Source organism: Paenibacillus pasadenensis (assembly GCF_023715725.1).
Taxonomy (GTDB): Bacteria; Bacillota; Bacilli; order Paenibacillales; family Paenibacillaceae; genus Paenibacillus_O; species Paenibacillus_O pasadenensis_A.
In genome coordinates this window covers 1-57,671 of sequence record NZ_JAMBOT010000013.1, presented here as the reverse complement: position 1 = coordinate 57,671, position 57,671 = coordinate 1, and the positions used below count along the sequence as shown (strand labels likewise).

General features: G+C 53.8%; 51 protein-coding genes (1 of these 51 running past the window's edge). 32 read left to right on the top strand and 19 right to left on the bottom strand.

The genetic code is table 11. From position 1 onward, the window contains the following. From iolD to iolB, 5 genes are all read left to right on the top strand, one after another. A protein-coding gene (gene iolD / locus M3223_RS20790) for a 3D-(3,5/4)-trihydroxycyclohexane-1,2-dione acylhydrolase (decyclizing) (protein ID WP_251565189.1) crosses the window boundary here: on the top strand, positions 1-925 show its 3' portion. The gene continues 941 nt to the left of window position 1, outside the view; the window shows 925 of its 1,866 coding nt (coding positions 942-1,866); its start codon lies off the left edge, out of view; the stop codon is at positions 923-925. Between the two features lie 244 nt (positions 926-1,169). Then, positions 1,170-2,165 carry a 5-dehydro-2-deoxygluconokinase gene (iolC, locus tag M3223_RS20785; protein ID WP_251565187.1) on the top strand — a complete coding sequence of 332 codons (996 nt, stop codon included), beginning with the start codon at positions 1,170-1,172 and terminating at the stop codon, positions 2,163-2,165. Between the two features lie 21 nt (positions 2,166-2,186). Continuing rightward, complete coding sequence (locus M3223_RS20780) at positions 2,187-3,629, top strand: CoA-acylating methylmalonate-semialdehyde dehydrogenase (protein WP_285891390.1); 1,443 nt, start codon at positions 2,187-2,189, stop codon at positions 3,627-3,629. A 583-nt stretch (positions 3,630-4,212) separates the two neighbouring features. Then, positions 4,213-5,088 carry a class II fructose-1,6-bisphosphate aldolase gene (gene fba / locus M3223_RS20775; protein ID WP_251565185.1) on the top strand — a complete coding sequence of 292 codons (876 nt, stop codon included), beginning with the start codon at positions 4,213-4,215 and terminating at the stop codon, positions 5,086-5,088. Then, the gene (gene iolB / locus M3223_RS20770; protein WP_251565183.1) at positions 5,089-5,901 is read left to right on the top strand and encodes a 5-deoxy-glucuronate isomerase; all 813 of its coding nucleotides are present in this window, start codon (positions 5,089-5,091) and stop codon (positions 5,899-5,901) included. It begins immediately after the preceding gene. 72 nt (positions 5,902-5,973) lie between these two features. On the opposite strand, the gene M3223_RS20765 is transcribed toward iolB, so the two are convergent. Both M3223_RS20765 and M3223_RS20760 read right to left on the bottom strand, forming a co-directional pair. Continuing rightward, complete coding sequence (locus M3223_RS20765; RefSeq protein WP_251565181.1) at positions 5,974-7,131, bottom strand: serine hydrolase domain-containing protein; 1,158 nt, start codon at positions 7,129-7,131, stop codon at positions 5,974-5,976. A gap of 146 nt (positions 7,132-7,277) precedes the next feature. Continuing rightward, positions 7,278-8,999 (bottom strand): sensor histidine kinase, encoded by a 1,722-nt coding sequence (locus tag M3223_RS20760; protein WP_251565179.1) that lies wholly within the window; start codon positions 8,997-8,999, stop codon positions 7,278-7,280. A 258-nt stretch (positions 9,000-9,257) separates the two neighbouring features. Here M3223_RS20760 and M3223_RS20755 point away from each other — a divergent pair, with 258 nt between their 5' ends. The 4 genes from M3223_RS20755 to M3223_RS20740 all read left to right on the top strand — a co-directional run bounded on the left by M3223_RS20755 (position 9,258) and on the right by M3223_RS20740 (position 14,671). Beyond that, positions 9,258-10,913 (top strand): DUF4091 domain-containing protein, encoded by a 1,656-nt coding sequence (locus tag M3223_RS20755; protein WP_251565177.1) that lies wholly within the window; start codon positions 9,258-9,260, stop codon positions 10,911-10,913. 31 nt (positions 10,914-10,944) lie between these two features. After that, the gene (locus M3223_RS20750; protein WP_251565175.1) at positions 10,945-12,945 is read left to right on the top strand and encodes a DUF4091 domain-containing protein; all 2,001 of its coding nucleotides are present in this window, start codon (positions 10,945-10,947) and stop codon (positions 12,943-12,945) included. A 628-nt stretch (positions 12,946-13,573) separates the two neighbouring features. Then, positions 13,574-14,023: a hypothetical protein gene (locus M3223_RS20745; RefSeq protein WP_251565173.1), complete on the top strand. Its 450-nt coding sequence runs from the start codon at positions 13,574-13,576 to the stop codon at positions 14,021-14,023. A 57-nt stretch (positions 14,024-14,080) separates the two neighbouring features. After that, positions 14,081-14,671 carry a C39 family peptidase gene (locus M3223_RS20740; protein WP_251565171.1) on the top strand — a complete coding sequence of 197 codons (591 nt, stop codon included), beginning with the start codon at positions 14,081-14,083 and terminating at the stop codon, positions 14,669-14,671. A gap of 222 nt (positions 14,672-14,893) precedes the next feature. Here the strand turns inward: M3223_RS20740 and M3223_RS20735 are convergent, their stop codons facing one another. After that, the gene (locus M3223_RS20735; RefSeq protein ID WP_251565168.1) at positions 14,894-15,544 is read right to left on the bottom strand and encodes a lysoplasmalogenase; all 651 of its coding nucleotides are present in this window, start codon (positions 15,542-15,544) and stop codon (positions 14,894-14,896) included. Positions 15,545-15,805: 261 nt separating this feature from the next. Between M3223_RS20735 and M3223_RS20730 the strand changes: the two genes are divergently transcribed. The 6 genes from M3223_RS20730 (at position 15,806) to M3223_RS20705 (ending at position 25,064) form a co-directional block, all read left to right on the top strand. Then, on the top strand, positions 15,806-17,353 hold the full coding sequence (locus M3223_RS20730; RefSeq protein ID WP_251565166.1) for a response regulator transcription factor: 1,548 nt from the start codon (positions 15,806-15,808) through the stop codon (positions 17,351-17,353). 3 nt (positions 17,354-17,356) lie between these two features. After that, positions 17,357-19,069, top strand: coding sequence for a sensor histidine kinase (locus M3223_RS20725; protein ID WP_251565164.1), 1,713 nt, complete (start codon positions 17,357-17,359; stop codon positions 19,067-19,069). 79 nt (positions 19,070-19,148) lie between these two features. Next, positions 19,149-20,081, top strand: a complete 933-nt coding sequence (locus tag M3223_RS20720; protein ID WP_251565162.1) for an ABC transporter permease — start codon at positions 19,149-19,151, stop codon at positions 20,079-20,081. Positions 20,082-20,106: 25 nt separating this feature from the next. Beyond that, a complete protein-coding gene (locus tag M3223_RS20715) occupies positions 20,107-20,991 on the top strand; it encodes a carbohydrate ABC transporter permease (RefSeq protein ID WP_251565160.1) in 885 nt (294 codons plus the stop codon). Between the two features lie 43 nt (positions 20,992-21,034). Beyond that, the gene (locus M3223_RS20710; protein ID WP_251565158.1) at positions 21,035-22,642 is read left to right on the top strand and encodes an extracellular solute-binding protein; all 1,608 of its coding nucleotides are present in this window, start codon (positions 21,035-21,037) and stop codon (positions 22,640-22,642) included. A 19-nt stretch (positions 22,643-22,661) separates the two neighbouring features. Continuing rightward, positions 22,662-25,064: a hypothetical protein gene (locus M3223_RS20705; protein ID WP_251565156.1), complete on the top strand. Its 2,403-nt coding sequence runs from the start codon at positions 22,662-22,664 to the stop codon at positions 25,062-25,064. Positions 25,065-25,135: 71 nt separating this feature from the next. Here the strand turns inward: M3223_RS20705 and M3223_RS20700 are convergent, their stop codons facing one another. Continuing rightward, a complete protein-coding gene (locus M3223_RS20700) occupies positions 25,136-25,777 on the bottom strand; it encodes a phosphatase PAP2 family protein (RefSeq protein WP_251565154.1) in 642 nt (213 codons plus the stop codon). A 50-nt stretch (positions 25,778-25,827) separates the two neighbouring features. Here M3223_RS20700 and M3223_RS20695 point away from each other — a divergent pair, with 50 nt between their 5' ends. After that, positions 25,828-26,631: a hypothetical protein gene (locus M3223_RS20695; RefSeq protein ID WP_251565152.1), complete on the top strand. Its 804-nt coding sequence runs from the start codon at positions 25,828-25,830 to the stop codon at positions 26,629-26,631. Between the two features lie 12 nt (positions 26,632-26,643). Here the strand turns inward: M3223_RS20695 and M3223_RS20690 are convergent, their stop codons facing one another. Further along, positions 26,644-27,153 carry an SRPBCC domain-containing protein gene (locus M3223_RS20690; RefSeq protein ID WP_251565151.1) on the bottom strand — a complete coding sequence of 170 codons (510 nt, stop codon included), beginning with the start codon at positions 27,151-27,153 and terminating at the stop codon, positions 26,644-26,646. A 284-nt stretch (positions 27,154-27,437) separates the two neighbouring features. Between M3223_RS20690 and M3223_RS20685 the strand changes: the two genes are divergently transcribed. Beyond that, positions 27,438-27,932 (top strand): hypothetical protein, encoded by a 495-nt coding sequence (locus M3223_RS20685; RefSeq protein WP_251565149.1) that lies wholly within the window; start codon positions 27,438-27,440, stop codon positions 27,930-27,932. A 4-nt stretch (positions 27,933-27,936) separates the two neighbouring features. On the opposite strand, the gene M3223_RS20680 is transcribed toward M3223_RS20685, so the two are convergent. From M3223_RS20680 to M3223_RS20660, 5 genes are all read right to left on the bottom strand, one after another. After that, the gene (locus M3223_RS20680; RefSeq protein WP_251565147.1) at positions 27,937-28,314 is read right to left on the bottom strand and encodes a hypothetical protein; all 378 of its coding nucleotides are present in this window, start codon (positions 28,312-28,314) and stop codon (positions 27,937-27,939) included. Between the two features lie 110 nt (positions 28,315-28,424). After that, positions 28,425-28,784, bottom strand: a complete 360-nt coding sequence (locus M3223_RS20675) for a hypothetical protein (RefSeq protein ID WP_251565146.1) — start codon at positions 28,782-28,784, stop codon at positions 28,425-28,427. 42 nt (positions 28,785-28,826) lie between these two features. Further along, the gene (locus tag M3223_RS20670) at positions 28,827-29,198 is read right to left on the bottom strand and encodes a hypothetical protein (protein WP_251565145.1); all 372 of its coding nucleotides are present in this window, start codon (positions 29,196-29,198) and stop codon (positions 28,827-28,829) included. A gap of 166 nt (positions 29,199-29,364) precedes the next feature. Beyond that, positions 29,365-30,078, bottom strand: coding sequence for an MOSC domain-containing protein (locus M3223_RS20665; RefSeq protein ID WP_251565144.1), 714 nt, complete (start codon positions 30,076-30,078; stop codon positions 29,365-29,367). 35 nt (positions 30,079-30,113) lie between these two features. After that, entirely contained in the window at positions 30,114-31,340 is a 1,227-nt protein-coding gene (locus tag M3223_RS20660) for an MFS transporter (protein ID WP_251565143.1), read from the bottom strand. 220 nt (positions 31,341-31,560) lie between these two features. Here M3223_RS20660 and M3223_RS20655 point away from each other — a divergent pair, with 220 nt between their 5' ends. From M3223_RS20655 to M3223_RS20615, 9 genes are all read left to right on the top strand, one after another. Beyond that, on the top strand, positions 31,561-32,937 hold the full coding sequence (locus tag M3223_RS20655) for an S-layer homology domain-containing protein (protein ID WP_251565141.1): 1,377 nt from the start codon (positions 31,561-31,563) through the stop codon (positions 32,935-32,937). 122 nt (positions 32,938-33,059) lie between these two features. Continuing rightward, entirely contained in the window at positions 33,060-33,914 is an 855-nt protein-coding gene (locus tag M3223_RS20650; RefSeq protein WP_251565139.1) for a manganese catalase family protein, read from the top strand. A gap of 558 nt (positions 33,915-34,472) precedes the next feature. Further along, complete coding sequence (gene trpS, locus M3223_RS20645; RefSeq protein ID WP_251565138.1) at positions 34,473-35,462, top strand: tryptophan--tRNA ligase; 990 nt, start codon at positions 34,473-34,475, stop codon at positions 35,460-35,462. A 221-nt stretch (positions 35,463-35,683) separates the two neighbouring features. After that, positions 35,684-36,631, top strand: a complete 948-nt coding sequence (locus M3223_RS20640) for a ribose-phosphate diphosphokinase (protein ID WP_251565136.1) — start codon at positions 35,684-35,686, stop codon at positions 36,629-36,631. 87 nt (positions 36,632-36,718) lie between these two features. Continuing rightward, complete coding sequence (locus M3223_RS20635; RefSeq protein WP_251565134.1) at positions 36,719-38,188, top strand: sensor histidine kinase; 1,470 nt, start codon at positions 36,719-36,721, stop codon at positions 38,186-38,188. A gap of 37 nt (positions 38,189-38,225) precedes the next feature. Continuing rightward, positions 38,226-38,999, top strand: coding sequence for a response regulator transcription factor (locus M3223_RS20630; protein ID WP_285891389.1), 774 nt, complete (start codon positions 38,226-38,228; stop codon positions 38,997-38,999). 147 nt (positions 39,000-39,146) lie between these two features. Next, complete coding sequence (locus M3223_RS20625) at positions 39,147-39,683, top strand: thiol-disulfide oxidoreductase DCC family protein (RefSeq protein WP_251565131.1); 537 nt, start codon at positions 39,147-39,149, stop codon at positions 39,681-39,683. 7 nt (positions 39,684-39,690) lie between these two features. Next, positions 39,691-40,800, top strand: coding sequence for a DoxX-like family protein (locus M3223_RS20620; protein WP_251565129.1), 1,110 nt, complete (start codon positions 39,691-39,693; stop codon positions 40,798-40,800). Then, positions 40,778-41,548 carry a DUF4166 domain-containing protein gene (locus tag M3223_RS20615; protein ID WP_251565127.1) on the top strand — a complete coding sequence of 257 codons (771 nt, stop codon included), beginning with the start codon at positions 40,778-40,780 and terminating at the stop codon, positions 41,546-41,548. Before M3223_RS20620 ends, M3223_RS20615 begins: the two co-directional genes overlap by 23 nt. 53 nt (positions 41,549-41,601) lie before the next feature. On the opposite strand, the gene M3223_RS20610 is transcribed toward M3223_RS20615, so the two are convergent. The 3 genes from M3223_RS20610 to M3223_RS20600 form a co-directional block, all read right to left on the bottom strand. Then, positions 41,602-42,930 carry a DUF4179 domain-containing protein gene (locus M3223_RS20610; RefSeq protein ID WP_251565125.1) on the bottom strand — a complete coding sequence of 443 codons (1,329 nt, stop codon included), beginning with the start codon at positions 42,928-42,930 and terminating at the stop codon, positions 41,602-41,604. Beyond that, positions 42,923-43,468, bottom strand: coding sequence for a sigma-70 family RNA polymerase sigma factor (locus M3223_RS20605; RefSeq protein ID WP_251565123.1), 546 nt, complete (start codon positions 43,466-43,468; stop codon positions 42,923-42,925). The genes M3223_RS20610 and M3223_RS20605 overlap by 8 nt, the downstream gene beginning before the upstream one ends. A gap of 145 nt (positions 43,469-43,613) precedes the next feature. Next, the gene (locus tag M3223_RS20600) at positions 43,614-44,045 is read right to left on the bottom strand and encodes a DUF6157 family protein (protein ID WP_251565121.1); all 432 of its coding nucleotides are present in this window, start codon (positions 44,043-44,045) and stop codon (positions 43,614-43,616) included. A gap of 183 nt (positions 44,046-44,228) precedes the next feature. Between M3223_RS20600 and M3223_RS20595 the strand changes: the two genes are divergently transcribed. Further along, positions 44,229-45,959 (top strand): ABC transporter ATP-binding protein, encoded by a 1,731-nt coding sequence (locus M3223_RS20595; protein ID WP_251565119.1) that lies wholly within the window; start codon positions 44,229-44,231, stop codon positions 45,957-45,959. After that, positions 45,952-48,078, top strand: coding sequence for an ABC transporter ATP-binding protein (locus M3223_RS20590; RefSeq protein ID WP_251565117.1), 2,127 nt, complete (start codon positions 45,952-45,954; stop codon positions 48,076-48,078). The genes M3223_RS20595 and M3223_RS20590 overlap by 8 nt, the downstream gene beginning before the upstream one ends. Positions 48,079-48,811: 733 nt before the next feature. On the opposite strand, the gene M3223_RS20580 is transcribed toward M3223_RS20590, so the two are convergent. Genes M3223_RS20580 through M3223_RS20565 form a run of 4 tightly spaced genes read right to left on the bottom strand, consistent with a single transcriptional unit; the run spans position 48,812 to position 50,159 of the window. Further along, complete coding sequence (locus M3223_RS20580; RefSeq protein WP_251565115.1) at positions 48,812-48,988, bottom strand: DUF6440 family protein; 177 nt, start codon at positions 48,986-48,988, stop codon at positions 48,812-48,814. A gap of 28 nt (positions 48,989-49,016) precedes the next feature. After that, on the bottom strand, positions 49,017-49,502 hold the full coding sequence (locus M3223_RS20575; protein WP_251565113.1) for a small multi-drug export protein: 486 nt from the start codon (positions 49,500-49,502) through the stop codon (positions 49,017-49,019). A 29-nt stretch (positions 49,503-49,531) separates the two neighbouring features. After that, the gene (locus tag M3223_RS20570) at positions 49,532-49,741 is read right to left on the bottom strand and encodes a helix-turn-helix transcriptional regulator (RefSeq protein ID WP_251565111.1); all 210 of its coding nucleotides are present in this window, start codon (positions 49,739-49,741) and stop codon (positions 49,532-49,534) included. A 19-nt stretch (positions 49,742-49,760) separates the two neighbouring features. Then, entirely contained in the window at positions 49,761-50,159 is a 399-nt protein-coding gene (locus M3223_RS20565) for a DUF6442 family protein (RefSeq protein WP_251565109.1), read from the bottom strand. A 173-nt stretch (positions 50,160-50,332) separates the two neighbouring features. On the opposite strand from M3223_RS20565, the gene M3223_RS20560 reads away from it, so the two are divergent. After that, positions 50,333-50,632: a hypothetical protein gene (locus M3223_RS20560; protein ID WP_251565107.1), complete on the top strand. Its 300-nt coding sequence runs from the start codon at positions 50,333-50,335 to the stop codon at positions 50,630-50,632. A gap of 90 nt (positions 50,633-50,722) precedes the next feature. Here M3223_RS20560 and M3223_RS20555 read toward each other — a convergent pair whose 3' ends face one another. After that, positions 50,723-51,163, bottom strand: a complete 441-nt coding sequence (locus M3223_RS20555; RefSeq protein ID WP_353057722.1) for a VOC family protein — start codon at positions 51,161-51,163, stop codon at positions 50,723-50,725. Between the two features lie 250 nt (positions 51,164-51,413). Here M3223_RS20555 and M3223_RS20550 point away from each other — a divergent pair, with 250 nt between their 5' ends. Together M3223_RS20550 and M3223_RS20545 are read left to right on the top strand one after the other, a co-directional pair. Further along, a complete protein-coding gene (locus tag M3223_RS20550; protein ID WP_251565105.1) occupies positions 51,414-52,109 on the top strand; it encodes a copper homeostasis protein CutC in 696 nt (231 codons plus the stop codon). Between the two features lie 172 nt (positions 52,110-52,281). After that, positions 52,282-55,692 (top strand): OmpL47-type beta-barrel domain-containing protein, encoded by a 3,411-nt coding sequence (locus M3223_RS20545; RefSeq protein WP_251565103.1) that lies wholly within the window; start codon positions 52,282-52,284, stop codon positions 55,690-55,692. A 142-nt stretch (positions 55,693-55,834) separates the two neighbouring features. Here the strand turns inward: M3223_RS20545 and M3223_RS20540 are convergent, their stop codons facing one another. Further along, on the bottom strand, positions 55,835-56,794 hold the full coding sequence (locus M3223_RS20540) for a hypothetical protein (RefSeq protein WP_251565101.1): 960 nt from the start codon (positions 56,792-56,794) through the stop codon (positions 55,835-55,837). 218 nt (positions 56,795-57,012) lie between these two features. Between M3223_RS20540 and M3223_RS20535 the strand changes: the two genes are divergently transcribed. Next, complete coding sequence (locus M3223_RS20535; protein ID WP_251565099.1) at positions 57,013-57,402, top strand: MmcQ/YjbR family DNA-binding protein; 390 nt, start codon at positions 57,013-57,015, stop codon at positions 57,400-57,402. Positions 57,403-57,671 lie beyond the last annotated feature (269 nt).

The window sequence follows — 57,671 nt, the reverse complement described above, 5'->3', positions numbered from 1 at the left end:
ATCAGCCTTCCGCAACCCGGAAGCGGCGTTTCTGAACATTAACGTCAGTGCGTTTGATTCCGTCAAAATGCAGGGCGAATTCCTTACAGCTGACGCGCGCGAAGCGCTAACCGCACTGCGGGAAGCTCTGGAAGCGCACGGTTACCGCTCCGGTTATGCCGAGGGCGAGGTAAAGGCGCTTAAAGCGGAGTGGGACGCCGAGGTAGACCGCTTGTATGCGCTCGAGAGTCCGGATGGATTCACGCAGACGCGGGCGCTTGGCATCGTCAACGAGTTTGTCGGCCCGCGCGGCGTAATCGTAGCGGCGGCGGGAAGCCTGCCGGGCGATCTGCACCGCGTATGGCGGACGACGGAACCAAAGACGTACCACATGGAGTACGGCTTCTCCTGCATGGGCTATGAAGTGAGCGGCGCCTTTGGCGCGGCGCTGGCTGAGCCGGACCGCGAAGTATACGCGATGGTCGGCGACGGCAGCTACCTCATGCTGCATTCCGAGCTTGTCACCGCAGTTCAGGAGGGCGTGAAGCTGACCGTGGTGCTGTTTGACAACCACGGCTTCCAGTGCATTCACAACCTGCAGCGCGGCCATGGCAGTGACGGCTTCGGCAACGAATTCCGGTTCCGCGCCAAGGAGACGGGCCGGTTGAACGGCGGTTATATGCCGATTGATTTTGCCGCTCACGCCCGCAGCTTGGGCGCAGCCGCCTTCACTGCCCGCAATGCGGAAGAGCTGGAGCAGGCGCTCCGCCTAGCCAAAGCCGAGCCGGGACCGGCGCTGGTCGAAATCAAAGTGCTGCCCGGCACCAATACCGGCGGGTACGAGTCCTGGTGGAACGTAGGCGTACCGGAGGTATCGACGGACGGCAAAGTGCTCAAGGCTCATGCCGAGATGAAGCAGAAAATCCAAGAGGCTCGCCCTTATTAAGCGAAATTTCTTAAGCTCGTTAATCTCATATGCGATTAATCATTAATTCCATATACCCGTGAAAGAGCGAAGCCAAGACCGAGCCCGGAGAAGCGCCAGCGTTCGCCTTTGAAGTCGGATTGCCACCTCTCCAGGAGGATAAATTCAAGGAAATCTGAGTTCAGCAGCGATTGAAGAGCCGGTCTTGATGCAGCGGACACTTTTTCACGTTAAGCTCATCATGCGATAGAAAGTAGGGAACAAAATGGAGTCCGTATCATTTGCGGCCGGCAAAACGCTTGATTTTGTCGCGATCGGCCGGCTGTGCATCGATCTGAATGCCAATGAAATCAACCGTCCGATGGAAGAAACGATGACGTTTACCAAATACGTGGGCGGCTCTCCCGCCAACATCGCCATCGGCATGTCCCGGCTAGGCAAAAAGTCCGCCTTTATCGGCAAAGTCGCCGACGATCAAATGGGAAGATTCATCGTCCGTTATCTGGAGGACAACGGCATCGGGACGTCAAGCGTGACGACGGACCGGACCGGAGCGGTGACAGGGCTTGCTTTTACCGAAATTAAAAGCCCTGAGGACTGCAGCATTCTGATGTACCGCGACAACGCAGCGGATCTTAAGCTGGAGCCCGGCGAGGTGGATGAGGCGCTGATCGCTAGCAGCAAGGTGCTGCTCGTTTCCGGCACGGCGCTGGCAAAAAGTCCTTCCCGCGAAGCTGTGCTGCTCGCGCTTCGCTACGCGCGTAAACATGGCACAAAGGTCATTTTTGATATCGATTACCGCCCTTATACATGGACCAATCCGCAGGAAACCGCTATTTATTATCATGCGGCAGCGGAAAAGAGCGACATCATTATCGGCACGCGCGAAGAGTTCGACATGCTGGAGCAGTTCGACGGCAATGCCGACCGCAGTGACGCTTTTACCGCTTCGCAGTGGTTCGGCCACCATGCGGAGATTGTTATTATCAAACACGGCAAGGACGGCTCAATCGCTTACGGCAAGGACGGCAGCTCGCATCGCGGCTCTATTTTCCCGGCCAAGGTCATCAAAACGTTCGGAGCGGGCGATTCCTACGCCGCCGGATTTATTTTCGGCCTGATGGAGGGCTGGACGATCAGCCGCAGCATGGAGTTTGGCAGCGCCTGCGCTTCCATCGTCATTTCCAGCCACAGCTGCTCTGACGCGATGCCTACTTTTCAGCAGGTTGACGATTTCATGCGTGCAGCCAAGCAAGCCTAATTCGAGAGGAGAATTTCCGATATGACTGCTTTGAAAAACTTCATCGGCGGCCAATGGGTCGATTCCGTTTCCGGCCAATACGAGGCTGTATTCAATCCCGCAACCGGCGAAACGATCGCGCAGGTTCCGCTTTCCTCCAAAGAGGATGTAGACGCAGCCGTTCAGAACTCCAAGCAGGCGTTTCAATCGTGGAGCCGCACGGCGGTTCCGCGCCGCGCCCGCGTCATGTTCAAATATCAGCAGCTGCTCGTGGACAACTGGGACGAGCTCGCCCGGATCATCACGCGTGAGAACGGCAAAAACTACACCGAAGCGCATGGCGAAGTGCTGCGCGGCATCGAGTGCGTTGAGTTTGCGGCTGGCGCTCCTTCGCACATGATGGGCAAACAGCTGTCCGAGATCGCCACGAACGTGGAATCCGGCATGTTCCGCTATCCGATCGGCGTTGTCGGCGGCATTACGCCGTTCAACTTCCCGATGATGGTTCCTTGCTGGATGTTCCCGCTGGCAATCGCGCTAGGCAATACGTTTGTGCTGAAGCCTTCGGAGCGCACGCCGCTGCTGGCGAACCGTCTGGCTGAGCTGATGCAGGAAGCCGGTCTGCCGGACGGCGTGCTGAACGTCGTTCATGGCGCGCATGATGTGGTTAACGGGCTGCTTGAGCATAACGACGTCAAAGCGATTTCGTTTGTCGGCTCGCAGCCGGTAGCGGAATATGTCTATAAAACAGGCACCGCGCACGGCAAGCGGGTTCAAGCATTGGCTGGCGCAAAAAATCACAGCATCGTGATGCCGGACGCCGATCTTGACGGCGCTGTGCAGCAAATCGTTAACGCGGCCTTCGGCTCCGCTGGAGAGCGCTGTATGGCATGCGCCGTCGTGGTTGCGGTTGGCGACGTTGCTGAACCGCTGATCGAGAAGCTGGTGGCTGCCGCCAACAATCTGACGATTGGCAACGGCGCAGAGGAAAATGTGTTTCTTGGCCCGGTTATCCGCGGCTCCCATAAAGACCGCACGCTCGGTTACATTGAGGCTGGCGTCAGCGAAGGCGCGGCGCTGCTGCGCGACGGACGCTCCGATGCGGCAGCGAGCGGCGACGGATACTTTGTCGGCCCGACGATTTTTGACCATGTGACGAGCGAGATGAAAATCTGGAAGGACGAGATTTTTGCGCCGGTGCTGTCCATTGCGCGCGTCGCCACGCTCGCGGAAGCGGTAGAGCTGGCTAACGACTCGGAATTCGCTAACGGCGCTTGCCTGTTCACCCAGGACGGCAGCAATGTGCGCCAGTTCCGCGAAACAATTGAAGCGGGCATGCTGGGCGTTAACCTTGGTGTCCCGGCTCCGATGGCATTTTTCCCGTTCTCGGGCTGGAAAAAATCGTTCTACGGCGATCTGCACGCCAACGGCGGCGACGGCATCGAGTTCTACACGCGCAAAAAAATGGTTACAGCCCGCTGGTAGAACGGGGTATTAGCGCCGAACGCCGGGGGCTGGAGGCTCAAAGCCAGCACTGGCGGCTAGAGCTGGAGCTCGGGGGGCTGCAGCCGATGCTGCTAAGCGGCCAGTAGGCCGGAGGCTGGTAGCCGCGGTTGCAGCCGGGAGTGGCGCCACAGCTCGGACCATTGGCTAGCAGAAAGGTTGAGTTCAAGGACGAGGCTTCGGCGGAATTCAACCATGTTGAATATTAACGTTGCACCTGTACAATCCTCCTGAGGCGTGTTTGAGAGCAAAGTAGACCATTTATGGCCTTAAATTGACTCGATTTGCGGAAAGCAGGGGGAATAAGGCCATTTTAGGTCTTATTTCAGGCGAAAAGCCCAGTTTTTACAGAAATAAGCCCGATTATGGTCTTAATTCTTCATTGGCACGGGGAATGGATGAAAATAAGCCCGATTAACGGCCTTATTTCTTCAACAACCGGGAATCGTCCGCAAGCGAAATGCAGGCGCCAACGCCTAAAGCGAAGTTTTGGATAGGCAAAAGATGATGCAGGAAGCTATCCCCGCACAAATAAGGATATAGATAGCAGACAGGAGTGGATATTTTGGCTCTCGTTTCGATGAAAGAAATGCTGGAGGAAGGCGCAGCGAAACAGTACGCGGTTGGGCAGTTTAACCTGAACAACCTGGAGTTTACGCAGGCGATACTGATGGCGGCGCAGGAGGAGAAATCGCCGGTTATTTTGGGCGTGAGCGAAGCCTACATTCCCTACATGGGCGGACTTCATTTTATTGCGGGCATGGTAAAATCGCTGATCGACTATTACGGGGTGAAGGTGCCGGTTGCGCTTCATCTGGATCACGGCAGCTCCTATGAGGTATGCATCCGCGCGCTGCACGCCGGCTTCACCTCGGTCATGATCGATGCGTCCCATCACGATTTGGAGACGAACATCGCCATCACGCAGCGTGTGACGGAAGCGGCCCATGTGCTTGGCGCAAGCGTGGAGGCGGAGCTTGGCCGCATTACCGGGCGCGAGGACGATATCGTCGTCGACGAGGCGGAGGCGATGTACGCCGTTACCGAGGACTGCGTGCGGATGGTGCGGGAAACAGGCATTGACTGCATCGCCCCGGCGCTCGGCTCGGTGCATGGACCCTACCGGGGACAGCCGAAGCTCGGCTTCGACCGGATGGGTGAAATCCGCCAGCTGACTGGTCTGCCGCTTGTGCTGCACGGCGGCAGCGGCTTGCCTGACGAAGAGATTTTACGCGCGATCTCACTCGGCACGGCCAAAATCAACGTCAACACCGACAACCAAATCGCTTGCACACAAGCCATTCGCGTTTATTTGCAGGAGCACCCGGAAGCTTACGATCCCCGCCATTATCTCGTTCCGGCGAAAAAAGCGATTCAGGAGTCGGTTCAGGCCAAAATGCGCCTGTTCGGAAGCTCGGGCAGAGCAGGAGGCACGGCCTAGATGGCGGAGCTGCTCGTAAAACCGCTTGGCGAACCCCGCGAAGACGGCTCTGTGCTGAACATTACGCCGGAATCGGCGGGCTGGACATATGTCGGCTTTGAAGTCGTTCAATTAAAGGCAGGGCAATCCCTGCAGCGGGAAACGGGAACGCAGGAAATCTGCCTCGTTCTCATCAGCGGCAAAGCGGATGTGGCAACGAAGCACAGCCGGTTCATGAATATCGGCGAGCGGATGAGCGTTTTTGAAAAAATCCCGCCTTACAGCGTCTATGTTCCGAATGACGACCAGTATGAGCTGACCGCGCTTACCGATGTGGAGGTTGCGCTCTGCAAGGCACCCGGCCTGGGAACGCATGAAGCGCGCCTAATTGCGCCGGAGCATGTTGGAGCGGAGATTCGCGGACAGGGCAATGTGGAACGCTTGATTCACAACATTTTGCCGGAAAACGAACCAGCCGACTCCTTGCTCGTAGTCGAGGTGTTCACGCCGCAGGGACACTGGTCGAGCTATCCGCCTCATAAACATGACCGGGACGCACTTCCGGAGGAGTCTTTCCTGGAGGAGACGTATTATTTCCGCGTGCAGCCGGAGCAAGGTTTTGCCGTCCAGCGCGTGTATACGGACGACCGTTCCTTGAACGAAACGCTCGCCGTAAACAACGGGGAAGCGGTGCTCGTGCCGCGCGGCTACCATCCGGTGTCAGCGCCTCCCGGCTACGAGGTGTATTATTTAAACGTTATGGCCGGGCCTAAGCGGGTGTGGAAGTTTAACAACGATAAAGATCATGCCTGGCTGGCTGCGCCGGTCAAATAACTCCATTAACAAGAACAGGACGAAGCTGCCGCGAGGGCTCCTTCGTCCTGTTTAATTTGCTATTCAGACGTTCTACACACTGCTGCTGGCAGCGGCGATATCGCGGTAAAGCGCATCAACGAGCGCTTCGCAGCGGTCTCCGACGCCTGCGCCCCCGGCCATGAAGTTGGGGCTGTAACAAAACGAGAGTCTCTCCAGGGGATCGGCAAAGGCAAGCGCACCGCTTAGTCCGGGATGGCCGAAGGTGCTGTTATTCGGTCCTAGTGGCACCAGCGGGCAGCCTTGCAGAAAAAAGCCAAGTCCGTAGCGGTAATGGTTGCCGGTCATAGCATCGATCCCGTTCCACATTTGCTGCCGGGCCAGATGAATCATTTGAGGGGACAGCAGACGTTTTCCAATGTGCTGGCCTGACAACGCCGCGTAAATTTTTGCGACCGCACGCGCGGTGCCGTGACCGTTACTGGAGGGGAGGAAGCCGCGCCGAAATTCAGCGTTGTTCACTCCGCCCTCCAACTGGGGCGTAATTCTCCACGCCCGTCCAAGAGGCGTGTTCGGGTTGGACATTTCGCTGAGCGAAACATTCGCCGGATTCGAAATAATATCGGCGCAGCGGCTGATTTGCTCATCGTTTAGACCGAATGCAAACTCGGCGCCAAGAGGTCCGGTGACTTCATCGGCCAGGAAACGGTTGAACGTTCGGCCGTCTGCCCGATAGACTAGCTCCGCAAGCAGGTAGCCGAGGCTCATGGAATGATAGGCGTGGCCTTTTCCCGGCACCCATGCCGGAACCTGCCGTTCAAACGCCTTAATCATAACATCCCAATCCAAGCCTGCGCCGTCCGGAGCGGCATCGGCGTAGAGAACGCCGGACAAGCCTCCTAGCAGCATACGTACCGTAATGGCAGACTTGCCGCAGCGGGCGAATTCGGGCCAATAACGCGCGACCGGCGCGTCAAGTCCGATTACGCCTCGATCGGCCAGCATCAAAGTGCAGAGAACCGCGAGCGACTTGCCGACGGAAAACATGCACACGAGCGTATTGGCTTGCCAAGCCGCATCGTCAGCGGGACGGGCAACGCCGCCCCAAAGATCGACGGCTTTTTCGCCGCCTTGATAGACGCATAACGCAGCGCCGACCTCTCCCCGTTCCTGAAAATTGGCTATAAAAACGTCCCGAAGCCGTCGAAAGCGTATGCTGCAATGCCCGTAAATGGCCGCTGGAGCCGTCATGATGGAATCCCCCCTCTAGCTTCATTATTCCAAGCCGATCTCAAACTTGCCTGGAAAAAGGGATTAATGACGTGAAATTAGAGTAACGCTTCCATTCAATTTACTGGTACCATGCTAGTGATATCCCAACGAATGGACAGAGGAGATCATCCTGTCTGCGGCATCGTCAACGTTGTTAACGTCCGCTCGCCGGGGGTGCTGTCCATTTGGATGTAATACTTTTCTCCGTAAAACAGCGTCATCCGTTCGTTAATATTGCCAAGCCCGATGCTCTCCCGGCTCTCTTCGTTTTGCAGACGCAGCGGGTCGGGCTGCCGAAGACGCTCGTTCAGCTCCGCCAGTCTGCCGGCGCTAATGCCGGCGCCATCGTCCTCAATGACGATATGAACGGAGCCCGGCTCCGTTTTAAACACCCGGATGCGGATTTCCAGCGGCCGCTCCCGCGACAGGCCGTGCTTGATGCTGTTCTCGACAATGGGCTGCAAAATGAATTTGACCATGCGTTCGCCCGCCAAATCATTGGGGGCATCAATGGACAGACGAATCTGATCGCCGTATTTCAGCCTTTGCAGGCTGATGTAGCTCCGCACATAGTTCAGCTCCTCGCGGATCGTCGCCGACATGGAGCTGCCGGAAGCGTTGTAACGAAGCATTTTGCCAAAATCCGAACACGCCTCCGATACGTCGTACAGTCCGGCCAGCTCCATCCGCGCGCTGAAAATATCAATTGTATTGTAAATAAAGTGCGGGTTGATCTGATATTGCAGCGCCTTCAGCTGTGCGTCCTTATGAAGCGTTTCTTTTTTGATAATATCCTTCATCAGCGTATTGATTCGTTCCAGCAGCGTGTTGAAACGCTCCGAGATGACGCCGAGCTCATCGTTGCGGCCGACGGGAATTGCGGTCTGGAACCCGGTCTGGATCGCCTGATCCATGGAGCGGATGCTGCGGTTGATCGTCGTCAGAACCATTTTCAGCACAAAATAAAACAGAGTGATCAACAGCACAAGCGTTGCAATGGATGCAAAGGAGGTGATGGTCTGCAGATTGCCAGCGGCAAACGAGACCGGAGAAGAGAGGCCGATCGTTAGTCCCAGCTCGTTCAGCGGCTCCTGCAGCAGCAGCCGTCCGCCCGCAGCTTTTGCGGTTGAATCGGATTGGTTCGCCGTTTTGGAGGGCAGCTGGCTGGAAGGAAGCGGAGCATTGCCGATCCGGTGGATCAGCGAGCCGCTGCTGTCCCAGATGAGCAAGCTGTTATCGCCGAGCGGCATGCCGTCCAGCGATTGAAACAAATCCTTTTCCGGCAGCTCGATGCTCGTCATCCCCAAATATTTGCCGTTCAGCGAATATATTTTTTGGAGATAGGAGTATACGGAGCCGTTGCGGTACCAGACCGAGCGTTCATCCGATTCCAGAAACGCCCGGTACCATTCCTTGTCCTTCAGCTGAGAGTCATAATAGAAGGAGCCGTAGCCTTCCGGAATGGAAGTATTGCGAAAATAGACGTTGATGTTCTGTATATTGACTTTATGATAGATTTTAGCGTAGTTTACGAGCGGCACAATCTCTTTCCGGTACATTTCGAAGGAGCCCGTGTCGGGATCAAACGGCTCGCCCAGAAACGTTTGCAGCAGTGAGTTGTACGAAATGTTGTTGCTAACGCTTTCTACAATGTCGAGTTTGTTTTTCAGATTGAATCGGATTTGCTCCAGTACAAGCCGGGAGCTGTTTTGCTGCTGGGAGTGAGCGTACGTCCTCGTCTGAACGTAGCTGTAAGCGCAGAGGATCGAAAAAGGAAGTACGATAAGCGCGACAAAAGCGAGCGTGATTTTTGTTTTCAGGCTGCCGTTTCTGATTTTGTTCAGCATAAGCTCGAGTACCCCTTATCCAATGGTGTGCTTGACCTGTGCCAATGAGTATAACATACCTAAACCTGGTAGATTAACGATCTATAATAATGGTACAAAATCCGAAATGATGCTATTTTTTCCTTGCCGCAGCAGACGTTATAGTGTCCTTGAGGATCGCTTGGACTCCAGCGACGCTGCAAGTCCGATGGGCAGGGGAGGAGGCAATAGCGGATCGGAGCGGATTGCCAACGATACGAACCGAAGGGGAGAAATGACTTGAGTAAATTTCCTTTTGAAACGAGAACGATTCATTCCCTAGTCAAAGTGTTTGCCGATGAGCCGCTGAATGCGGAGCCGTTTGAACAAGCTTCGGCGCTTCTGAACGAGACGTACTCGTTTCAGCTTGCGTACCGGTCGGACCGTCAGATTAAACATGTCCGTGCCGAAGCGAAAAGCGCGCTGCCGGGCTCGGTGACGATCCGCGAAGTAGGTCTCGTGCCTGCGGAGTTTCCCATGTACGCCGATCACGACGGTTTTTTGCTGCGCGACACTCCGGGCTTGTACCCCGACCCTCTGTATCCGCTAAATGAAGGTCTTGTTTGCCTGCCGAACCAATGGCGCTCGCTGTGGGTGACGGTAGAGCCTGACTCCGGGGCCGCGCCGGGCCTATATGAAATTGCTCTGTCGCTGCAATCGGAGGAGGGAGAGACGCTCGGAACGTCCAGCTTCGAGCTGGAGCTGCTGCCTGCAGCACTCCCGCCGCAAAGTCTGATTCATACGGAATGGTTCCACACGGACTGCATTGCCACGCATTACAAAGTTGATGTATGGAGCGAGGAGCATTGGCGGCTTGTGGAGCAGTTTGTGCGCACCGCTGTAAAAAGCGGAATCAACATGCTGCTGACGCCGCTGTTCACTCCCCCTCTGGATACGCAGGTCGGCGGAGAGCGCCCTACCGTGCAGCTTGTAGACGTGGAGAAAAACGGAAACGTTTACAGCTTCGGCTTCGAACGGCTGCAGCGCTGGTTTGATATGGCAAAAGCTTCCGGCGTGCAGTATTTGGAGATGAGCCATCTGTTTACGCAGTGGGGCGCAAAACATGCGCCTAAAATCGTCGGCAGCGTTGGAGGCCGTGAAGAGAAGCTGTTCGGCTGGGAAACAGATGCGGGCGGAGCGGAGTACAGCGCATTTCTGGCGCAATTTCTGCCGGAGCTGGTTCGCTTTATTGAAGTGAACGGCCTGAAGGAAAGCGTTTATTTCCATGTATCAGACGAACCGACGATGAACTCCATCGATTCCTACCGCGCGGCAAGCGAGCTGCTTCGTCCGTATATTAAAGGTTTTAAGGTGTTCGACGCGCTTTCGGAATATGAGTTCTACGAGCAGGGGCTGGTGCCGATTCCAGTTCCAGCGAACAACCACATTGAGCCGTTTCTCGAAAATGGCGTGGAGAACCTGTGGACCTACTACTGCTGCGCCCAGTATCAGGACGTGGCCAACCGTTTCTTTGCGTTCCCGTCTGCCCGCAGCCGTATTCTCGGAATGCAGCTCTACAAGCACAACATTGCCGGGTTCCTGCAATGGGGATATAACTTCTGGTACTCGCAGTATTCCATCAAAACGATTGATCCGTTCCGCGTCACGGACGCAGACGGAGGCTTCCCGGCTGGCGACGCGTTCATCGTTTATCCCGGCCCGGACGGACCGCTGGAATCGCTCCGGCTGCAGGTGGTTCGCGAGGCGCTGCAGGATCTAAGAGCGCTGCAAGGCCTGGAGTTGCGCATCGGCCGTGCTGCTGTTCTGGAGCTGCTGGAAGAGGGACTGGAAAGCCCGCTGACGTTCAGCTCGTATCCGCGGGAAGCGGAATGGCTGCTTCGCAAGCGGGAGCAAATTAACCGCAAGCTGTCGGAAGTATCTGAGTTCGCAACTTAAATCGATCCGAATCGCAGAGGAGAGATAGGATATGAAACGATTTACGATGATCGTCTCGGCAATCCTGATCTTGGCTTTATGCTCCGCAGGCGTCGCGCCAGTTCCAAAAGCGGCCGCCTCCCCGTTAACGGGGGCGTGGACGTCCGACTGGCGGGTTAACGTGTTTCAGGACACGCCAATGCCTTCCGTTCTGCCGACGAGCATGGGAATTGTATCTGCAAAAAATGCGATTGAGCCGTTCCAAATTTTATACCGCTCCAATCAGAGCTCGACGATTAACCAGGTTGTGTTCTCTGCGTTTAAGTCAGGAAACAAAAAGCTGCCCGCTTCCAGCTTTAAGTATCATTTTATCGATTACATTAAGACGGACAGCAATTCGCAAAGCGTTTCAGGTCCAGTTCGTACGGTAGCGCCGGGAACGACGGAGAATTTCCCTGAAATTTTGTCTAACGATCTCTCCCGTGCCGTTGCCGCCAATACGACCCAGCCGATCTGGATCAAGGTGAAGGTGCCGGCGGGAACGGCAACCGGCACCTATACGGGAACGGTTACCGTCAAGTCTACAAAGGGCAATTTTCCGATCAGCGTGAGCGTAGAGGTGGCCGATGTGACGCTGCCGGACGCCAGCTCTCCGAATGCGTACAGCACGGAGCTGTGGGCGCAGCTGGTCGGCAACTTTGATACGACAGCCGACGTCATCAACGACAATTTCGGGACGACGACGGGTTCCGCCGCCTGGTGGGGCATCATGGGCGAATTCGCCAAGCTGATGAAGGAAAACCGGCTCAATGTGCTTAAGGTCAATCAGCTCGATCTGCTGCTGAAAGCCCCGGGCACAAAGGTTGCGGCGGACGGCACGGTGACGTTTGACTGGAGCTTCTTCGATTCGTTTATCCAATTCTTCAAGGATAATGGCGGCATTCAAAAATTCGTTGGCGGACCGCTGTCCAAGTACAAGGCCGACAGCGCCGAGCTGGATTCTTCCGTGCCCGGCTCCAACTCGGATTACTCCAACACCTTTGTCGAAACGCTGGCGCATGACCCGGCCAATCCGACCGGTGCGCCGCTCACGCGGCTGATCCGCTACGATCTGGAGCCTGCGGCCGTGACGAGCTACTTAACACAATATTTGACCGCTCTTCACGGGCATTTGGCAGTGAAAGGCTGGAGCAGCATATTTGAGCATCATGTCATTGATGAGCCCGGCCAGACGTTCCAGCAGTCGCTTTATCCGGTGCTGAGCAATCTGATCGACACGTACGCTCCGGGCATGAAAACGGAGGAGGCGGTCGTGGCATGGAGCCTGCAGAGTCTGCAGGATATGATCGATACGCCTGCAGTCATGCTCAACAACTACCAGCTGAATGCGGCAGAGGTCGAAAGCTACCGGAATCCGGGAGAAGATCTGTGGATGTACACCTCAATGGACCCAGTCAGCGACAACTACTTGAACACGATCATCGACCGGCCTGTCTGGCATGGAGAGCTGCTCGGCTGGCTGTCCTTCAAATGGGGCATGAGCGGATATTTGAACTGGGGGCTTAATCAGTGGAACACATGGGCGAATCACTACGGCTCGTTCCCTAATTATCCAACCGATCAGATGTACGCCAGAGTGCTCGGGGACGGCAACTTTACTTACCCGGATCCGGCTAATATGAAGATTCGCAGCTCGATCCGGCTGGAATCTCTGCGGCAGGCTTCTCAGGAGCATGAGCTGCTTCGCATTTTGAAGGCCGCAGACCCGACGGCAGCCGACGCTCTAGTGAACGAGATTATTCGGTCAGGCAACGATTATGAAACGGACATCGGGCTGATCTCCGATGCGCAAAAAGAGCTGGTGCGCGCCGCTGCCGGCGAAGACGTTTCGTCTTCGATTTGCGTGAAGGATAAGGGCAAGGATAAAGATAAGGATAAGGACAAGGGCGGCAAAGACGGCAAAGGTAAGGGAAAGAAGCATGGCGGTAAGGATGACGATGACCACGATCATGATCATGATAATGATTGCGGCGATGACGGAGACGATGACTAATCGTACTTGATAAAGCAAATCCCCCTCGGCAGAGTTTCTGAGGGGGATTTGCTTTTCTGGGGATTGGAAATGAAATAATTTTAAAATCGTTATGTTTCTCATGATTTCAATTTAACACAACGAAAGTTGGACCATATTGCGAGGAAGCAAGAAAAAATAATGAGTGTAATTAGATTCCAAACATCAAAAATGATGCTGTTAAAATGAACCGATGCAATATGTTTGTGAAATTGTAACGAGTTCAGATTTGTATAGATTGAAAACAAATTAAACGAGATACTGATGATTAAGCTTAATATTGAGAGATATAAAATTTTTTTCAGTTTGTTTGATTTCGTATTTTTTGTGGTTTTTTTTATTAATCTAAATATTGTTATGCATATAAGGATTAATAATGAATAGACAGGGATCCAAAATAACACTATCGGGTTCCCATTGGAACTTATATCACCTGCATCAGGAGACATTTCACCAAATAGACGAAAAACTGCAACTAAAATTAAAATTCCTCCCAGACAAACGAGAAAATGCTTCATTTCTTTCACTTGCTATACCTCCTAGGAAACTAGTTTACAAAAATGGAAGAATATGATTATCTTATCATATAACTATTTTGGAGGGTGAGGCTTTGATTATTAGAAAATTCTCAGGTCTAGTTTTAGTATCCATTTTAGCGTTTAGTCTTTCAAGTACAACGGCTTTTGCAGCAAATGATAAGGATAAAGTGGTAATTAAAGATATTGATAAAGTTGCAGAAAAGGCACTAAAAAAACTGAGGTTTGAAGAGGATATAGATAATATCTTAACCAGCCAGGCGGTGTACGGAGTAGACAATCAAATTGTTGCTTACTATTTTCAATTTCCTGAGCATTTCTTGTTAATATCAGCGAGTAAAAAACTATCTCCAATTCTAGCGGCTGGTGGGGGAGAGATGAAATTCTTAAGTATAGACAGTTCGAGCAGACTCTATTACTTTGGAGGTCTGACAGGGTTTAAAGCTTCTGAATCCGATATTATCCTTGAAGAAATACAAAGAAGGGATAAGTCAATTACTTACACTAAAGAACAGTTTAAATAGAAGGAAAGTAATCAAGCTGATAAGTCGTGGAATAATTATTTATCAGATACCACTGAAGTGACCACTTTAGCTGTCGCAACTGTAATAGAACAAAGATTATCGGTGCCAATTTTTGATCAGTGGGATTCAGTTGTTGACCCGAGTTATCGGAGTTCAGCTTGTGGCCCGACTACAATGGCTGCAATAACTGAGTACTGGAGACTCAACAAAGGGAAATCCAATCTTTGGGGCATGCAAAGCTTTTGGGCCAAAGGTTCAATGATCAATCATTTTTATAGTTCACACGGTGGAGCAGCATATGGTATGTCTGTAAGCTCTTTAAAAGGTGGGTTAAAAGCACATGCTTCAGACGACGGGTATGTCTCAGTAACTGGTGATGCTACATCGTACACTGCTTATAGAGGAGAAATAAATAATGGGCGCCCTCTTGCAGTCAAATTTGACTCCTATACAACATTTTTTGAACCTGACCATAATTATGCTTATGCATATCACTGGGTTGTAGGTGTAGGATACGCATACGATACATTTGATAGTCTTATTATAATCCACGATAATGATGGTTCAACATTCTCATCTCAAGAAAAATACTTTGATTACGCAACAAATTCACCAATATTAAGTGCTGTAACCTTCAATATTAGCTAGTAATTTAGGGGAGAAAGAGTATCCTATGTTTGATTTAGGACACTCTTTCTTTTATTTTAAGTATTTCGTGATAAGAGCAGCTTTTATCATCCGATAATTCGTTCATCGACGACGTTGCCCGAGGCGCGTTTTACCTTGGTGTAGAAGCTTTAAGTCAAGCCATCAACCGCTACAAGCGTACTACGCTTCGTTAAACGTCAAGGAGGCAAACAATTAACGCGGTTAACGCGGCGCGGGCCGACCGGGCACGCTCTCCCGCATGCTGCTGATGATCAGAAACTGCGCAGAGTAATAAGTCAGCATAATGAGCGCGTGGGAATAAGCGATCTCGCCGACAAACATGTTCCATGACAGGATCGAATCCGAGATGACGAACAGCAGCGCGCCAAAAGCCGCCGATTTGCTGCCAGTCATAATGGCGGTCCAAGCCATGACGGAAATGGCGATCATATAGACGAGCACGGGAATGACAAGCGCTGTTTCATCTTTATCATAAAGCGCGTTAATGATTTGCGAGCCTACGAGGAACGCATAAATGCCAATCGGGATAATGGCCGCCACACGAAGCGGAGTAACGCGGAGCCGCTTGCAGAAGGCCGATAAATAAAACAGATGGCCGATCAAAAAGGCCGATAAGCCGATGACGAACCAGCGAATTGTACCGTCGCCGACGGCGCAGAATAGCAGGCCGGCCAGCATGAGCCAATGCCAGGACTGGCGCTGCTGCGGCAGCAGCCTCCACGCATAAACCATTAGCAGCGCCATCGGAATCAATTTAAACGTCAGCTTGACGCCCTCCGGCTCCATAGGTATAACAAATATGTAAATCAGCCCTGTTAGGGCAAACAACAAGGGAAGTCCCCATTTTACCACGTAAAATTCCTCCATTTCTATTTCTGTTGTTAAACTCTGCGGAGCAAATTTATTATACAGGCGACTGCCTGTCCAGGAACAGAATATTAGGAAATGCGTAAAGGTACTCCTCTTCTCCCCCGCGCCAAACCGTATGGGTGATCCTGCCAATTTACTGGGCATTTATGCCTCTTGCCCCTCAAAGCCTGTGCGTGTTCCGGCGATTATGCTACACTCCCTTTGTAAAATCTATTTTGCCGAACGGAGAAGGCGGTGGACGTTATGCTAACAATGCTTGTCGTCGACGACGACAAATTCGAACGAGAAGGCGTCCGGTACTTAGTCGATAAATTCGGTTTTAATCTGGAAATCCACGAGGCGGACAGCGGCGAAAACGCGCTGGAGTTTCTGCAAACCGCTAAGGTTGACATTATTTTGTCGGATGTCCGCATGACGGGAATGGACGGCTTGCAGCTGGTGGAGCATGTGAGAAGCCAAGGGCTGCAGGCTAAAATTATATTCATGAGCGCTTACGGCGAGTTCGAATATGCGCAGCGGGCCATCGACGTCAGAGCGATCCGCTATTTGCTCAAGCCGATTCAGGTGACGGAGTTTATTAAGGTGCTGTCGCTCGCCATTCAGCAGTGCGAGGAAGAAAGGCAGGGGCAGGCGCAGCTGGAGCGGATGGAGCAGGCCTACCTGCGGGAGACGCGTTACGAGAAAAACCGGCTGCTTGCAGACTTTATTCTCGGCAGAACGGAAGCGCATTCCGGTGCTACTCCGCTTATCCCGCTGACCGAGCTTGGCGAGCACCGCTGGCTGCGAATGTTCATGCTGGATGCGCGCAGCCGTTTTTTTGACCGTACGTCGCCGGATTTTGAGCAGGAATTGGCTGCAGCCACAGAGCGGCCAGGCGAGCTGGTCCATCTGAATGAATTCCAGGCGCTGCTGCTCGTTCATTCAACGCCGGATGAGGCGGCGGAGGAGCTGTCGGGGCTTGCCGGCCGCTTGAGCGGCTGGTTCAAAGCCGGATACGGACAGGACATCGCGATCGTGGTCAGCGGCTTGATTGAGAACGCCGGTCAGCTGTATCAGGAGTATCAAGCGATGGAGACGCTGCTGGGAAACAAGTTTTTCTGGGAGGAAGGCGCAGTTGTCCAGGCGAACCGGGCTATGGCTGCGGGTGAAGGCGACGTAACGTCTGCCGTTAACGAGGTGCTGGAGGAGATTAAGCAGCATATCCGGCGGAACAGCTACGACTACGCCCGTTTGCGCTTTGAACAGCTGTTCGATACGCTGCAGAGCAGCAGCCGGCTTTCGCCTGTTTACGTGAAGTATGTCTGCATGGAAGTGGTAAAGGCCAGCTTTGACGCTTCCGCCAAAAAGAACGCCGCGGCGTTTAATAAACAGCTGGAGCAGGTGCATAATACGGAAAGGCTGGCCGATCTTCGCCAAGTAATGCAGGCGATTTTGGAGGAGCAGGCGCAGTCGGGCGCCGTATTCGGCGAAGGGAAGTCCAAAGGCATCGAGGAGACCGTCCGCACGATCGAGCAGGATTACGCAAGCGATCTGTCGCTGGAGGCGCTCGCGGAACGGGTGTATTTGTCGCCCAGTTATCTCAGCTACTTATTTAAGAAGGAAAAAGGCATCAGCATCAACAAATTCATCACGCTTTACCGGATGGACAAGGCGAAGGAGCTGTTATTAACCTCCAACCGTAAGGTCGTCGATATCGGTCCAAGCGTTGGCTACAGCAACATTCCCTATTTCATATCCCTGTTCAAAAGCCATTTTGGCAAAACGCCAGCACAGTTCCGGGAGGAGTCCTGAGCGATGCGGCGGTTAATCGACCGGATGTTCAATCGGATGCGCTTCAAGCAGAAGCTGTTCCTGTCCTATGTCGTTGTTGTCATCGTGCCTATCCTCATTCTTGGTTTCTACGCCTACAATCAGTCCAAAGCGATGCTGGAATATCAGACGCTGGAGGGGATCGACAAAAATGTCGCCACGGTCACCGAAAGCATCGACAACTCGCTGGAAAATTACAATCATACCCTACGTTCCATCGTGTACAATGCGACGTTTCAAAAAATCGTTTCCAATGATTATTTCGATCTGGTTAATTTGTCGCGGGATCTGAACGGTTATTTAAGCCCCTATGTAAATATGATGAAAAATCTCGACAAGGGCATCGTGAGCATTACGATGTATACCCAGGACGACGTGCCGGAGTACGACACGCTGGTGCATTCCGCCACGCGGGTGGAGCAGGAGCCGTGGTACAAGGAGGCGGTATCGCTCCCATACTCGGAGTACGGCTGGTTTTACGATGAAAACTTTATTGCAACCGCACAATTTCCGCGCCCTTACGGCAGCAAAAATACGAATCTCGTCACGCTGCGCATCAAAGCCTCGCAGATTTTTAATACGGCGGACATGCAGTCGGACTACGGTCTTGTCATTGCGGATTCGCTCGGCCGGATCGTTTATACAAATAGCGCGGCGGGCAAGCTGTCTGACTTTGACGCCGCCGATATTTTGAACCGGGAGGAAGGCCTCGTTCAGCTCGGGCAGACGAAGCTCTATATGGCAAAAAAGCAGCTGAAGCAGGCAGACTGGACTATCTATCTGTTCGTACCGGCGGGCAATGTGTCGGCAGGGGCGGGCTCAATCATCCGCGCCACGCTTGGCATTACGCTCATTTGCATTCTTATTCTGCTCGTCATTATTTCGCTGTTCTCCCGCACGATGAACCGCCGCATTTCTATGCTGAATTCCACAATGAAACGGGTGGAGATGGGGGATCTCAGCGTCCGGGTGCAGAGCGCCTCGCGGGATGAGATCGGGGAGCTGACGAACCGGTTCGGCAAAATGCTCGTCCGCATCAACGAGCTGATCGAAGAGACGTATCAGAGCAAAATCGTGCAGAAGGAAGCGGAGCTCAAGGCGCTGCAGTGGCAGATCAATCCGCATTTTCTGTACAACACGCTCTCCTTCATCAACTGGAAAGCCTTGCGCAGCGACGCGTACGAGATCAGCCATGTCGTGACATCCCTGTCCCGCTTTTACCGGACGGCGCTTAATCGGGGCAGCAACATCATTCCGGTGCGGGACGAGCTGGACAACATCCGGTCCTATATTGAAATTATTCAAGCGATGAACGATTACAGCTTCGACGTGGAGTTTGATATCGATGAGGGTGTATACGCTTACCATACGATCAATTTGATCCTGCAGCCGCTTGTCGAAAACGCCATTCAGCATGGCGTCAACAAGCGGAAATCCGGAGGCGGAATGCTGCATGTCAGCGCCTCTCTGAGAGGGGATGCCATCGTGTTTGCCGTACGTGACAACGGGCCGGGAATGCCTGCAAATATAGCGGATGCGGCGGCGCTCACACAGTCCGGAGGCTATGGCCTCAAAAACGTCAACGAGCGGATCAAGCTGAAGTTCGGAGCTGAATTTGGCATCTCCATCGAGAGCGGTCCGGAGCAGGGCTCCTGCATTTTCATCACCGTTCCAAGGTTCATTTTCCGAAATGCGTAAAAAAGTGAAGCGTTTCCAAAATATTTGATGATTCCGCTCTCAAGTTCCCTTGTTATAGTTGGGATGGGAGGCGAAAACGATGAAAGGGACAGGTGCTCGACGCAGTCAGGGACAGCTAGGAAAGATCAAACAGTATCGCGCACTTCTGCTGATGCTGGTACCGGCAATCGTTTATTATCTGGTGTTTCACTACGCGCCGATGTACGGCGTGCTCCTTGCCTTTAAAGATTTCAAAATTACGCAAGGAATATTCGGCAGCCCGTGGGCCGGGCTAAAGCATTTCCAGGCTATCTTCTCTGACAGTTATTTCTACACCATTTTGAAAAACACGCTTGTGATCAGCCTGTATAAGCTGGTGTTCGGATTCCCGGTCCCCATCCTGTTCGCGCTGATGCTGAGCGAAATCGCCAGCATGAAGTTCAAAAGGGCGGTGCAGACCGTATCTTATCTGCCCCACTTCATTTCGTGGGTCGTGCTCGGCGGTATCTTTTTCACAATTTTCTCGCTTGAAGGTCCGGTCAACGCCATCGTTAAGCTGTTCGGCGGAGATCCGGTGCTGTTCCTCGCCGACGACCGCTACTTCCGCTCCATTCTCGTCGCGACAAGCATTTTCCAAGGTTTTGGCTGGGGGTCAATCATTTATTTTGCCGCAATATCCAATATCGATCCGCAGCTTCACGAGGCTGCAATTATGGATGGGGCCGGACGGTTCCAGCGCATGTTCAAAATCTCAATCCCGATGCTCGCACCGGTCATCGCGATCATGCTGATTTTGTCCATGTCGGGCATATTGGACGCTGGTTTCGACCAGATTTTCAACATGTATAGCTCTCAGGTATACAGCGTGTCGGACATCATCGATACGTACGTTTACCGCAAAGGCCTGATCGAGATGGACTACAGCTACGCTACCGCGGTCGGACTGTTTAAATCCGCTGTTGCGCTCGTCCTGATCGTAAGCGTCAATGCAGCGGTCAAACGCTTCGGCGGCCGCGACCACGCCCTGTGGTAATTCTAGCACTGGAGGCGATAACCCGATGATCAACGTGAAAAAAACAAAAGCCGATCGGGCCGTCGACGCGGTGCTGTATGCCGTAATGGCGATGGTCATGGTCGTGACGCTGTATCCGTTCTGGACTCAGGTGGTCATCTCGCTGGACGGCAGCGGAGCCGCCGGGGCCGGTCTGATCCTTTGGCCGGAGCAGATTACGATGGAAAGCTACAAGCTGGCGTTCAAGTTCTCCGAGCTGTGGACCGGCTACGGCAACACGCTGCTGCGGACGCTAATCGGCGTTGTGCTGTCCGTCTTTTTCACTGCGCTGACCGCATATCCGCTGGCCAAAAAAGACTTGCCGTACAACAAAGTATTTACCGGCTTCATTTTGTTTACGATGCTGTTCGCCGGCGGGATGATTCCGAGCTATCTCGTCATCAAAGAGCTGAACATGCTCAACACCGTCTGGGCGCTCGTTATTCCCGGCATGCTCGGCGCGTTCAACGTGCTGATTATGCGGAACTTTTTTCGGGGCATTCCCGATGAAATCGAGGAATCGGCCCGAGTGGACGGAGCGGGTTATACGCGCATTTTCTTTCAAATTGTTCTTCCTCTCTCCAAGCCGGTGCTGGCGACGATTGCGCTTTGGGTCGGAGTTGGACACTGGAACGCCTGGTTCGACGCCATGATCTACATTTCGGATCCGGATAAACAGGTGCTGCAAATCGTGCTTCGCAAAATCGTCATCCAGAACGATATGTCCGACATCAGCAACGTGATGAACAGCATTGGCAAATCAACGGCTTTCTCGGGACGGCAGCTGCAGGCGACCGTGATTATGTTCTCGATTATTCCGATGCTGATTGTCTATCCATTCATCCAGAAGTATTTTGTCAAAGGTGTCATGATCGGCGCTGTTAAAGGATAGCTGACATTCATCAATTGAATCCATTGAGAGAGGGACGGTTCATATGGCAAAAAGAAAACGCTTAACGGTTGCGATCTCGCTTGTGTTGACAGCTGCTCTGGCAGCGGCTTGCAGCGGAGGTAATGGAAATTCCGGGGCGGAGAACAAGCCGGGAGCCTCGCCTTCCGGCACCGCAGGGCCGGAGGCGAAGACGGCGCTCACATTCTGGGATTTGGACGGCAACGCCAAGGCGGATTCCGTCGGAGTCGCCGCTTTGAAGGAAAAGTTCAACATTGATGTGGAGTATATCTCGTCTACCCGGGAAGCGATGAAGGAGAAGCTTAATCTGCTTATCGTGTCCAATGATATTCCGGACTGGTGGAAGGAGCCTTCTTTCCCGGATTACGACAAGCTGATTCAGCAGGATGTGGCGGCGGCGATTCCGCAGGAGCTGGTAGAGAAGCATATGCCAAAATATGTGGAGTGGCTGAAGCGGTATTTGGGCGACGATCCGTTCAAGTATGTGCGCCGCGACGACAAGATTTATGCGCTGCCGGTCATTTGGGACCTTGGTACGGAAGGACTTCAGCTGGCTTTCCGCGAGGATTGGATGAAAAAGGTCGGCATCACCAAAACGCCTGAGACCATCGAGGAAATGGAAGCGGCGCTCACGAAGTTCCGCAACGACGACCCGGACGGCAACGGCAAAAAAGACACCTACGGCATTACGGCCGCCTCCGGTGACATTGAGATTATGTTCAGCTCGGTGTTCGGCGCATTTGATGCCTATCCGAATATTTTCCGGGCGAAGGACGGCAAGGTTGTCCGCGGCGAAATCGAGCCTGGCGCCAAACAGGCGCTGGAAGTGTTGAACCGCTGGTACAAAAATGAGCTGATCGATCCTGAATTTGTCGTCAACAAAGCGAACAACGTCGAGGACAAGGTGCTTGGCGATAAAATCGGCTCGATCGAGTATTACTGGTGGGCGCTCATCCCGGGCAACGCCTTTATTGGCGGACAGCAGTGGTATGACAAGCTGAAGGCGAAACATCCTGACTTTGAATTCGCTACCGTTGGCGGCGTTAAGGGTCCAGAAGGAAAGTCCGGCATTTCGCAATACAATCCGGCGTTTGCTTCCGGCATCATGTTTGGCAAACAGCTGGAGAAGGACCAAGACAAGCTGATCAAGTACATGCAGGTGTTTGAAGCGACTCAATTTGAGGCTGAATCCTACGAAAAGCTGCAGTTCGGCATTGAAGGCACTCATTGGAAGAAAAACGATAAGGGCATGGTAGAGTTTATCGCTCCTTACGACAACGAGGATGAGCGCAAAAAAGCGGGCATCGGCAATTTCTACTCCATGACAGGCTCCTTCAATGACTATGATTTCCAAACGTCGTATACGTCGGACGAGAGCCTCCGTAAGCTAGCCCAGGATACGAGAGCAAAGGGCTCGCGGGAGATGGATATACTCGCTCCGTTCAGCAAGCCGATTTACAACGAAACCCAGGATAAGCTGGAGCAGCTGACAACGACTACGTTCATCGACTTTATTACGGGACGCAAATCGCTGAGTGAATTCGACAGCTTCGTGCAAGAGTGGAAGAAGATGGGCGGAGACAAAGTGCTGGAAGAAGCTCAGAAGGTGTACGACGAAAATCTGAAGTCTTAACGCATAGGGAGGACGATTCATGTTTACGATTGGAACGGAGCATCTGACGGTTGAAATTAACAGCGAGGGAGTGGTCAGCGCCTTGACGGGCGCTGACGGCGCCCGCTACGAGTCAAAGTCGCATCCATCGCCGCTTCTGCGCCTTGTCACAAACGGGGAGATGCACTCCCCGCTGCAGGCGGCGTTTGATGCCCCGGCGGGACGCATCACGCTTTCATATGCCGACGGAACTGAAATCACCGTTTCGGCTGACAATCGTGGAAGCTACGCGGCGTTCGAGGTGCTGAGCATCGCGAACGGCAGTCCGGATGCAGTGGTCTGGGGTCCTTTTCTGACGACGATCGGCGGCTCGATTGGCGAGTCGGTCGGCGTTGTGCATGACGGCGAGTTCGCCATCGGCATCCAGTCGCTTAACGCAAAGACGGTCGGCGGCTGGCCGCTGGAGCTGGACCGGCATGAATCGATGCCGGAGTCGTACAGTCAAGGCGAGAGGCCGAACCCTGACGGCCGTCAAATGTCCGACAACAAGTTTGAGCATCATGTGTGCACGGCATGGCCGACGTTGGATGAAGGAAGCGGCCTGCAGGCGTTTGCCCGCGACCGCTCCAAGCCTGCGACGCGCCCGGCGTGGAACCTCGCTGCCACGGAGATTATTCCGATTGAGGGCGAGGACGCCCGCATCGAGGGCACGCGGCTTGCGCTGTTCGGCTGCCCGGTCGGACAGGTGCTGGACGTCATTGAGCAGATTGAGCTTGGCGAGGGCTTGCCGCATCCGATGATTGAGGGCGTGTGGGGCAAAAAGTCCCCAGCGGCGAACCAGTCGTATCTGATTACCGATTTTACGGAATCGACGATGGGCGACGCTCTGGAGTATACCAAAAAAGCCGGTCTGAAGTATGTGTACCACCCCGACCCGTTCGTGACATGGGGGAATTTTAAGCTGAAGCCAGGCAGTTTCCCGAACGGCGACGCCAGCCTGAAAGCCTGCTCCGATCAAGCGGCAGCCGAAGGCATACATGTTGGCATCCATACGTTAAGCAATTTCACGACGTTAAATGATGCGTACGTGTCCCCTAAGCCGGACTCCCGCCTGCAGCCGGTAGGCACTTCGTCGCTTACGGGTTCAATCGGAGCGGAGGATGTTGAAGTAGGCATTGCGAATCCCGCGGCGTTTACCGCCGAGCTGTTCCGCCGTACGGCCAAAATCGGCGACGAGCTGATCGAGTACGATTCCGTTTCGGAAAGCGCGCCTTGGAGACTGCTTGGCGTCAAACGCGGAGCTAACGGGACAGCCGTTTCGGCCCATGAAGAGGGAGCTGCAATCGCTCGCCTGTGGGATCATCCGTATGACGTCGTGTTCCCGAATAACGAGCTGCAGGATGAGTTCGCCGACCGGATTACCGAGCTGATGAACGGAGCGAACTTGAAGCAAATTTCGTACGACGGCCTGGAAGGGGTTTATGCGACCGGCCAGGACGACTACGGCGTCGTGAGATTCGTCGAGAGGCAGTACCGGGACTGGAAACATGAAGTCATTAATGATGCCAGCATTGTTGTGCCGAACTACCTCTGGCATGTTTGCACCCGTTACAACTGGGGCGAGCCGTGGGGCGCAGAAACAAGAGAAGGGCAGATGGAATGGCGTCTTAGCAATCAGCGGTACTTCAAGCGCAATTTCATTCCTCCAATGCTGGGTTGGTTCCTCGTCCGTTCGGCCTCCGACCGGTTCGAAGCGACGGCGCTGGATGAAATTCAGTGGGTGCTGTCGAAAGCCTCGGGCTTTACCTCGGGCTTCGCGCTTGTGGCCGATTATGCGGTACTGAAGCGCAACGGCAACATCGATCAGCTTCTGGAAGCAGTTTCCGTATGGGAAGGCGCGCGCCGGGCGGGAGCGTTCAGCGAGGAGCAGCGCGAGCGGATGGTTGATCCGAAGGGCGACTGGCATCTGGAGGCGGACGGACCGGGACGGTGGAAGCTGTATCCGGTGCACATTCCGAAGCCTTTTGTATGCAGCCCGACAGAGCTGCAGCCCGGTCAGCCAGGCGGCTCGGATTGGGCGATGTTCAACAAATACGAGTCTCAGCCGCTGCGGTTCACGCTCCGCGTTCGCCCGGTTTACGGCAACGAGGACGCTTCGATTAAACGTCCGACCTTCTATACGGACGGCTCTTATATGACCTTTGATACGGAAGTTAAAGCCAATGAGTATCTGGTGTGCGACGGCTACCGGACCGGCCGCGTCTACGACATCAACTGGAATCTGCTGCGCACGGTGGAAGCGTCTGCGGATGCGCCAACCGTTCGCCATGGCGGACAGAATCTGTCCTTCAGCTGCAGATTTGAAGGCGATCCGAAGCCGGAGGTCAACGTAAAGGTATTCCTGCGCGGCACACCGGAATCGGTGGGCAGCGGAGAAGAATAAACGCGGAGCTATATTTCCCGCACAATCAAAAACAGTCTCCCTCGCAGCGAAGGGGACTGTTTTTGGTTGGATCAAGGGAATGAGGTGCTGTGCGTACTTTTTGCGGAGCTATATGTTTCCCTGTTGAGGAATGCTCCTCCCGCAGCAACGCAGATAAGGCCGCCAGCATAACCGGCAATAATGTCGGTAGCGTAATGTACGCCGAAGTAGATTCTAGCGTAACCGGTAGCGGCGATCATGAACATGCAAACAACCGCAACCGCCAAACGGACCGTTCTGGTACGGGCATAACTCCAGATGATTACAGTCAGCATGCCGTAAAGCGCCATGGCGATCATAGCATGGCCGCTCGGGAAGCTGTACCCGCCAACGTCGAGCCAGCCTTCATGCACTGGACGCTCGCGCGCGAACAGCAGCTTGAGCCCGTTGTTCAGAAGCAGCGCGGCTGCAACTGTGCCTATAAGCGCGAGCGCTTCCCTGCGCAGCCGCAGCAGCCAGAGTATGGCGGCGGCCGTCAGCGATACAGCGGCAGCGCCGGCTGTGGAAGCCAGTATATTAAACGGCTGCAGCAGCTTGCTTGGCTGCTCGCCCGCTTTCAGACCCCATGCTTCGCGGATGATATCATCCAGAGATGTCGTTCCTTGCTGCGGCACCCACCAAACGATGCCGACAAACAGCAGTGCGGCGGCAGCCGCAACGCTCCATGCTTTCATGCTAAATACCAGCCTTTCTGTGTCAGTCATGATAATTATGGCATTATACCATGTTTGGGCTGAGCTTGATTAGAGGCGGAGGCTTTGGGAGTGGAGAAAAGACCAATTATGGTCTTAAAGGAGTTGGTAACGGGGTTTTGCACGGGAATAAGACCGTTTATGGTCTTAAAGGAGCTGCTAACGCGGTTTTGCACGGGAATAAGACCGTTTATGGTCTTAAAGGAGTCGGTAACGCGGTTTTGCACGGGAATAAGACCGTTTATGGTCTTAAAGGAGTCGGTATCGCGGTTTTGCACGGGAATAAGGCCGTTTATGGCCTTAAAGGAGTTGCTAACGCGGTTTTGCACGAGAATAAGACCGTTAATGGTCTTAAAGGAGTTGGTAACGCGGTTTTGCACGGGAATAAGACCAATTATGGTCTTAAAGGAGTTGGTAACGCGTTTTTGCACGGGAATAAGGCCAATTATGGTCTTAAAAGAGTTGGTAACGCGGTTTTGCACGAGAATAAGACCAATTATGGTCTTAAAAGAGCTGCTAACGCGTTTTTGCACGAGAATAAGACCAATTATGGTCTTAAAGGAGTTGGTAACGCGGTTTTGCACGGGAATAAGGCCGTTTATGGTCTTAAAGGAGCTGCTAACGCAGTTTTGCACGAGAATAAGACCAATTATGGTCTTAAAGGAGCTGCTAACGCGGTTTCTCACGAGAATAAGGCCGTTTATGGTCTTATCGCGCATCAAAGAATGCAGCGAGGTCTCCATGGGCCGATGCCTCTTCCGCGCAAAATAAGCTCTTTCCTCCCCAGGGGCCTAAACCAGAAAAAAAACCGCTGGCTGGGGCCGGCGGTTTTTTGAAAAGGAAGGTTATTACGCTTTGGAAGCCAGGTGTTCTTCCAGACGATCCCAAGTTTCGCGAATTCCCTGCTCCATGCCCATGTCGAGCACTGTTTGCAGCGCTTCCGGGGAACTGTAACGAGAACGGCTGACAACCTTGGTGGAGCCGTCCAGTTCCTCGAAGGAGGTCATAACTAAGCTTGAAGGCAGCTCTTCGTTAACCGTTCCTTCGGAATCCGAAAAAAAGTCGGTGTAAGATAAGTAATCTTCTGGACGAATCTCCCCGTACACTGCTTTGGCCCATGATTCCATGCCATAAAAATCGCCTTGATTCGGATCTTCACACTTCATGCAATAATGCCAGAAGCCGCCGGGACGCAGGTCTACTGTACATTCCGTCAAGGTCCAGCCGCGCGGGCCCCACCAATTTTTCAGATGCTCCGGGTCCGTAAACGCTTGGAAAACAAGGCTTTTTGGCGCATTAAATGTACGCTCCAGAACGTATTCGTTGCCCTCAACTCGGGTTTGCATGCTCGTGGTCATTTGTATGTCCTCCTCTAATTTGGCTTGGCTCGATGTCTTTATTATGTCCTGGCTATAATATACCTGATCTTGAATATTCCTGTCAAGGAATATTCAAGATCTTTTTTGGTTAAGACGCCGAACGAAGGCGATTACCGTTTTGCAGAGGAATTGAACGACTGTTTTCCAGAGACACCGGCAGATTGAACTCGCGGAGATATTACAGAGAGACAAATGAAACGTACTCCATGCTCAAAAGGTATAAAGTGGAAATGATTTAATAAATCCTTGTTGAGGTGAGCGAAATGGAGTTGTATTTCAAAGACAATTTTTTCAGTATTGGCACGACGGATATTATGGATTCGGCAGGCGCCCCAATTGGGCTGGTCGATTTAAAAGTTGCATCCAATTCGACGCTGGAGGTGTTTGGAGCGAATAAGGAGAGTTTATATGTCGGAAAATTTCCGTTTTTTTCAAGCAAGTGGACAGTGCTGGATGCCAAGGAGAAGGAACTGGGCAAGCTCTATGCAAAAATGGCGCTATTCAACAAACGTTATGAATATGACAGCAACGGGAGAGGCCTCTACCGGTTGTCTTCGTTTGCCCATACGTCAGATTATGAAATAACGAATGATGAAGGCGCGATTATCGCCACGTTTAAAAAAACAAGCGGATGGCTGTCGCCATCCGCTTACCGGCTGAATTGCAAGGATAGCCGTATCGATCCCATGGAATGGGTTGCTGTTATTCTTGGAATGAATCAAATTCAGAAGCGGCAGAGCGCTGCTGCCGCAACCTGACGCTTCACTTCGCTTTTATAACTTCAAAACCTTGAAGCGGCTCGCAGTCGCCGGCGGCGATTCTGCGAATGATTTCCAAAGACAAGTACTCGCAGCTGGAAAGCACGGAGCGCGCGTCGTCTGGACCAATCAGACTGTCCAGGCTGCACAGATCCAGGCTGCTGCCGCGATAAATTTTAAAGATGCCAGCGAAATCCGGTTTTGAAAAGAAAACAATCGTCGCACTGCTGCTGCTTGAGCGAAGACGGAAGCTGTCCACACCGCCCAAATGATCGCTTAAGTCGCGAATGCCAATGTTCCCGCTCAAAATGTGCTTTGCACCTTTGTAATCATTATCCGCATAAAGGCCGATTCGATGAAATTGATTGTTCAGAACTCCCATAGGGCAATCTTCCTTTCTAGTTATCGATTGAATCTATGAAATGACTTTCATAGATTTGCAGGCAATTTGACTGCACCAATTTCGTGATGCAGCCGCCCTGCAAAAAAAGGTTAAAGAATTCGAAAGCCTGAAGGCAGCGATCCGGTATTGCGGATTTGTCGAACTCGAGCAACGCTCAGATGCTCGTTGCTGGAAATGATAGATCCGACATCCGCACCGCGAAGCAGATCCTCCAGATCGGGCAAATTGCGGACAGTTCCTTGGTAAATGCGGAAGTTGCCCCGGAAAGCGGTCCTGGTAAACAGAACGAGAGAAGCTCTGGAAGTATTGGCGAGAAAACGGAGGCTTTCAATTTCACCCGCATTCCGGATGCCGAGATTTCCGCGCACGATGATGCTGGCGCCGGTAAAAAACTCATCCCCATAAACAGTTAGCCGAGGAGAGACTTGACTAATTTGCGCTTTTTCCATGTGAAATACATCTCCTTTTAAGAGTGGACTGGATTGTCGGACTTATATCATCCGATAGCCGTCAGGGAGCTTCCCGGTACGGCTGATTTCGCGAACATCGGCCTGAGTCAGGCTGTCATTCGTCGAAATGATGGATCTGGCGCGCTGTCCGGCAATCAAATCATTCAGATTAACCCCGCTCGAAACGCTTCCGCGGCAGATTCTGAACTTGCCCTGGAACCCCGGCTCCGAAAAAACAACACGCATTGCGCCGATGCGGCTGGAGAAAAATCGCAGGCTTTGAGCCCTATTCAAAATTTTGTCTGTATCCGCGACCCCGAGATTGCCGTGAAAAGCTACGCTATCGCCTTGGCCGGAAGGCTGGGAGTAGAGGGTTAAACGAGGAGAGATTTGATTAGCCTGAACAGGCGTCATATGCAGCAGACACCTCCTATTCTGGAGAGATACTGCATTCTATGAATCTGATTTGCTAGAGGCTTGTGTGCTAGTCTCGATAGAATAAAAATTGGCGGTGGAATGGGACAACGCAAAAAATCCCTTGGGGCAGCCATAGGCTGCCGGCAAGGGATTAATGAACCTGTTATTCACTTACGAGAAGGACCTCGTCGCCAGCGGCAATCATGCCCGGCTCAAGGACGGAAGCGTACAGTCCGAAGCGGAGCCCGAACGATTGATGCACCGTTTTGAGCAGCGAAGGATCGCGCTCCAGGCTGTCCGGGTCGTACGTAATCATGACGCAGCGCTCGCAAAAGGTATCGACCTGAAGCAGAGTGCTTCCAATACGGAGCCGACTCCCGAGCAAGGTGCTGTCGTCCAGAAGCGGGTCATCCGCCCGTACGAGCAGATTCGGTCTGAATCTGCGCACGTCGGTTTTTTTGCCCCATATCTGTTCCAGCCGCCGAAGCGTGGCATCCGTAGCAATTAGAATGCTTGCTGCGTCTACGGACTTCAATTCGTTTTCCGCACGGCCCGGCGCGCCTTCGGCGTTCATCGACATGCGAACTCCCGTCACTTGCTCCAGCTCGTCCCGCAGTTTTTCGTCCCAGCCCGAGTTCTTTCCCGTCGGAGATTGAATCCGGACCGATCCGTCAACATAGGAAGCGCGGTAGCCCAACAGCTGAGGGTATTTGCGGGCGGTAAAATAGCTGTTCCAGCCTTGTTTGGTCTCATCGTAAAAGCTGCAAAAACGGTCGCCGAGCAGGCCGTAGCTTTCCACATCCACATGTTCCAGCCGTTCGCCGCCCATAGATTTAACCGGATAACGCCAAATGGCCTCCGTTTGTCCGATTCTCATCGTTCGTTTATCTCCTTTCTTCACTTGAATTCCGCTCATTTTGCAGAACTTCGTCCTGCCGGCAGCAAAGCGAGCGTTAAGCAAAGCAGCAGGCCGGCCCCGAGCAAAAGACCGATAACGGCAACAACGCCGGGCCAGCCGCCGGAGCTCCAATACAATCCGCCAAGCGAACCGCCAACGCTGGAGCCTGCATAATAGAACAGAAGGTAGAGCGAGGAAGCCTGGGCGCGGCCTTCCGGGGCCGCCGCTCCTACCCAGGCGCTGGCAACGGCATGGCCGCCGAAAAAACCAGCCGTAAACAGTCCCGCTCCGAGCAGAGTCAGCGACAGCGAATTAGGCAGCGTCAGCAGCAGTCCGCCCAGCAGAAGCAGCAGTGCCAGAGCAAGCGCAAGCCGCCGGTCCTGCAGCCGTCCCATAAGCGGTGAGCTGACAGAGCCGGTCAGAAACAATATAAAAATCCAGCCGACCCAAGCCTGCGGCAGCTCAAAGGGCGGCTCCAGCAGCCGAAACCCGATATAGTTGTACAGCGTGACAAAGCTGCTCATCAGCACGGCTCCAATGCCGAACAGGCAGAGCAGCACGGGCCGTTTCAGATGCTCCTTTGACAACCGGAGCATCTCGGCAGGCGAGACTGGCAATGGCCTGCTCCTGCGCGGTTCGGGAAGCCTGCGGTGAAAATACAAGGCCGCGAGCAGTCCGGCTGCGGCAACAGCGCCGATTCCGATCCGCCAGGAGACGAAGTCGCTTATTGTGCTCACGGCCCCCCGTCCCAGCATGCCGCCAATCGAATTTCCGCTAATGTACAGTCCCATGGCTGCTCCAAGGCTGCGGGAATCCATCTCCTCAGCGAGATAGGTCATCGCCACCGCCGGAAGGCCGGCGAGCAGGATGCCGTGCAGCGCGCGCAGCGCCAGCAGCGAAGCAAAGCCGGGAGTCAGCGCTTCGGCCATGCAGCAGAGGGAAGATAGCAGCAGCGAAGCGCTCATAAGCCGTTTGCGGCCGAGCCGGTCAGACAGCAGCCCGGCCAGCGGCAGCGCAACGGCAAGCAGAGCGGTGCTCACCGACAGGGTTAAACTGGCGCCTGCGGGCGATTGTCCGAACTCCTGCGTGAACACAGGAAACAGCGGCTGCACGCTGTACAGCATGCCAAATGTAGCGGCGCCAGCGATAAACAGCGAACGGCCTGCACGGCGGTATTCCTGCGATCCTTTTTGGATGAGAGGGAGGGGCTCTCTGTTAAATTCCGCTTCATGACCAGTCATGGAGTAAGCTCGACTTCCTTTCTGGAAGGCCGAAGGACTTCTTTCAATCTAAGAACACGATTTGTCCAGTATACCTCGAAAAGTGCGGTTTTGTTTAGAATTTCCTAATCATTCCATGCTTGTTTGCAGTCCGTATTGTTAGGTAAAGTAGGGTATGGAATATAATGAAATTTTTTCTAGCTGCTCAAACGAACTATATTATTTTAAAGGGGCATTCGGCATGAAATTAAAGCAGGTAGCTAGGCCGCAGATGATCTGGCTAATCGTTACGCTCACACTGGTTTTTATGCCTTTTGGCACTTCCTATGCCCAGCCGTTTGCGGCTGGCGATTCGGTCCTCTCATCATTGGAGATTTATACGGACAGCCAGCCGCACCAGCAGATGGCTGTACTTGAAACAAGCGAGCTAAACGGTCGTCCTGCTGTAATTGCAGTTTTGGACAATGGCCGCGTGCAGGAGCTTGTCGAGGCAGGAGCATTTGATACGCTTCTAATTCCTGTTAAGGGTGATAATTCCGACGTCGTTGGAGCAAGGTTAAACGGCCAGCTGATCAAGGCGATGCAAGACAAAAAAGTGAAGATTGAGCTTAGAACGGACCGGGGTTCGTTTCGGATTCCCACCGTTCAAATTCAAATGGATCAGCTCATTAATCGGCTTGGCTCAGGTTTAAAACAATCAGATGTCGCAATTAATATATCGATAGCTGACGTTCCGTTTTTCACGCTTGACGGAGTTGTTTCTCAAGCGCGTGTGACCAATTCTTCAGTCATGGGAGGCCTGCTCGGCTTTGAGGTTACAGCATCTTACGGCGGCAGCTCAGTTTCCATCGACCGGTTTCAGGATTATGTCGTGCGCTCAATAGCTATTCCAGAGGAAATAGAACCATCCCAGATTGCAACGGGAATAGTCATCGGTCCAGATAAACGCTTCCGGCATGTTCCGACAGCCGTTATAGAGCAGGATGGTGCCTATTATGCTTCCATTAAAAGCCTGACAAACGGTGTATTTGCCTTGATTGAGAAGCAGCCGTCCTTCCTCGACATTAACCATCATTGGGCTGAAAAGAATATAAAAGAAATGGCCGCACGGCTTATTTTGAATGGAAGCAGCTCCAATAAATTTGAGCCGGATCTTCCGGTAACAAGAGCGGAGTTCGCAGCGATTCTTCTCCGTTCGCTTGGTATTCATGATTCCAATACTTCAGAAGCAGCGAGCTTTAAAGACGTTCCGGCAGCATCCTGGTACGGGCATACCGTAGAAACCGCTGCTTCTTACAACCTAATTAGCGGATATTCGGACGGCAGCTTCAAACCTCATGGATCGATAACAAGGGCGGAAGCTATGGTTATTATGGAAAGGGCGATGCAACTTGTCCATCTTGGACAGCCGATCCCGGAAAAGGCTGCGGAGCTAAGGCTCGATTCATTTAAAGATGAAAGTGAGCTGGGGGGTTGGGCACGGTCAGCCGCTGCCGCTGTGCTCAATCAAGGATTAGTACAAGGCTCTGAGGGCAAGCTGCTTCCAAACGAACCGCTCACGAGAGCGGAAGCCGCATCGATTTTGCGCAGATTGCTTCAACAATTCATCCAGCTTTAGCCTCGTTCGTTCAATCCTTGAAACACCTTTAGCTGCAGCCGCACGGCCTGATGCTGTATAACTTCCATTGGTTCGGAGAAGATATGCAGCGTACAGAACGAGAAGGCGAGGCGAGGCAAACCATGTATTTTTACAAAGAAGACCTTATTAACGCAATCGTCCCGGATAAGCCGGACCCGGCGGCCGCAAAGGTGCTTCAGGAGGCATTGGGCGGACAATTCGGCGAAATGCGCACGATGATGCAATACTTTTTCCAAAGCAGCAATTTCAGGGGAAAAGAAACCCAGTTCCGTGATCTGCTGCGCGGCGTCTTCCTGGAAGAAATCGCGCATGTGGAGCTGGTGCAAAATACGATTAATCAGCTGTTGACGGGAGCCGGCGAGGAGTCCCCCGGCAGCTCCGGCGTCGACGGAGCGCCGCTCGACGAAGCGGTTAAACATGCCAATCCTCATCACTACATTATGGGCGCGCAGGGATCGCTGCCGGTGGACGCCGGAGGCAACCCGTGGCTGGGCAGCTATGTGTACAATCACGGCAATCTGATTGCCGATCTGCTGAACAACGTCGTCCTTGAATCAACCGGCGTGCTGCAGAAAACGCGTATTTACGAGATGAGCTCCAACAAAACCTTCCGTGAAACGCTCGGTTTTCTGATCGTCCGCGACAACGCGCATCAGAACGCCTTTGCCAAGGCGCTGGAAACGCTCGGCGTCAATTGGGGCAAGCTGTTCCCGATTCCGAACTACGACATTAACAAGTACCCGGAATGCAAAAAATTCGTCGATATGGGTTATCACAATGCCCAATTTAATTTCAGACTGGATGAACATCGTATGGGCGAAATTTTCAGTGGACAGACCCCGAGCCGCAACGGCGGGGAGCTACAGGTGACGCCGCCGCCAAACGGATTCCCCTTGCCGTTTAATCCGGAAATGCCGAATGAGCATGCTCCCGGGCTAACGGATATGAACCGCTAATGACAAAAAGGCCGCAGGCGACAGTTGTTGCTGCGGCCTCTTTTCACGGGCGGCTGGCCAACGGCAATCAGGTGAGCTCGACTCGGCTGCCGCGGCCTTGGAGTTGGCGATATCGGTCAACTGGATTATGCCAGGATTATGCCAGGTATTGACATGAGTGAATCAGGTGATATACTCTCCATAACTTTACCGGTTATATTCAAAAAGCTATGGAAGGGTAGAGTAACCTGCGGGAGTTGTCCCAGCGAGCCGGCGAATGGTGAAAGGTCCGGCACAGCCGATGCAGGCGAATGGCCCCTTCCGCTTCAGTCCGAACCCGGCCGCTGCCGGCAGTAGGCGCTGACGGGCCGTCCCGCCGTTATCACGGGAACCGCGTTAGTCGTTTTGACGCGGATTCAAGGAGCGGCGCACAGCCGAATTCGGGTGGTATCGCGGAGTTTTAACGCACTTCGTCCCTTTTGGGGACGGAGTGCGTTTTTTGTTGTATCAACAGAGAACGTCTCGGCGCGGCCATGGAGCGGAAGGGTAGTCAAAAAAAGAAACAGGAGGGCATCTCGAATGGAAAAAAGAATTTTGTCTGGCATTAAGCCTAGCGGCGATCTCAATATTGGGGGTTACGGAGGGGCGCTCAGTCAATTCGTGAAGCTGCAGCATGACTATCAATGTTACTTTTTTATTCCGGATTTGCATGCCGTTACGGTGCCGCAGCCGCCGGAGGTGCTGCGCCGCCGCACGATGGATATTGCGGCGCTGTATATCGCAGCGGGAATCGATCCCCGCAAGTCGCCTATTTTTCTGCAATCTCAAGTTCCGGCGCATGCCGAGCTGGGTTATTTGCTGCAAACGGTGGCGGTCATGGGAGAGCTTGGCCGGATGACGCAGTATAAGGAGAAATCCGAGGGGCAGGCGTCCGTAAGCTCGGCTCTGTTCACTTATCCGGTACTGATGGCTGCGGACGTGCTGCTGTATCGCTCGACCCATGTGCCTGTAGGAGACGATCAACTGCAGCATCTGGAGCTTGCCCGCGATTTGGCCCGGCGTTTTAACCAGCGGTTTGGCGTGGAGCTGTTTCCTGCCCCGGAGCCGATTGTGCAGACAATTGGCAGCCGCATCAAAGGGCTGGATAACCCCGCCGCGAAAATGAGCAAAAGCAATCCCAATCCAAACAGCTGCGTCATGCTCATGGATGAGCCGGATTTGATTCGCCGCAAATTCGCCAAGGCTGTTACCGACTCCGAAGGACTCGTGCGTTATGACTGGGAGAGGAAGCCTGCGGTTAGCAATCTGATTGAAATCTATGAGGTATTTAGCGGATTGTCTGTTGAGCAGATAGAACGCCGTTATGAGGGAAGCGGTTATGGCCTTTTCAAGGGCGAGCTGGCGGAGGTCGTCATTGGCAAGCTGGAGCCGCTGCAAGAGCGCTATCGCGCGTGGATTGGAACTCCTGAGCTGGACGCCGTTTTAGCGGAGGGCGCCGAACGGGCTGCCGCCGCGGCTGCACCGGTGATCGAGAGAGCCAAACAGGCGATGGGATTTGTTCGGTTCTGAACGAATTGGCGAAGGGCTGGAGGTGCTAAAATCGAGCTGGAGAGCGATTTAGGTGCAGCCTACCGCCTCATCAGCGCCAATTCTCCTGTGTATTGGAACTTAATTAGGGCCAATATATGCTTTTCCGTTCTATTTTACTGCACCGGACTGCAGATTTCCCGTTGAATCGGCTATAATGGAAGAAAGGGCTTATCCAATGCACGGGAGGGAACGACAACAAAATGACGGATAAAGTTAAAATTTTTAGCGGATCTTCCAATATTCCGCTTGCGAAGAGCATAAGCGATCAGCTGGGCATTCCGCTTGGCGATGTAAAGCTGAGCCAGTTCGACAACGGGGAGCTGCATGTTTCCTATGGCGAGCCGATTCGGACCTGCCATATTTTCATCGTGCAGTCGCTGTCTGATCCCGTGAACGAAAACTTCATGGAGCTGCTCATTATGATCGACGCGGCGAAGCGGGCTTCAGCCAAAACAATCAACATCATTATGCCGTATTACGGTTATGCCCGCCAGGAGCGCAAGCGCCATCCGCGCGAGGCGATTTCCGCCAAGCTGGTCGCCGATCTGCTGCAAACGGCCGGGGCGTCGCGGATTATTACGCTTGATCTGCATACCGCCGCGATCCAGGGCTTTTTCAGCTTCCCGGTGGATCATCTGACCGCGCTCGACGAGCTGACGGAATACATCCGCAACAAAAATATCGAAAATCCTGTCATCGTATCCCCCGATGCGGGCCGCGCCTCAACGGCGGAGAAGCTGGCCAACTACATGCAGGCTCCGTTCGCGATGGTCGTATCCAATCACGACAACCATACCGGCGAGGAAAGAATGCATGTTATCGGCGATGTGAAGGGCAAAACCCCGATTATTATCGAGGATATCATCGATACGGGCCGGACGCTGTTCAACGTGGTGGAGAAGCTGGTGGAAAAGGGAGGCCGCGACGTTGTTATCGCCGCCACGCACGGCCTGTTCTCCAACGATGCGCTGCAGCGCCTGAACCATCCGCATATTCGCGAGATTATCGTAACGGACTCCATCCTTCAGCAGGCCGGATCTTCGGATAAGCTGACCGTCATACCGATGGCTAATCTGTTTACGGAAGCGATCCGCTCCAACATTTACGGCGGTTCTATCGCTACTCTTTTCAAAAATCGCGGCATATAGATTACCGGGATAATAGTAAGCACGATATAGAAACCCTAACTCCGCTTAGGGTTTCTTTTGTTCAATTAAGGAAAGGGAGCCGAGGCCATGCTGTTTTATTTTGCCGCTCTTATGGCGGCCGGAACCGCCGCTTTGCTGGCGCGGCCCAAGGAGCAGACGAATCGCTGGGCGGCTCTGTTTTTATGGCTGGCCTCGCTCGGAGGAGCCGCGCCTTGGGTGGACTCGTCCGGCTGGCATGCAGCGGCGTCTGTTCTTGAGGTAATTAACGAATGTTTAACCCCGTGGGCGGTGCTGATTTTTTGCTTGGTTTATAGCGGATTTTTAGGCAAAGGCTCGCGATTTCACACGGTTACGGCAGCTCTGCTCATTCCTCCTGTTTTTTCTATGGCGGCAGCATGGATAAGCGGGGATGGCTCGAACTATGGGCTGCTGTTGATCTGGACGGCTCCTTATTATCTCGGCGCCTGCGTCTCGCTCATTCTCGGGTTTCGGCAAGAGCGTGGCCGGAGACGGCGCCGCTCCCGGCTGCTTATGGCCATTATCGTCGTTCCTACGCTGCTTGCTGTTACCGGATTTTTCACCATTGCCAAGGCTCTGTCGCCGGAGTTTGATTTTTTCCGGTATGTGTCGCTGTTTATCTATTTCTCCATGGGAGCTACGATTGCCGGATTGTTTCTGTACGGCTTGCTCGGCATTCGGCTCAGACTGGAGCGCGATCCGCTTGAGCGCGCGATGCGGGCGGCGAGCATGGGGGCGTCGATGCTGAACCATTCTCTCAAAAATGAAATCGGCAAAATATCGCTTTCCGCCGAGCTGCTGCGGCGGGAGCTGGCCAGGCTGGATGCGGCCCCGGATCAGCAGGGAGCAAGGGCGCTGGGAATGAGCCCGGAGCAATGGGGAACAGCTGGGCTAGAAGAAGGGCCGGGCCGGAGCCATTCAAGGAGGCTGGACGAGTTAACAAGCGAGCCGGAGCGCTCGCGGCAGGCTGCCGCCGAGCAGTTGGAGCAGATCACCCGCTCCACCGGGCGGCTGCTGGAGACGGTAAGCCGCATCCAGTCGCAAACGTCGGACATTAACTGGCAGGAAGCGCCGTTGCAGCTGCCGGAGCTGCTGAGACGGGCGGTGGAGCGCACGGTGCCGCTTTCCGAAGCAAAAGGCGTGGAGCTGCGGCTGGAGCTGTCGGACAGTCCGCAATGGCTTGCTGCGGATGCGTTTCATCTGGAGGAAACGGTTATGAATCTGCTGTCTAATGCTCTGGAGGCTACGCCCTCGGGAGGACAAGTTGTTCTGACTGCGCTGCAGACCGCCCGACACGCGCTCATCCGGGTTGACGATACGGGTAGCGGCATTCCAAGGGATAAGCTGCCGCATATCTTTGACCCTTTTTACAGCACCAAAAGCGGCAGGCTCAACTACGGCATCGGATTATCGTACGCGCATCAAGCGATGCGCATGGCTGGCGGCCGAATCCAGCTCAAGCCCCGGGACGGAGGCGGAACGCGGGCCGAGCTGTTTCTGTCGGCTCGAAGAGTGCTGGAAGCGGGCGAAGAGGGATAGCGGTTTGGCAAGTAGCGCTATGAATGGAGGGGGAAGCATGGGCGGAGATACCGGGAAGACGGGCGCGGAGCCGAAAAACCATCCGTCGGGGCAAAAGCAGAAGCGGGCTGCCGGGAGCCGCAGCATAATCGATAAACCGCTTGAAGGCTCAGCAGTAGCGGAGTGTGAATCCGTGCTGCCGATTCGGCTGTTAGTCGTCGAGGATGATCCCGAATGGGTCCGCTCGCTCGGGCTCTATCTCGAAACGGAGCCGGATCTGCTCATCGCCGGTTGGGCCGCTGCACCGGAGCAGGCGCTGGCGGCGGCGCGTTCGCTGGAGTATGATGCAGTGTTAATGGACATTCAGCTTGGGGACGGAGTACAGGATGGAATTGCCACGGCCGCCGATCTTTTAGAGCTCCGCGAGGTGCCGGTCATTATGCTCACTTCCGTCGAAGATGAGCGGACGATGACCAGATCATTTAGTGCCGGAGCGGTCAATTATGTAGAAAAAAGCCGGTACTCCGATCTGCCGTCGGTCATTCGCTCAGCGGTTCGTCAGCCTGCTGCGCCAATGCAGGCGCTGCTCAAGGAGTTCCGGCGCTTGAAGCGGGAGGAACGGCTGCAGCCGCTTACCGCTGCGGAGCGCGAGGTGTTCGAGCTGATTGAGGAAGGGCGCACCCAGCCGGAGATCGGCCGCCGTTTGTTCAAGAGCGAAAGCACGCTTAAAAATCAGGTGAACCGCATTCTCAAAAAGCTGGGCGCGCGCAGCAGCCGGGAAGCCGTGCGCAAGCTGCGCCGCGGCGATACGGATTCTGACAGGCCGGATTAGGAATAAGATTCTTCGAGCGCTGACTATGGGACCTACAAGCTGTAGGTCCTTTTTTGCTGCCGTTCTATAAAAGAGGGGCCTGCCGCCGCCAGCCTGCCGCCGTTAGGATAGAGACATAGGAAGTCAGCAGCTGGGAGTGGAAAGGCAATGGGACAGCTACACATTGAAGCGGTTGCGCTAGTAGATGGAGAATGCGCGCTTTGCAACAGAATAACCAAATTTGCCGTGAGGCGGGACCCGGCGCTGCGGTTGCGCTTTGCCGCTCTCCAGTCGGAGGAGGGACAGCATCTGCTTGAGCTGTACGGGCTGGACCCCGACAGCCGGGATACGTTTTTGCTGCTTACACACGGATGTTATTTTACACGCTCCACGGCGATTCTGGAGCTGCTCGGCATGCTTCGCGGGGGATGGAGGCTGCTGCGCGGGTTCAAAGGGGTTCCGCGTGTCATCCGTGACGCGCTCTATGTTTTGGTAGCCGTTTCCCGCCATCGGCTGAACCTTTTTTACAAAGGACCCAATGCGCTAGGAAGCAGCTGCAGCATGGCGGATGCCCGGCTGCTGCAGGGCAGCCTGTTGACGGGAGAGCAGGAGGTCGAGCGATTTTGGCAGAGACAGCAGGAGTTAAAGAGGAACCGGATTCAACAGGAGCGCAAGCCATTAAACGCCAAGGATGACGGGGGATGAGGGACGGATGGAAGCCGTGAGGAAAGCTGAGCATGAGAGATCCGCCCTGGAGGACAAATTGCCAGCAGCGGCGAATGCGGCCGGTACCGGGGGCGGGCAGGCTGAAGCCGTTGTTTCCAAAGCCCTACAAAGAGAGGGCAGAGCGAAGCAGGTCTACGTGGAGCGGTTCGTCGCCTGCCCCATGGAGCAGCTATGGCAGCATACTCAGCAGCCGGAGCTGCATGAGCGTTGGGACGTCCGGTTCAGCGCCATTCAGTATTTACCGCGCAATGACGGAGAAGCTCAGCGGTTCCTGTATACAACGCGCATTGGCTTTGGCTTGCACATTCGCGGCACGGGAGCGACCCGCGAACATGAGGGACCGGAAGGGCGCAAAGTGTCGGCGCTTCGGTTTCACTCGCCACAGCGTTTGTCCTTGATTCGCAGCGGGGCTGGATATTGGCTTTACGAGCCGTCCGCAGACGGCGTCCGTTTTTTGACCCGCTACACGTACAGCACCCGTTTTGGAGCTATCGGAGCGTTGTTCGACCGCATCGTCTTTCGGCCGCTAATGGGCTGGGCGACCGCATGGAGCTTCGACCGCCTCCGTTTATGGCTGGAAAAGGGCTGGCGGCCTGAGCTTACGATGGCCATGGCGCTGCTGCACGGGTTATCGCTGCTTTTACTTGCCGGATTATGGCTGTACGAGGGTTTGGTGCCCAAGCTGCTTTTTCCGTCTCGCATCGAGCTGGAGCTGCTAGGGGGACTAGGTTTTTCTGAACCGCTTGCGCGGGCGGCGATAGGAACGCTCGGACTGGCCGAGGCGGGACTTGGACTGCTGCTGCTTCTGTACCGCAGACCGGCGCTGTACCGGCTGCAGCTGCTGGTATTGGCGCTGCTTGCAGCCGCTGCTGTTTGGTCCAGGCCGGAGCAGCTTGCAGATCCGTTTAATGCTTTGACGCTGACCGTGCCGATGCTTGGCTTAACGGCGGTATGTCTGCTTGCGCATCCCTATGCGCCGCAGGCGGGACGCTGCATGAGAAAGCCTGGCGAAGCGATGGCCGCGTCAAAAAGGACTGCTGAAAAGCTCATTCAAAAGGAGAGGAGCATACAGAATGATTCAAGCGCATCGGAATGATCTGAAAAACGGGGTTGGCGCGCCTGGAACGCTGCAGTCGGCAGTCATCCAGCCGCTGCGGCTGCCGCGCGGACGCTCCATCTACGAGCAGGCGCTCGGTGCGCGGTTCCGCGAGCTGCATCCGCGAATTCAGGAGAGATTTTCGCTGCACAGCCGCTCCGGCTTTGCCGCCAGAGGCGAGGGCACGATGCATTCGATTTGGCATAACAAGCTGGCCGCGCTGCCGCTGCAAATCGGGACGTACCGCCACATCATGTTTCCGGAGAGCGGCAGGGAGGTTCCTTTTTCCATCGAGAACTATGCTTATGCGGATTCGCTTGGACGGGAAACCGTCACTTGGATCCGCAAATTCCGCTTCCCGAGACGGGTACGCCGCTTCGACGCGACGATGATTTACAGCCGCGAGCGGGGCTGCGTCGTGGATTATCTCGGCAACAAGCAGCATCTTGCGGTCGATATTATGGCGGAGCCTTCCCGGGAAGGCGGCATCCGCATCCGTTCCGGATCGCAGCGCTTTTATGAGGGCTGGCTCGGCTTTCGGTTTCCCGATTCATTCACGGGCCGTGCCGATGTGCATGAATGGTACGACGAGGGGTTCGGGTGTTTCCGCATTGAAGTACGGGTGCGCAGCCCGCTGATCGGGGATGTGTTCCGGTACGAGGGCAGCTTCCGCAACACGATGCTGGACACTAGATCCGCTCCGCCTCCGGCAGACGTTCTGCCGCTGAGGATTGAGAGGAGGGAATAAGCGGATACCCACGCACAATAAACCGCCCTGTGAGCAGGGCGGTTTGCAGGTGTTTACTCGAGCGGAACATTGATCGTGATGTCGTAAGGCTTCTTATAGTAGATCTTTTCAATATACAAATATTCGGGGTTTTCTTTAGTTTCAAAGATGAGCGTTCGCTCGGAATATTCTTTTCCATCCAATTGTTTGACGTGATTTCCAGCCTCGGAAGTTTTCATGGGTACAAGCCCAGATTTGGTTCCTAGCGACATGCCCTTAGTGATGATATCAAAAGAATCATAAGCAAGAGTTAGCCGGACGCCGGTGGAACTTCGAGATACATCCTTTACTCGTATTTCTTTGCCCTCTATGTTAAACAACTGGTCCTTGGACGAGGAAAATGGAAGCTTGCGGTCGATAAGTTTGTAGCTTGGAAGTTCATTTATTTTAATCTCAAGAGAATGTAGCGGCTGCGGCAGCTCGCCATAGTGCATTTTAATCTCAATTTTATTGTCTTTTTGTAAAATTTTAGCCTCTGCCATTCCGGCGTTAACTAGAGTTCCGTTGGCGATCAGCTCCACCCCTTCTAAAGCGCCATCCACCATCATGAAATGATCCGTATCCTCATTAGCCGAAAAAATTCCATTGATCTCCGTCATAGTCGGAGTGGCGATGATTGAATCCAGGGAAAGAGTCCCTATATCGGTTGTTATTTCTTGATTAAACGAATGCTCAATATGCGATTTCAAGGCTTTATTAGGATCGTAGGGGAAGGTAATCATGTCAGACTTTCTTGTCCCGTCTTCCAATTTAATCCAGAAATGCATTGTAAGCTTTTTGGCGAATGGGCTTACGCGGTTGAATCGTTGATAACCTTTGTATTCGGTTTTAATCTCATTCATCTCGGAAGTATTCAGGGTTCCCCCGTTTGAATCCGAATCCGTCCAAAAACCGCTAATACGTATAGGGTCCACCTTGTCATAAACACCTAATTCATCCTTTTTCAGCCCTGCCGGATTACTCAGTGTGTAATAAACAATCAACTGATTGGCATCAGACATCAGCCCGTTGATCGTCAGTGTAGTTCCGTCCTCATATGTCTTGCTTACATCAACAGTCTGACCCAATCCCGCTTCGTTCAGCTCTTTCAAGCTGTCGTTCACAACCCCGTCGAATCCAAGCAGCAGTTTGCCATAATAGGAGAAAGCATTGTATTGATTGCCGCTTACGGCGAATACAATCAGCACAACTGCGGCGATTTTCCAGAACGCCCCGATCCGTCTATGCCTTGCCGGAGCAACCCGGTTCAGAGCGTTTCGTAATCGGGTCTCCAGCTCTTCCGGCGCTTCCACAGATTCAAGCAACTTTTTCTCCTCTGCCAAATGGAGCTCCGTTTTATCCATCGATACCGCCTCCTTTGCAGTATTCCCGCAGCTTTTTTAAACCTTGGAAAATCCGTGATTTGACGGTCCCGACGGGTACGTTAGTCACATCCGCAATGGTCTGATAGTCGAAGTCGTGAACATATTTTAGTCGAATCGCTTCTCTTTGATGTTCGTTGACCTGCAGCAGCAGAGATTGCATATCTAATTGTCCATCACTGGTCTTGTATGGGTCGCGAGTTGCAGGATCATCGATCCGTTCATGCTCTGGCTGCCAATCGTCCACGAGAATCAGCTTGCTCTGTTTGTCCAACATTCTCTTACAACTGTTAGCCAGAATCGTTTTGCTCCAGCTGTAAAAAGCTGGATCGTCCTGCAGCTTTCCGATGTTTTCATATACTTTTACAATCATATCCTCCATGGCGTCCATCGCATCGTTTGCATTTCCCATATAGCTATAGGCCAGCCTATAGTAAGCATTTTTTTCCGATAGGACTAAGTGCAACAGAGCTTCCTTGTCCCCTTTTTTTGCTTTTTTTACTAATCGAACCCATCTCATTCCTGTTCCTCCCTCCCCTATTAGAGCACTGGCAACGGAGAAAAGTTCATTTTCCAGCAAAAAATGTTCATCAAAAGAGAAGGGAAGCGGGCCCAAGCCGGCCGCTTCCCTACTTATTACCGTTTGATCTGCGCGTCCCCATCTCTCAGCTCTTGCTTCGGCGGTTGCGCATCGCGGCAAGCACCTTAAGTCCGGTTGGAGGCTGCTCCAGGAATTGACTGTATGCCTCCGATTCCTTTGGCACAAGAGCTATTTTCCCGTCGTGGTCAAAATGCAGCCCCCAGCCGAATTTTTTGGGCAGCATCGAGGCCCGCAGGCATGGCTTTGGCTTGCTGAAAAATTCGGTGCGGATATCGGCTGCCCGCGTTTCCATTTCTTCTTGGGCAATTTTTTGGTGACGGATATGAACCTCGTACAACAGTTCCTCTTGCGTATAGCGATAGGGCTCGGAGGCCAGCAGCTCATACTCGATCCCCGCTTTTGTTTTGCCCTCCTTTTTATCAGGCGGCACGGTTCCAAATTCCGCAGGGCAATCGGCTGCAACGCGAATAAATGTATCGTAATAATTCCAGTCCATGTTAACGCTCCCCCGATCGATAGGTAACTGTATCCAGCTTTCTTCCACGTAAGTTCTATTATTCCTGCCCAGCGTTCCTGCGATGCCTTGCTGCCGCCTTTTATTTCCGCCGCCGCATTGGGTTATACTAGAAATAGAGTGTTCACGCAACGATATAATCCGGGAGGTGCCCTACTTCTACTTATGGAAAAGGTTCTGTCGTCCCTGGGCAAATACCGTTTAGCGGCCGGCGTCGCGCTTTTTATGATGCTGGTTGAGCTGGCGGTGGAGCTTTCTCAGCCCTACATTATTTCCCGTATTATCGACTATGGCATCCGCGCCAAGGACATGTCTGTCGTTTGGCTGTGGGGCGGCGTTTTGACGGGTGGAGCGCTGCTGGCGTTTGTTGCTGGAATCGTCGGCTCCTATTACGCGGCGTATGCCAGTCAAGGCTTTGGCTATGATTTACGTGAAAGGCTGTACACGAAGGTGCAAAATTTCACCTACGAGGTGTTCAGCCGTTTTGCCTCCTCCTCGCTCATCACCCGTTTGACGGGCGACGTGAGCCAGGTGCAGGAAACGATTTTTATGGCGCTGCGCTTCATGACCCGCATTCCGCTCGTTGTAGCCGGAAGCGTCATTATGGCGATGATTGTCAACGTTAAGCTAGGGCTCATTCTCGCTGCATCGGTGCCGCCGCTGCTTCTGTTTGTTTGGTGGATGATCCGCCGCGCTGGCGGCGTGTTTCGAATGGTGCAGCAGCGGCTGGACAAGGTAAACGGCGTCATTCAGGAAAATCTGACCGGCATTCGGCTTATACGCGTATTTGTTCGCATGAATCATGAGAACCGCCGCTTCCGCGAGTCAAGCAGGGAGCTAATGCGGGGAACAATCGGCGCGCTTAAGCTGACCGAGACAACGCTGCCGTTTATTATGCTGCTCGTCAACGGTGCGGTTATCACGATCCTTTGGTTCGGTCAAATTGACATCGCTTCGGGCGCAGCCACCGAGGGAGAGACGGTTGCCGTCGTTAACTATGCGCTGCGCACCATTGGAGCGATGAGCATGCTGGCATGGATTGCTGCGATGTTCTCACGGGCCGGCGCTTCGGCGCAGCGCATTCGTGAAGTGCTGAACGGCGACGCGGATCAGCCTCAGAGCGACGCAGCCGTTGACGCCGGACAGCCTTTCTCCGGTTCTGATGTAGAATTTCAGCAGGTTTCTTTTTCCTACCCCGAGAGCGACCGCGCCGTGCTGGATGGAATCAGCTTTCGGGCCGAAGCGGGCCAGCGCATCGCAATTATGGGGGCGACCGGCTCCGGCAAATCTTCGCTCGTCCAGCTCATTCTGCGCTTGTATGAACCGGATGCGGGACGGATGCTGATAGGCGGCGTCGACTCGAAGGAGCTGAGCGTGCGCTCGCTGCGCGACGCAATTGGTTATGTTCCGCAGGAGGCGGTGCTGTTTTCCGGTACGATCCGCGAAAATATCGCCTGGGGCCGTCCCGAAGCCACCGACGAGATGATTGCGCGAGCGGCCAAGGCAGCGCAGCTCCATGAGACCATTCTTGGATTGCCGCAAGGTTACGACACCAGGCTTGGCCAGCGCGGCGTCAACCTGTCGGGAGGCCAGAAGCAGCGGTTGTCCATTGCCCGCGCACTCGTGCGGGAGCCGCAAATTCTTATCCTCGACGACAGCACAAGCGCCCTGGACGTGAAGACGGAAGCGGCGCTGCTGGAGGCGCTGGAAGCGATGAGCTGTACGACGTTTCTGATTACGCAAAAAATCAGCTCCACCGCGTCGGCTGACGTTATTCTGCTGCTAGAGGAAGGCCGCTTGACGGAGGCGGGGCATCATGAGGAGCTGCTGCGCGATTCCGGGCTGTACCGCCGAATCTATGAATCGCAGTACGGAAAGGAGGCGCGCCATGTTTAACGAGCTGTTAAAGCCGTTCCGCGTTCCTAAGCCGGAAACGTCCGGCGCGTCCGCGCTGCCGGAGGCAGCGCAGGGCGGAGGTCATCGGGGCGGCAGCCGTCCCAAGCAGCGGGCGCGCAACATGTCTGGAACGCTGAAACGTCTGTGGGCTTATCTCGCGGAACGCAAGCTCAAGCTGTTAACCGTGCTGGCGCTTGTTGCGGTCAGCTCCGGCCTGACGCTGCTTGGCCCGTATTTACTTGGACAGGCGATCGACCTCTATTTGAAGTCCGGAGGTAATGGCCCTGACATCGGATGGGGCTGGTTTTTGGCCCTGCTGGGCGGAGTGTACGTGCTTACATCCGTCGTATCCTGGACGCATAACATCTGGATGATTACGATCGCGCAGGAGACGGTGCTTCGGCTGCGGACGGAGCTGTTTGCGCATCTGCACCGGCTGCCGATTCCGTTTTACGGCCGCAGGCAGCAGGGCGAAATTATGAGCCGGCTCACCAACGATATGGAAAATGTCAGCTCGACGCTTAACAGCTCGGCCATTCAGATTTTTTCCAGCGTGCTGACACTCGTTGGCACCGTATCCGTTATGCTCTGGCTGAGCCCGCTGATGACGCTGCTCACCTTTATGGTTGTACCGCTGATGTTTTTCGCTATGCGCTGGATTACGAAGCAAACCGGGCCGCTGTTTAAGGTACGCCAGCGTAATCTGGGCGAGCTGAACGGTTATATTGAGGAGACGCTTTCGGGACAGCGCATTATCAAGGCTTTTTCGCAAGAGGAGCGAGTGCAGGCTGAATTCCGGGAACGCAATGAGGGCATCCGATCCGCCGGTTTTTGGGCCCAAACGATCTCCGGTTTTATTCCTAAGGTCATGAACAGCTTGAACAATCTCAGCTTTGCGATCGTTGCGGGACTGGGCGGCATCCTCGCGGTGCGCGGCGCGATTACGGTCGGCACGATTATCGTATTTGCCGAATACTCCCGCCAGTTTACCCGGCCGCTTAACGATCTGGCTAACCAGTGGAATACGCTGTTGTCCGCGATTGCAGGTGCGGAACGGGTCTTTGAGATTATGGACGAGGAGCCGGAGGAGCGCGAGGACAGCGGAGCCAAGGCGGTCGAGCGGGTGGAGGGAGCGGTGCGGTTCGAGAAGGTCGGCTTTGCGTACGATGAAGGCCGTCCGATTCTATCCGGCGTCAGCTTTGAGGCAAATCCCGGTGAGATGATTGCGCTGGTCGGTCCGACAGGCGCAGGCAAAACGACGCTGATCAACCTGCTGTCCCGCTTTTATGAGCCGACGGAAGGCCGCATTACGCTGGACGGACAGGAGCTGTCCGCGATCCGCCGCGACAGCTTGCGCTCGCAGATGGCTTTTGTGCTGCAGGATTCCTTCCTGTTTGCGGGCACGATCCGGGAAAATATCCGCTACGGGCGGCTGGACGCGACGGATGAGGAGGTTGAGGCGGCAGCGAAGCTCGCTAACGCGCATGGATTTATCGTCAGGCTGAAGGGCGGCTACGACAAAATGCTGAGCGCCGACGGCAGCGGCATCAGCAGCGGCCAGCGCCAGCTGCTTGCCATTGCCCGCGCGATTCTCGCGAACCCGTCTATGCTCGTGCTCGACGAAGCGACCAGCAGCATCGATACGGTAACGGAGATCAAAATTCAAGAGGGGCTGCAGCGGCTTATGCAGGGCCGCACCAGCTTTGTCATTGCGCATAGGCTCGGCACGATCCGCGAGGCGGACCGCATTCTTGTCCTGAAGGAAGGCCGGCTGCTGGAGCAGGGCTCGCATGATGAACTGCTGCGGCAGGGCGGATTTTACAGCGAGCTGTACAACAGCCAGCTGAAGCGCGAGACGGCAGGTGCTGGTGCGGTTGAGGAAAGTGCGGCAATCGGCGGAATTAGTGATGGCAGCGTCAGCGGTGAGATTGGATCTGACAGCAACGGAGCAGCCTCGAGTGATGAGAATGACCGCGCAGCCATGGCGCATGGAGAGCGCGGCGGCGAGGCTATGCAGGAGGCGGTGGAGCCGCATGGCAGCGGTTCTTCCACCACGGACGTCGATCGGGTTGAGCCGTCGAACAGGCCGCGACCGGTGCTTAAGCAACCGCAGGACTGAAGCTGCAGTTTTAAGTGTTGCCCAACAGGCTCCGTTGAGGAGCCTGTTTTTTCTTTTGGAGCAGACGATGAAAGAGCCGTTTCGACAGCAAATAAGGTAGTCCTCTCATCTAGCAGGAGCCGGTTAGGCGAAGGAACGCCGGTACGAGGAAATCGAACAAAATAAGGGCGTCAAACGCCCTTAAGGAACGCGGAAACGAGGAAAACGAACAAAATAAGGGCGTCAAACGCCCTTAAGGAACGCCGGTACGAGGAAAATGAACAAAATAAGGGCGTCAAACGCCCTTAAGGGGGCCATTTGGAGCTCCAACCCAGCAGGCAGTTTAATGCAGTTAAGTAATTTTGTATAAAGGGCATTTCATTTTTAATAACTCTATCCCTTGTGCACCTTCGGCAATAACGCACTCAATGTAAGGAATGTCAGATTGGAGGGATGCTCGATCGAAAATGACTCAATTATCGGTACTTATGCATTGTTAAGAAACGATTTAATTCTAGACAAGATTTATATCCCTGGTTTGCTTGTTTATTTGTTTCACCTGAACAAAGAGGCCGGGACATCGGGGCTACGCTGCTAAAACACGCTAACGTCTGCTTACAGTTTTACCGGGATGAAACGAAGCTCTATGTTGCCAACTCATCTAGATCATCGAGTTAAAAAAGGGGCCGCCCTCACATCATCCAACGATGATCTTAGGGCGGCCCTGCCTTGTGAAGCAAAAATTTCATGTCCATTATTTCTTTAACAATGGCTTTCCATCCGCATCAACCAAAACGGTAAGTCCTGATCCCATATTGGGATATATAGCCAACAAATATTGGACTCCAGTCTCTTTGTCTGTAATGACATTTGCCAGTGTTGCGCCTTTAGCATTCACAGATTCTACTTCAAATCGAATTTCTTTTGACATCATTAGTCCTCCAATTAGGGTTATTTTTTTACAGATAACGCCCGGCCAGATCAATGCCAATACTGGCCAGAATGCCTATGACAACCGTCCAAGCCAAAATGCCGATCGTCATCCACAAAGTCACATAACGCTTGGTTGCTCCTGATGCGAGTGAGATAAATGCCCCGATATGATGGCCGAAAACAAGCGGTCCGAACAGCGCTACACCCGGCACGCCGTATTTGTTGAAAAGCTTGCGGGCAAGCTCCTTTTTTTTGCCGGAACGGCGGCTCTCCGGTTTAGCCTTTCGGCGCTGGCGCATCTTTTCATACAGCACAACAACGGCCATGACGGACAGCCAGTTTCCAACCGATGCAGCTATGATGGTCAGAACGGTAGGAAACCCAATCAAAATTCCGACAGAGGCTGCGACATAGCCCTCCAGAAATGGCACCAGCGAGAGCAGAAACACGGCTCCTAATTGAATAAAAAGATTAGATTCCCTTACACCTTCCAGTATGCTTTCAATATTCATTTTTACCCTCCATATGGTACCGCTAAAGATTAGTCAAAATAAAAAAGTTCTTCAAATTTTTTGTCTAAAGCAATACAAAGTATTAAGGCCAGCTTTGCTGTTGGGTTGAATTGTCCTGTTTCAATGGAACTAATTGTGTTTCGAGAAACTCCGACTAATTTTGCAAGCTGTGACTGCGATAAATTATGGGCAGTTCTTGCTTCTTTCAAATTATTTCGTAGAATCAATTCATCTTCCATCTGCTCACCCTATAAATTATTAATTGTTCAGTAAGTTTAAAATATGGACGACCGACAAAGTCAGCGTCGTTAGCGTAAAAATAAGGGCAAGCACAATATCTAATCTTTGTTTCATGCGGACTGCTTTGAAGATGTAGCCTGCGGCAGAAACCGAAAAGATAATGGCATATAAGCCAAAGTCAAACCCTTGTCCGGTCAGGCTTTGGATGACAAAAAAGAGGGTAGCCAAGAATATCGCCGTAATGGAGCCGATATTTCCCGCTTTTGTCTGGACCTCAATTTTGTATAAATCCTTATCTTTGTTTTCTTTTCTGCTTTTCGACAAAATATCGTCTTTGTTAATAAGAATCCCTCCCGTAAGATTTGCCAAGTTTACTTGGCGTACCACTACTATAACCTTGCCAAGTTTACTTGTCAAATTTTTGCGTTCGCCTTTGAAGTCGAATTTTATGGGAGGCAAAATTTAAGATTCAGCACATTCCTAACGCAGGTTAGGCTGACTGCACGGCATTTTATTTAGATTGTGCTGCTAATTGAGACTGTTTATGGGTAAAAAGAAGATATACTGTCTTCGTACAGAGGAGGAATGGGATGATCAGAGAATATAAGCTTTTAGACGGCGGGGTATTGTGTGCAGACGGATCGCTGCTTTCGGTGAAAAGCTCCGGGCGGGAGCCGGTACCGGTTACGGCGGAGCAAATTCTTCCCGAGCTTCTGAAGCTTCTGGACGCTCAGCGGATCAGCAAGGTGGCACGGCTGCAGATGGAGCTGGCTCAGGCGCTGGATGAGGCGATGAAGCTTGGCGCAGAAGGGGATGCCCAGGTTGTGCTGGATGCCTATCGGCCGGTGCTGAAGGAACGTATAGAAGAAGAAAACGCTTGCGTTCAATAGAGATGAACATAAAAAAGCTTCCAAACCGCGCTCAGTGCGGGTTTGGAAGCTTTTTTGGTTTCGGTGGCGGGCCTTGAACTAGCGTCCGGTTTAACCTTGCTGATCCTGAGCTTGAGTGTAGAACTCAGCGGCTGCAGCTTCATCATAGTACATAATTTCAAACAGATGCCCGTCAAGATCCTCGAAGGAGCGGGTGTACATGAAGCCTTGGTCGCTCGCCTCAATCGGCTCCGTTGCACCGGCCTCCAGAGCTTTGCCAACGATCTCGTCCACTTCAGCGCGGCTGTCTGTAGACAGCGCCAGAATAACCTCGCTGGACGTTCCGTCAGCGATCTCTTTGCGGACGAATTTCCCGTAGAACGGGTGAATGAGCAGCATAATAAATGTATTCTCGTTCACAATCAGGCAGGCGCCTTCATCATTCGTCATCTCTTCTTTAAACTCCATGCCGAGCGCAAGGAAAAACTGCTTTGATCTGTCCATATTTTGCACAGGCAAATTGATAAAAGTCATCTTAGGGGCGTATGCCAAGCCGTTCATCTCCTTATAAGTGATATGGGCTTCTAACAGGCTTGGCATAATTGTAGCATTTTAACCCCGCAAAGATTTCTTCTCGATTGCTTAATTAATTAGCCTTTTTTTGTGCCGATAGATTGATGTCTGTCTGAGGGTATCGGTATGATAGACAGATAAGGCTGGAGGAGATCGGCGCTTATCGTCGGTGAACAAGCAGCCGGGCCAATAGCAGGGCTCGACTTAATATTTCGAAGGAGCAGACGACATGAAGCTGGAAATTATCGCAACAAGACCCCAGGATGCTATTGCTGCCGAGCAGGGAGGAGCGGACCGCCTTGAGCTTGTGACTGGCATGCTGGAAGGCGGACTGACGCCAAGCATCGGGCTGACGGAGGCGGTTACGGAAGCCGTAACCATCCCTGTGCATGTGATGGTCAGGCCGCATAGCTTGAGCTTCCGGTACGATCGGGCCGAGCTTGAGCTGATGCGCGCCGATATCCGCGCCATACGCCGGACACGGGCTGCAGGCATCGTGCTGGGAGCGCTTACGCCGGAAGGATTGGTTGATGAGGCGGCGCTGGAGCTGCTGCTTGGCGAGGCGGAGCATTTAAACGTAACGTTTCACCGGGCGTTTGACGAGGCGGCTGATCTATTTGCCGCGCTGGATACGCTGACCCGCTATCCGCAAATCAACCGCATTCTCACCTCCGGCGGGCAGCCCTCCGCGCTGCAGGCCGTACCTGATCTGGCCGGTCTTGTCCGCGCCGCTTCAGGCAGCGGCATCCGCATTTTGGCGGGCAGCGGGCTGAAAGCGGACGGTCTGGAGGATTTCATCCGCAGCACGGGAGTCGAAGAGGTTCATTTCGGGTCCGCTGTGCGGACGGATGGACATGCTCTGCGGCCGGTTCTGCCGGAAAAGGTGAGAGAGCTGCGAGGCATAGTGGACAAATTAAATCAATAAGAGAATCTAGACCTATACCCTTAAAAGTGTTATCTATCTTTAAGATCAGGGCCTTTCTCCTGATCTTCTTTTTTTACAAAATTTCATCACTCAGGAAAAGATGTGCATGCTACGATAGGTTCCACAGTTCGTTCAAGGACGGCTGGAACTGAGATTTCGGAGGAGGATCCGGATGAGGGAGAAGAACTTTTCCCGTACATGGAGCAAGAGGCTGCTAAGCGCAACGTTGGCTGCAGCTGTAGCGCTGCCGGTGCAAATGGCATGGGGCGCAAGCTGGAATATGGCGGGTGCTGAGGGGGCGTCGGACCCGGCGCCGTTCATTAATGCCAAAGTTGTCAACGGCAACGCCGGCAAAAAGATTTTATTCGACAACGCGCACTCCCAGACCGCTGGCGCTGCTGACTGGGTCATTGACGGAGCGTTTTCGGACTTCGGCAACGCGCTTGCGGGCAACGGCTACTACGTCAAGGAGCTGCGCAAGCAGGGACCGATTACGCTGGCCGATTTGCAGCCGTACGACGTCTTTGTAACAGCAGAGGCGCAGGTGCCGCTGAAGGCTAGCGAGCAGGCGGCGATGGCTCAATATGTCGAGGACGGCGGCAGCATTTTTTTCATCGGGGATCATTATAACGCAGACCGCAACAAAAACCGTTGGGACGGAAACGAGGTATACAACGGATACAGGAGGGGAGCCTGGGACAATCCCGCAAAAGGCATGAGCGCAGAAGAAAGCGCTTCCGCAGCGATGCAGGGCATCGTTAGCTCCGACTGGCTGGCGGACAACTTTGGCATTCGTTTCCGTTTCAACGCGCTTGGCGATGTGGATGCAAATGTAGTTGTAGCACCTTCACAGTCGTTTGGCATCACCGAAGGGGTAGGCTCCGTGGCGATGCACGCAGGCTCAACACTCGCTATTATGGATCCGACTCGGGCCAAAGGGCTTGTGTATGTGCCGCAAACGAATAAAAAATGGGGCAATTCCGTCGACCAGGGCGTGTATAACGGCGGGGGAATTGCTGAAGGCCCTTATGTGGCGATCTCCAAAAAAGGCGCCGGCAAAGCAGCCTTTATCGGCGATTCCTCGCCGGTCGAAGACGCAACGCCGAAGTATTTGCGCGAGGACACAGGCGGCCGCAAAACAACCTACGACGGCTTTAAGGAGCAGGACGACGCGGAGCTGCTCGTTAATCTGATCGACTGGCTGGCTGTTGACGAAGGCTACACGAGCTTCGCTCAGGTGGAAGGAATCCAGCTCGACCAGCCGACGCCGCTGCTTGCCATTGAGGATCCGGCCTCCTCCACGGAGCCGCAGGCTGAGCCGTGGTCCGCTCCGAACGCCGGATACAAGTGGTATGATCCCAATACATACCGTTCCGGTTCATACGGCTACACGGGTGCAGGTCCATCTCCGACACCGTCCGCATCCCCGACTCCGGCGCCGGGCACGGTAAACTATGGCTTTACAAGCCAGGCCGTGCTCCCGGGCAACGGGACGGAGTTTCAGGTGCGCGTAACGGCGGGCGGCTTAACGCCGAATGCAGCTGTTTCGGGCTACAGCTTTGGCATTTACTTGGCCTCCGGCGGCTCGCAGGTTGCTCAAGTGCAAAATTCCGACGGCAGCTGGCCTTCCGCATACGGCTACAGCTCGGCGTTCAGCCTGCAGGCCGATAGCGCCGGGTATGCTTCCAAGGTGCTGAACATCCGAATCAAGCCGGATTCCGCCGGAGCAGCCAATATGAGGCTGCGCCTATCTGGCTCGAATTTGAAAACAACAGCTGTTACCCTTGGCGACGTGCCAGCGGAAACGCTGCCGCCGGAGGCGACACCGGCTCCAACGCCAACTCCTTCGGCAACACCGACACCGACGGCAACGCCAACACCAACTCCAGCGCCTAGCCTCAGCATTGCGCAAGCGAGAGCCCAGGCTCCCGGCACGGCGGTCACCGTTTCCGGCGTCGCTGTCAACGAGCCGGGCATATATGGCGGCGGCGAATCGTTTTATGTTCAGGATGAGACTGGCGGCATTTATATTTTCCAAAACATGACTGGTGTGAAGGCGGGCGACCGGGTTACGCTGACGGGCAAGCTGACTCTCTACAATACGGAGCTTGAGCTTACCGATATTACGGCAATGAGCGTTACCGGAAACGGCCCGGTTCCGGCAGCTGCGAAGGCGAATACGGTCAATGCGGGCAATCAGGGAATGCTCGTCAGCATCGGCGAGGCGGTCATTTCCAATTTGAAAAGCGCCACTCCGACAGGCTCCTTTGAGTTCGACGCAGCAGCGTACGGCGTGACGACAAAAGTGCGTGTCGACGTACGTACGGGCCTTAGCATTGACAGCTTCCCGTATGCCGACGGCGACCGGGTCGCGCTGCAGGGTGTGGCTTCCATCTATCGCGATGTATACCAGCTTAAGCCGCGCGGCCTGCTTGATATTGCGGCTCCGGCTGACCGGACGGCTCCGCAGACGGCAATTGCGCTTTCTTCCGAGGCCAATGAAGCTGGATGGCATACGGGCGAAGTCAGCTTTAAGCTGACTTCGGAGGACGACCGTGCAGGAGAAGGAACAACTTATTATTCGTTGAACGGCGGAGCTCCCGAGGTATATGCGCGCGAGGTAACCGTAACAACCGAGGGATCAACCGTTATCTCCTACTACTCCGTAGATGCTGCAGGAAATAAAGAAGCGGCGAAAGAGAGAAGCCTGCGCATTGACCGCTCCGTGCCGGTTGTTACGCTGACACAATCCGGCGCTCCGATATCGGACGCGGCCTTTACGGATACGCTCCGATTCGAGCTTTCGGCGGATGACGCCGGGTCTGGTGTTGCGGCTTCGCAGCTGCTGCTGGACGGCCAGCCGGTTGCGAGCGGACAAGAGCTGCTGGCGGCCGATCTCGGCATTGGCAGCCACAATATCCGCTACATTGTAACTGATGCCGCAGGCAACGCCGCTGAATCAACAACGGCATTCGCCGTAACCGCAGGCAGCGTAAGCGCAGCCGGAGCGCCAGGCGTGCCGGTGCTGAGCGAAAACAGCGGCCATGCCAACGGCTTGAAGGACGGCCGCTACAGCGTCACGATGAATATGTGGTGGGGCAATAACGGCTCTATTTTCCGGCTCTATGAAAATGGCGTCCTGATCCGCACCTCCGTGCTGAATGACGCAACTCCTTCCGCTCAAAAAGTGAAAACGGATTTCTCCGGCAAGGTGAACGGGGAATATGTCTATACGGCCGAACTTATTAATGTGCATGGTGTAACCAAAAGCGCCACGCTTGTTGTTCAGGTGACAGACGCGAACCCTGGCAAAGCCGTTCTATCCGACAACAACTGGGACGGCGACGGCAGCTATCGGATTACGAGCAATCTGTGGTGGGGCACCAATGGAACCGAATACCGGCTGTATGAAAACGGCGTGTTGATCGACACGAAGCCGCTAAGCGCCAGCACTCCGGGTGCGCAATCGGCCTTCACCGATGTGACAGGCCGCGCGGCGGGCACCTATGTGTACCGTGTTGAGCTGTCTAATGCCGCGGGGGTTACTTCCAGCGATACGCTGACGGTAACCGTTAAGGGTTAATCGGCCGGGCATTTCAAGCTTGGATCAGAGCGTTAATTATGCCGGTTTAGACTAAGGCGCAAGCAGCGCGTGTATGTCCAAATAGGAAGCAAAAAGGAAGAGGCATTGGCCTCTTCCTTTTTGCTGGCTCATTTCAGCAGCCTTAGCCGCTAACGTTTCCCATCGGAGCTTGATTCGCCAGCCATTTTTTCATGTCATCGGTCAGCTTTCCGCCGTTGCGGTCCACAACCTTGAGGAAGTTGGAAACCTTCATCAGCAGCGGGCTGCTCGACGTATCCCCGGCGGCAACCACTTTTTTGTACGCGGCAAGCGCTTCGGGATTAATCTTTTTCGCCTCGTAATCAAACAGCGGCGTATTGTTGCTGCCATAAAAAACGACGATTTTGGTCATCTCATACTGCTGCTTCACCTGATTGATGCGGTTGGAGCTGCCATAGCTGCGGATAAATTTCTCTTGATCCAAATTGCGCTGCAGCAGCTCGCTCCAAGGGATGACAAGCGCCGCGTCTTTTAGCGCAGGCTTCCGGGTTTGAGCAGCCATCATATCGATGTACAGCTTGATGTCCGCTCCGACGTTTGCCTTCCAGTTCTGGTACTGCGGATAGTTAATGACCGGGAAATACATGCCTTCAGCCGTTGTCACGGCAAACCCTTGGTCGCGGGAATCGGTCAGCAGCTTGCGCGTAGTCGCATCCTTGGTATATTTCAACAGCGAGGTATACGTTCCGCTGCCGCCTTTACGCCAAGCATTGTCGAGCTCCTTCTGCGTCTTGACGCTCTCAAAACGTGTCTGTAGCCGGCCAATTGCGGTGTTTTGGGCGTTTTCGAGACGCAGCGCCATCATAGAGCCGGTCCAGCTGTCCACTTTGGCGATATGGTTGTTCAGAAAAGCGACTGCTTGCGCCAGCTTGCCCGCTGCGAGCAGCTTCATATAATCATGATATATAGTTTGGGAGGCGGACTGTGCCGGGATTGCAGTGATTGCTGCCTGGCCGGGAGCCGGTGCTGGCTGTCCCTCTAACGCAAACACGGAGCTTCCTCCGCCTGCAGCAACCGAAAGAACAAGCAGCGAGGCAGCGGTATGTTTCAATCCTTTTTTCATATAAATTCCTCCTGATTTCTAACATGGCGGTGCAAAGTACCCTTCAGACGGTTTTTAAACGAGAATGTTGCAAGGAAAACATGGAAGGAAACTCGGAGCGAGCAATCACGTGGTTCATTTTGCAGGATGAGGACTGTTCCCTTGCCCCGTTAATCATTGAGTGAGATAACTATATGGGACAGGAAATGTTAAGATGGCGAAGGAGAAGGAGCGGCTGCATGAATCATGAAAAACTGCTGAAAACCGGTCTCGGTTATCCCGGGACTAGCGTCAAAACGCCCTTTTACCCGGATGTTCCGGTGTTGTTTGTGAAGGAAAAAATGTTCGCTTTGTTTGGCCGGACCAGCGATAAGGAAAGCGTCAATCTCAAAACGAGCCCGGATGAAGCGTGGCTGCAAAGAGAGACTTATCCCGGTGCGGTGCTGCCTGGTTATCACATGAACAAAAAACATTGGAACACAGTTGTGCTGGATGGTACGGTGCCGGACGAGGTGGTGCTGGAAATGATGCGGGAGAGCTACCTGCTCGTAGTGGCGGGTCTTCCTAAAAAAATACAGGCTGAGCTGTCGGGCAGTCTGAAGAGATTGTTTCCCGAGCTTGGAAAATAGATGAATTCCGCCGCGATAAGGGCGTCAAACGACCTTACGGAGCGAGGAACGCGGGAAAAGCGGGAAAGAGGCCGCGATAAGGGCGTCAAACGACCTTACGGAGCAAGAAAAGCAGGAAAGAGGCCGCGATAAGGGCGTCAAATGGACCTCTGTCAAGAAAGTGGACACCGCATAACGTAGTTCATCGGTTCTGCTGCTCGTAGTAAGCTGCTTCAAACCGATCTGGCGATTCGTAACCCAGTGAACCGTGGATTCGCTTTCGGTTGTAA

What these genes read in the sequence shown, in the direction of transcription:
- M3223_RS20780 (WP_285891390.1), top strand. Translation starts at nt 2,187, where the DNA reads ATGACTGCTTTGAAAAACTTCATCGGCGGCCAATGGGTCGATTCCGTT.
- M3223_RS20685 (WP_251565149.1), top strand. Translation starts at nt 27,438, where the DNA reads ATGGAGTTGTATTTCAAAGACAATTTTTTCAGTATTGGCACGACGGAT.
- M3223_RS20650 (WP_251565139.1), top strand. Translation starts at nt 33,060, where the DNA reads ATGTATTTTTACAAAGAAGACCTTATTAACGCAATCGTCCCGGATAAG.
- M3223_RS20590 (WP_251565117.1), top strand. Translation starts at nt 45,952, where the DNA reads ATGTTTAACGAGCTGTTAAAGCCGTTCCGCGTTCCTAAGCCGGAAACG.
- M3223_RS20725 (WP_251565164.1), top strand. Translation starts at nt 17,357, where the DNA reads ATGCGGCGGTTAATCGACCGGATGTTCAATCGGATGCGCTTCAAGCAG.
- M3223_RS20765 (WP_251565181.1), bottom strand. Translation starts at nt 7,131, where the DNA reads ATGACGGCTCCAGCGGCCATTTACGGGCATTGCAGCATACGCTTTCGA.
- M3223_RS20700 (WP_251565154.1), bottom strand. Translation starts at nt 25,777, where the DNA reads ATGAAAGCATGGAGCGTTGCGGCTGCCGCCGCACTGCTGTTTGTCGGC.
- M3223_RS20550 (WP_251565105.1), top strand. Translation starts at nt 51,414, where the DNA reads ATGAAGCTGGAAATTATCGCAACAAGACCCCAGGATGCTATTGCTGCC.
- M3223_RS20760 (WP_251565179.1), bottom strand. Translation starts at nt 8,999, where the DNA reads ATGCTGAACAAAATCAGAAACGGCAGCCTGAAAACAAAAATCACGCTC.
- M3223_RS20750 (WP_251565175.1), top strand. Translation starts at nt 10,945, where the DNA reads ATGAAACGATTTACGATGATCGTCTCGGCAATCCTGATCTTGGCTTTA.
- M3223_RS20630 (WP_285891389.1), top strand. Translation starts at nt 38,226, where the DNA reads ATGGGCGGAGATACCGGGAAGACGGGCGCGGAGCCGAAAAACCATCCG.
- M3223_RS20665 (WP_251565144.1), bottom strand. Translation starts at nt 30,078, where the DNA reads ATGAGAATCGGACAAACGGAGGCCATTTGGCGTTATCCGGTTAAATCT.
- trpS (WP_251565138.1), top strand. Translation starts at nt 34,473, where the DNA reads ATGGAAAAAAGAATTTTGTCTGGCATTAAGCCTAGCGGCGATCTCAAT.
- M3223_RS20670 (WP_251565145.1), bottom strand. Translation starts at nt 29,198, where the DNA reads ATGACGCCTGTTCAGGCTAATCAAATCTCTCCTCGTTTAACCCTCTAC.
- M3223_RS20545 (WP_251565103.1), top strand. Translation starts at nt 52,282, where the DNA reads ATGAGGGAGAAGAACTTTTCCCGTACATGGAGCAAGAGGCTGCTAAGC.
- M3223_RS20540 (WP_251565101.1), bottom strand. Translation starts at nt 56,794, where the DNA reads ATGAAAAAAGGATTGAAACATACCGCTGCCTCGCTGCTTGTTCTTTCG.
- M3223_RS20655 (WP_251565141.1), top strand. Translation starts at nt 31,561, where the DNA reads ATGAAATTAAAGCAGGTAGCTAGGCCGCAGATGATCTGGCTAATCGTT.
- M3223_RS20605 (WP_251565123.1), bottom strand. Translation starts at nt 43,468, where the DNA reads ATGAGATGGGTTCGATTAGTAAAAAAAGCAAAAAAAGGGGACAAGGAA.
- M3223_RS20580 (WP_251565115.1), bottom strand. Translation starts at nt 48,988, where the DNA reads ATGTCAAAAGAAATTCGATTTGAAGTAGAATCTGTGAATGCTAAAGGC.
- M3223_RS20680 (WP_251565147.1), bottom strand. Translation starts at nt 28,314, where the DNA reads ATGGGAGTTCTGAACAATCAATTTCATCGAATCGGCCTTTATGCGGAT.
- M3223_RS20690 (WP_251565151.1), bottom strand. Translation starts at nt 27,153, where the DNA reads ATGACCACGAGCATGCAAACCCGAGTTGAGGGCAACGAATACGTTCTG.
- M3223_RS20625 (WP_251565131.1), top strand. Translation starts at nt 39,147, where the DNA reads ATGGGACAGCTACACATTGAAGCGGTTGCGCTAGTAGATGGAGAATGC.
- M3223_RS20560 (WP_251565107.1), top strand. Translation starts at nt 50,333, where the DNA reads ATGATCAGAGAATATAAGCTTTTAGACGGCGGGGTATTGTGTGCAGAC.
- M3223_RS20575 (WP_251565113.1), bottom strand. Translation starts at nt 49,502, where the DNA reads ATGAATATTGAAAGCATACTGGAAGGTGTAAGGGAATCTAATCTTTTT.
- M3223_RS20695 (WP_251565152.1), top strand. Translation starts at nt 25,828, where the DNA reads ATGTTTGGGCTGAGCTTGATTAGAGGCGGAGGCTTTGGGAGTGGAGAA.
- M3223_RS20710 (WP_251565158.1), top strand. Translation starts at nt 21,035, where the DNA reads ATGGCAAAAAGAAAACGCTTAACGGTTGCGATCTCGCTTGTGTTGACA.
- M3223_RS20705 (WP_251565156.1), top strand. Translation starts at nt 22,662, where the DNA reads ATGTTTACGATTGGAACGGAGCATCTGACGGTTGAAATTAACAGCGAG.
- M3223_RS20535 (WP_251565099.1), top strand. Translation starts at nt 57,013, where the DNA reads ATGAATCATGAAAAACTGCTGAAAACCGGTCTCGGTTATCCCGGGACT.
- M3223_RS20595 (WP_251565119.1), top strand. Translation starts at nt 44,229, where the DNA reads ATGGAAAAGGTTCTGTCGTCCCTGGGCAAATACCGTTTAGCGGCCGGC.
- M3223_RS20730 (WP_251565166.1), top strand. Translation starts at nt 15,806, where the DNA reads ATGCTAACAATGCTTGTCGTCGACGACGACAAATTCGAACGAGAAGGC.
- M3223_RS20715 (WP_251565160.1), top strand. Translation starts at nt 20,107, where the DNA reads ATGATCAACGTGAAAAAAACAAAAGCCGATCGGGCCGTCGACGCGGTG.
- M3223_RS20620 (WP_251565129.1), top strand. Translation starts at nt 39,691, where the DNA reads ATGGAAGCCGTGAGGAAAGCTGAGCATGAGAGATCCGCCCTGGAGGAC.
- M3223_RS20640 (WP_251565136.1), top strand. Translation starts at nt 35,684, where the DNA reads ATGACGGATAAAGTTAAAATTTTTAGCGGATCTTCCAATATTCCGCTT.
- M3223_RS20570 (WP_251565111.1), bottom strand. Translation starts at nt 49,741, where the DNA reads ATGGAAGATGAATTGATTCTACGAAATAATTTGAAAGAAGCAAGAACT.
- M3223_RS20615 (WP_251565127.1), top strand. Translation starts at nt 40,778, where the DNA reads ATGATTCAAGCGCATCGGAATGATCTGAAAAACGGGGTTGGCGCGCCT.
- iolC (WP_251565187.1), top strand. Translation starts at nt 1,170, where the DNA reads ATGGAGTCCGTATCATTTGCGGCCGGCAAAACGCTTGATTTTGTCGCG.
- M3223_RS20720 (WP_251565162.1), top strand. Translation starts at nt 19,149, where the DNA reads ATGAAAGGGACAGGTGCTCGACGCAGTCAGGGACAGCTAGGAAAGATC.
- M3223_RS20635 (WP_251565134.1), top strand. Translation starts at nt 36,719, where the DNA reads ATGCTGTTTTATTTTGCCGCTCTTATGGCGGCCGGAACCGCCGCTTTG.
- M3223_RS20660 (WP_251565143.1), bottom strand. Translation starts at nt 31,340, where the DNA reads ATGACTGGTCATGAAGCGGAATTTAACAGAGAGCCCCTCCCTCTCATC.
- M3223_RS20610 (WP_251565125.1), bottom strand. Translation starts at nt 42,930, where the DNA reads ATGGATAAAACGGAGCTCCATTTGGCAGAGGAGAAAAAGTTGCTTGAA.
- M3223_RS20675 (WP_251565146.1), bottom strand. Translation starts at nt 28,784, where the DNA reads ATGGAAAAAGCGCAAATTAGTCAAGTCTCTCCTCGGCTAACTGTTTAT.
- M3223_RS20600 (WP_251565121.1), bottom strand. Translation starts at nt 44,045, where the DNA reads ATGGACTGGAATTATTACGATACATTTATTCGCGTTGCAGCCGATTGC.
- iolB (WP_251565183.1), top strand. Translation starts at nt 5,089, where the DNA reads ATGGCGGAGCTGCTCGTAAAACCGCTTGGCGAACCCCGCGAAGACGGC.